Origin of the sequence: Streptomyces sp. NPDC057950 (assembly GCF_042887295.1) — a bacterium.
GTDB lineage: Bacteria > Actinomycetota > Actinomycetes > Streptomycetales > Streptomycetaceae > Streptomyces > Streptomyces kaempferi.
In genome coordinates this window covers 228,060-268,987 of sequence record NZ_JBHVPP010000014.1, presented here as the reverse complement: position 1 = coordinate 268,987, position 40,928 = coordinate 228,060, and the positions used below count along the sequence as shown (strand labels likewise).

At 71.2% G+C, this 40,928-nt stretch carries 28 protein-coding genes, 6 tRNA genes and 1 riboswitch (1 of these 35 only partly in view); of the genes, 16 read left to right on the top strand and 18 right to left on the bottom strand.

Annotated features, from left to right (window positions below; all coding sequences use genetic code 11):
• Positions 1 to 143: 143 nt before the first annotated feature.
• Complete coding sequence (locus ACFVTC_RS24070; RefSeq protein WP_390130158.1) at positions 144 to 2,240, bottom strand: asparagine synthase-related protein; 2,097 nt, start codon at positions 2,238 to 2,240, stop codon at positions 144 to 146.
• A 747-nt stretch (positions 2,241 to 2,987) separates the two neighbouring features.
• Here ACFVTC_RS24070 and ACFVTC_RS24065 point away from each other — a divergent pair.
• The 4 genes from ACFVTC_RS24065 (at position 2,988) to ACFVTC_RS24050 (ending at position 8,463) form a co-directional block, all read left to right on the top strand.
• Positions 2,988 to 4,412: an MFS transporter gene (locus tag ACFVTC_RS24065; RefSeq protein WP_390130157.1), complete on the top strand. Its 1,425-nt coding sequence runs from the start codon at positions 2,988 to 2,990 to the stop codon at positions 4,410 to 4,412.
• A 261-nt stretch (positions 4,413 to 4,673) separates the two neighbouring features.
• Positions 4,674 to 5,909: an L-2-hydroxyglutarate oxidase gene (gene lhgO, locus ACFVTC_RS24060; RefSeq protein ID WP_390130155.1), complete on the top strand. Its 1,236-nt coding sequence runs from the start codon at positions 4,674 to 4,676 to the stop codon at positions 5,907 to 5,909.
• A 249-nt stretch (positions 5,910 to 6,158) separates the two neighbouring features.
• Positions 6,159 to 6,992 carry a tRNA (guanosine(46)-N7)-methyltransferase TrmB gene (gene trmB / locus ACFVTC_RS24055; protein WP_390130152.1) on the top strand — a complete coding sequence of 278 codons (834 nt, stop codon included), beginning with the start codon at positions 6,159 to 6,161 and terminating at the stop codon, positions 6,990 to 6,992.
• A 64-nt stretch (positions 6,993 to 7,056) separates the two neighbouring features.
• Complete coding sequence (locus ACFVTC_RS24050) at positions 7,057 to 8,463, top strand: PrsW family intramembrane metalloprotease (protein ID WP_390130150.1); 1,407 nt, start codon at positions 7,057 to 7,059, stop codon at positions 8,461 to 8,463.
• A 9-nt stretch (positions 8,464 to 8,472) separates the two neighbouring features.
• Here the strand turns inward: ACFVTC_RS24050 and ACFVTC_RS24045 are convergent, their stop codons facing one another.
• The 5 genes from ACFVTC_RS24045 to ACFVTC_RS24025 form a co-directional block, all read right to left on the bottom strand.
• Complete coding sequence (locus ACFVTC_RS24045; protein WP_390130149.1) at positions 8,473 to 9,417, bottom strand: aldo/keto reductase; 945 nt, start codon at positions 9,415 to 9,417, stop codon at positions 8,473 to 8,475.
• A 67-nt stretch (positions 9,418 to 9,484) separates the two neighbouring features.
• Positions 9,485 to 10,522, bottom strand: coding sequence for a M23 family metallopeptidase (locus ACFVTC_RS24040; protein ID WP_390130146.1), 1,038 nt, complete (start codon positions 10,520 to 10,522; stop codon positions 9,485 to 9,487).
• A gap of 11 nt (positions 10,523 to 10,533) precedes the next feature.
• Positions 10,534 to 10,691, bottom strand: a riboswitch (cyclic di-AMP (ydaO/yuaA leader).
• A gap of 233 nt (positions 10,692 to 10,924) precedes the next feature.
• Positions 10,925 to 12,139, bottom strand: coding sequence for a PP2C family protein-serine/threonine phosphatase (locus ACFVTC_RS24035; RefSeq protein WP_390130143.1), 1,215 nt, complete (start codon positions 12,137 to 12,139; stop codon positions 10,925 to 10,927).
• 218 nt (positions 12,140 to 12,357) lie between these two features.
• Positions 12,358 to 12,431 (bottom strand) — tRNA-Met (locus ACFVTC_RS24030).
• A 161-nt stretch (positions 12,432 to 12,592) separates the two neighbouring features.
• Positions 12,593 to 13,735: a dihydrofolate reductase family protein gene (locus ACFVTC_RS24025; RefSeq protein WP_390130141.1), complete on the bottom strand. Its 1,143-nt coding sequence runs from the start codon at positions 13,733 to 13,735 to the stop codon at positions 12,593 to 12,595.
• Positions 13,736 to 13,849: 114 nt separating this feature from the next.
• On the opposite strand from ACFVTC_RS24025, the gene ACFVTC_RS24020 reads away from it, so the two are divergent.
• Positions 13,850 to 14,353: a MarR family winged helix-turn-helix transcriptional regulator gene (locus tag ACFVTC_RS24020; protein WP_390130140.1), complete on the top strand. Its 504-nt coding sequence runs from the start codon at positions 13,850 to 13,852 to the stop codon at positions 14,351 to 14,353.
• Positions 14,354 to 14,573: 220 nt separating this feature from the next.
• Positions 14,574 to 15,200: a GTP cyclohydrolase II gene (ribA, locus tag ACFVTC_RS24015; RefSeq protein ID WP_390130136.1), complete on the top strand. Its 627-nt coding sequence runs from the start codon at positions 14,574 to 14,576 to the stop codon at positions 15,198 to 15,200.
• 64 nt (positions 15,201 to 15,264) lie between these two features.
• Here ribA and ACFVTC_RS24010 read toward each other — a convergent pair.
• From ACFVTC_RS24010 to ACFVTC_RS23990, 5 genes are all read right to left on the bottom strand, one after another.
• A tRNA-Lys gene (locus ACFVTC_RS24010) sits at positions 15,265 to 15,337 on the bottom strand.
• Between the two features lie 132 nt (positions 15,338 to 15,469).
• Entirely contained in the window at positions 15,470 to 17,005 is a 1,536-nt protein-coding gene (locus ACFVTC_RS24005; protein WP_390130134.1) for an amino acid permease, read from the bottom strand.
• 58 nt (positions 17,006 to 17,063) lie between these two features.
• The gene (locus tag ACFVTC_RS24000; protein WP_390130132.1) at positions 17,064 to 20,153 is read right to left on the bottom strand and encodes an FG-GAP-like repeat-containing protein; all 3,090 of its coding nucleotides are present in this window, start codon (positions 20,151 to 20,153) and stop codon (positions 17,064 to 17,066) included.
• Between the two features lie 247 nt (positions 20,154 to 20,400).
• Positions 20,401 to 22,683 (bottom strand): DEAD/DEAH box helicase, encoded by a 2,283-nt coding sequence (locus ACFVTC_RS23995; protein WP_390130130.1) that lies wholly within the window; start codon positions 22,681 to 22,683, stop codon positions 20,401 to 20,403.
• Positions 22,684 to 23,730: 1,047 nt separating this feature from the next.
• Positions 23,731 to 24,081, bottom strand: a complete 351-nt coding sequence (locus ACFVTC_RS23990) for a metallopeptidase family protein (RefSeq protein ID WP_194280875.1) — start codon at positions 24,079 to 24,081, stop codon at positions 23,731 to 23,733.
• Positions 24,082 to 24,251: 170 nt separating this feature from the next.
• On the opposite strand from ACFVTC_RS23990, the gene ACFVTC_RS23985 reads away from it, so the two are divergent.
• From ACFVTC_RS23985 to ACFVTC_RS23950, 8 genes are all read left to right on the top strand, one after another.
• Positions 24,252 to 25,898 carry a metallophosphoesterase gene (locus ACFVTC_RS23985; RefSeq protein WP_390130128.1) on the top strand — a complete coding sequence of 549 codons (1,647 nt, stop codon included), beginning with the start codon at positions 24,252 to 24,254 and terminating at the stop codon, positions 25,896 to 25,898.
• Positions 25,899 to 25,979: 81 nt separating this feature from the next.
• Positions 25,980 to 26,052 (top strand) — tRNA-Glu (locus ACFVTC_RS23980).
• Positions 26,053 to 26,098: 46 nt separating this feature from the next.
• A tRNA-Asp gene (locus ACFVTC_RS23975) sits at positions 26,099 to 26,173 on the top strand.
• A gap of 23 nt (positions 26,174 to 26,196) precedes the next feature.
• Positions 26,197 to 26,273 (top strand) — tRNA-Phe (locus ACFVTC_RS23970).
• Between the two features lie 101 nt (positions 26,274 to 26,374).
• A complete protein-coding gene (locus ACFVTC_RS23965; protein ID WP_390130126.1) occupies positions 26,375 to 26,728 on the top strand; it encodes a hypothetical protein in 354 nt (117 codons plus the stop codon).
• Between the two features lie 261 nt (positions 26,729 to 26,989).
• Entirely contained in the window at positions 26,990 to 30,958 is a 3,969-nt protein-coding gene (gene hrpA / locus ACFVTC_RS23960; RefSeq protein WP_390130125.1) for an ATP-dependent RNA helicase HrpA, read from the top strand.
• 93 nt (positions 30,959 to 31,051) lie between these two features.
• Positions 31,052 to 31,126 (top strand) — tRNA-Asp (locus ACFVTC_RS23955).
• Between the two features lie 302 nt (positions 31,127 to 31,428).
• The gene (locus ACFVTC_RS23950; RefSeq protein WP_390130123.1) at positions 31,429 to 31,629 is read left to right on the top strand and encodes a DUF6274 family protein; all 201 of its coding nucleotides are present in this window, start codon (positions 31,429 to 31,431) and stop codon (positions 31,627 to 31,629) included.
• A 516-nt stretch (positions 31,630 to 32,145) separates the two neighbouring features.
• Here ACFVTC_RS23950 and bldC read toward each other — a convergent pair.
• The gene (gene bldC / locus ACFVTC_RS23945) at positions 32,146 to 32,352 is read right to left on the bottom strand and encodes a developmental transcriptional regulator BldC (RefSeq protein ID WP_003949541.1); all 207 of its coding nucleotides are present in this window, start codon (positions 32,350 to 32,352) and stop codon (positions 32,146 to 32,148) included.
• Positions 32,353 to 32,998: 646 nt separating this feature from the next.
• Positions 32,999 to 33,892, bottom strand: a complete 894-nt coding sequence (locus tag ACFVTC_RS23940) for a hypothetical protein (protein WP_390130121.1) — start codon at positions 33,890 to 33,892, stop codon at positions 32,999 to 33,001.
• 191 nt (positions 33,893 to 34,083) lie between these two features.
• Between ACFVTC_RS23940 and ACFVTC_RS23935 the strand changes: the two genes are divergently transcribed.
• A complete protein-coding gene (locus ACFVTC_RS23935; RefSeq protein ID WP_168528871.1) occupies positions 34,084 to 35,172 on the top strand; it encodes a Glu/Leu/Phe/Val dehydrogenase in 1,089 nt (362 codons plus the stop codon).
• A gap of 332 nt (positions 35,173 to 35,504) precedes the next feature.
• The gene (locus ACFVTC_RS23930) at positions 35,505 to 35,759 is read left to right on the top strand and encodes a DUF3073 domain-containing protein (RefSeq protein ID WP_037615441.1); all 255 of its coding nucleotides are present in this window, start codon (positions 35,505 to 35,507) and stop codon (positions 35,757 to 35,759) included.
• Between the two features lie 203 nt (positions 35,760 to 35,962).
• Here the strand turns inward: ACFVTC_RS23930 and purM are convergent, their stop codons facing one another.
• From purM to purL, 5 genes are all read right to left on the bottom strand, one after another.
• Positions 35,963 to 37,063 (bottom strand): phosphoribosylformylglycinamidine cyclo-ligase, encoded by a 1,101-nt coding sequence (purM, locus tag ACFVTC_RS23925; RefSeq protein WP_390130119.1) that lies wholly within the window; start codon positions 37,061 to 37,063, stop codon positions 35,963 to 35,965.
• A 43-nt stretch (positions 37,064 to 37,106) separates the two neighbouring features.
• Complete coding sequence (gene purF, locus ACFVTC_RS23920; RefSeq protein ID WP_168528873.1) at positions 37,107 to 38,633, bottom strand: amidophosphoribosyltransferase; 1,527 nt, start codon at positions 38,631 to 38,633, stop codon at positions 37,107 to 37,109.
• Between the two features lie 61 nt (positions 38,634 to 38,694).
• Positions 38,695 to 39,510 carry an META domain-containing protein gene (locus tag ACFVTC_RS23915; protein WP_390130117.1) on the bottom strand — a complete coding sequence of 272 codons (816 nt, stop codon included), beginning with the start codon at positions 39,508 to 39,510 and terminating at the stop codon, positions 38,695 to 38,697.
• Positions 39,511 to 39,632: 122 nt separating this feature from the next.
• On the bottom strand, positions 39,633 to 40,466 hold the full coding sequence (locus tag ACFVTC_RS23910) for a sterol carrier family protein (RefSeq protein ID WP_390130115.1): 834 nt from the start codon (positions 40,464 to 40,466) through the stop codon (positions 39,633 to 39,635).
• A gap of 101 nt (positions 40,467 to 40,567) precedes the next feature.
• A protein-coding gene (purL, locus tag ACFVTC_RS23905) for a phosphoribosylformylglycinamidine synthase subunit PurL (protein ID WP_390130114.1) crosses the window boundary here: on the bottom strand, positions 40,568 to 40,928 show its 3' end. 1,916 nt of this gene lie beyond the right edge of the window; the window shows 361 of its 2,277 coding nt (coding positions 1,917-2,277); its start codon lies beyond the right edge, outside the window; its stop codon occupies positions 40,568 to 40,570.

The window sequence follows — 40,928 nt, the reverse complement described above, 5'->3', positions numbered from 1 at the left end:
GCTCCCATACTCGGCCCACGCCTGATCCAGCGGCGACGGCCTCGACACACCGGCACGGCCCCGACCCACCCACCGGCCCCGGCCCCGGCCCAAGCCCAGGCAGCCGACCGTCACCCGCACCCGCACCCGCACCCGCCGACGAGCTACCCCCGCCCCCCGGCCCCCGCCCCCAACGCCCGCCCCTGAGGCACGATCCCCGCGGGCACCGCCCGCTGCCGCGCGGGCGTCCCCGTCCAGCACGTCCCCCGCCGCGCCAGCAACCGCCGCAGCCACAGCTCCAGGGAGACCAGATCCGCGAGCCCGTCCAACGGCAACGGCTCCCCCGCGGCAGCGGCCCGCAGCGCCTTGCGCACGACCCGCGCCTCCACCAGCCCGGCCTGCGCGAGCAACGGCGTGTCGAACAGCGCGATCAGGGAGTCCGCCGCCACCCGCAGCCCCGTCCGCGCGGCCGCCGCCGAGGACGCGTGCGAAGGCGCCCCCCACCCGGGCGGCAGTTCGGCCACCCCGGCCCCCTCCAGCACCGTACGCAGAATCTCCGCCCGCGCCCCGGGCTGGACGCGCAACGCCTCCGGAAGGGCGCGGCAGGCGCGGACGACCTGGTTGTCCAGGAACGGCATGTGCAGCCGCTGGAAGCGGATCTCGGCGGCCTGCTCCAGGACACGGAGATCGGCGGCATGGCGCGCGAGCGCCGCACGGGCTCGGAAGTCACCGGGCCGCTGTCCGGGCCCGACCCCCGGCCGACCTGTGGTTCCCTGCAGGCGAACCGATACTTCAGCCAGCGCCTCACCGGTCAGCCAACGCGCCGCCGGGCCGGGCCTGGCCCAGGTGAGCGCGGCGAGCGACGCCCCCACGGCCCCGCCGGGTTCCTCGAAGCGCCGCTGCATCAGCCGGTCGGCGAGGACGTCGACACCGGTCCGGTACGGCGTGCGGGCCAGTCTGCGGGCCGCGCCGTACACGCGCGCGGGAACCATCACCGACCCGTCGGCCTTCGCCAACGCGGCGACGGGCCGCACCAGATGACGTCTCTTGCGGTCCATCAGCAGATCGGCCAGCCGCGCCGGATGGGCGTCGAGCACCTGCCGGGCCCCGTATCCCGTGAAGTGGTCCGCGCTGCCGGAGGCGAGCCGCGCCCGGTGCCGCGCCGCTGCCACCAGCGACGGTCCGGGTTCGTCGGTCAGCGGGCCGTCCAGGTCGGCGTAAGGGAGGGTCTCCTCGCCCCCGGTGACCACCACGTGGTGCAGCCGGGGATTGGCGGCCAGTGTCCCCGCCCGCTCCAGCTCGGCCTCCCGCCCGCGCACCGCGAGGTCGTTGAACGTGACCGCGAGCAGCCGCTCCCCGGCCCCCGTGCCGTGTCCCAGGACGGTGCCGGGCGCCCCCGGAAGCCCCGCGGCGAGCAGGGCCAGCGTCCCGGAGGCGGGGCCTCCCGAGAGGTCGGCCCCGATCCCGGGCACGGGCATGCCCCGCGCCGCGCGCCGTTCCGCGGGCCCCATCCCGGGCACGGGCCCGGGGTCGATGTCCGTGCCGGGAACGTGCCGGGGCGCGGCGAGCCGCGCGCGCACGGCCTCCACGAGGGCGTCCCGGACGCCGTCCACCGCGCGCTCGGGGTCGGCGGAGGGCGCGGCGACGGCGAGCGAGGCGACGGGTTCGTAGCCGGCGATCTCCCGTGCGCCGGTGCGCAGGATCAGCGCGTGCCCCGGCGGAATGCGCCGCACCCCTTCGTAGGGGGTCGAGTCGTGGATGGCGGCCGGTACGTCGGGGGCGGCGAGCAGGGCCGCCAGATGTCCGAAGTCGAGGTTGGCCTCGATGAGGTCGGCGAGGGGCAGCGCGGCGGTCGCGTACGCGGTGCCGTCGGCCCAGGGGGTGTAGAAGACGGGCCGGATGCCGGCGAGATCACCCGCGACGGTGACGCGGCGGCCGACCTGGACGACGGCGGTGTAACTGCCGGACCACGCGGTGAGATGCCGCAGTGCGCCGCCGCGCGCCGCGAAGAGTCCGACCTTGAGCTCCTCGTCGCTCGCGCCACAGGTGCCGAGGACCGCGATCCGGTTCTGTGCGTCGGCCTTCACGACCCGGACCTCGTCGGGGCGCCAGTCGCCGACCGCCCAGAGCGGATCGGGGTCGCCCCACAGGAGTTGGGAGCCCACCGGGTGCACGGTCTCGCCGTCGCTTCCGGTGGCGCCCGCCGAACCGATCTCGGGCGCCTTGGCGGCGGTACTGCTCCACCCCACCAACCACCGCATCGACGCCTCCACGGACTGTGGACAACCAGTGCACCGTACGAACTCGGCACCATGCTGCCACGAAGAGTGCGCGCGGGAGGGTTCCTGCGACGGCTTGCGCCCCCTGGAATGCGCCCCCGCGAACGCGTGCGCGCCGCTGGGGAGCGACTGCAAAGCCGATCCGAAACAACTGCGAACACCCGTCGGCGGGGCGGCGGTCGGCGGAGACGGACGAACGGGCCGCCGAGGGCGGGGGTGGATCTGCGACGCGAATGCGCCCCCGATACGCTCCCCTCGGACACCCTGCGCGCCCTCAAGTCACGTGGTAGGAGCGGTAATCACCCGCGAGGGGCACCGTCGATTTTCGGCCAAATCGGCCACGGCCGGACAGCCGTGCACACTCTCCGTACAGGCCCTGCGCACCGCTGGACCGACGCACGGTCCGGGAGGCGGAGTTCGCCTCCCGGACCGGTCCGCCGCCCGCGGGGATGGAGGCGGCGGTGTCCCCCAGCCCACTGGATCCAGTACAGCGGGCCGACCCACGCACCATCCATGGAAGCGCTCCCCCGATGGCCGGAGTAGAGCGCACGGGCGGGCGCACAGCCACACGACAGGAGCACGCCGCAACCGTCCGTACTTCCGTACGGACCACAATCCCGCCATTGGGAACAACGCCCCTTAACGCATGGGATGCGGCGAACTACGCTGGGTTTACGAATGCCGCATGGTTATGCCAGCGCGGCAGCCGTCTGTGTCGAGGGGTGGCGCATGTCCAGGGAGCAACGCGGGCCGAACGAAAAACTCGGCGCCGTTCTCGCCCTCGCGGGAATCAGCAACGCAGGACTCGCGCGGCGCGTCAACGATCTTGGCGCTCAACGCGGGTTGACTCTTCGCTACGACAAGACGTCCGTGGCGCGCTGGGTGTCGAAGGGGATGGTGCCGCAAGGGGCTGCTCCGCACCTCATCGCGGCCGCCATCGGACAGAAGCTCGGCCGCCCGGTGCCGCTCCACGAGATAGGCCTGGCGGACGCCGATCCCGCGCCCGAAGTGGGCCTCGCCTTCCCTCGTGACGTCGGGCAGGCGGTGCGGTCGGCCACCGATCTGTACCGTCTCGATCTCGCCGGGCGCCGGGCCGGCGGTGGCGGCATCTGGCAGTCACTGGCCGGTTCCTTCGCGGTGAGCGCCTACGCGACCCCCGCATCACGCTGGCTGATAACCCCGGCCGACAGTTCGGTGGCGCGGGACGCGAACCCCGCCGAGGGCTCCGGAGCGCCACTGAAAGTCGGCCACAGCGACGTGCAGAAGCTCCGCGAGGCAGCCGAGGACGCCAGACGCTGGGACTCCAAGTACGGAGGCGGCGACTGGCGTTCGTCGATGGTGCCGGAGTGCCTGCGCGTCGAGGCGGCTCCGCTGCTGCTCGGCTCGTACTCGGACGAGGTCGGCAGGGCCCTCTTCGGGGCGTCCGCCGAACTCACCCGGCTCGCGGGCTGGATGGCCTTCGACACGGGCCAGCAGGAGGCGGCGCAGCGCTACTACATCCAGGCGCTGCGGCTGGCCAGAGCGGCGGCGGACGTCCCCCTCGGGGGCTATGTGCTCGCGTCCATGTCCCTCCAGGCGACCTACCGCGGCTTCGGCGACGAGGGCGTCGACCTCGCCCAGGCCGCCCTGGAACGCAACCGCGGCCTGGCCACGGCCCGCACGATGAGTTTCTTCCGCCTCGTCGAGGCGCGCGCCCACGCGCGTGCGGGGGACGCCCACGCGGCCGGCGCGGCGCTGCGGGCCGCCGAGGGCTGGCTGGAGCGGGCCCGGGACGGCGACAACGATCCGTCCTGGCTCGGCTTCTACTCGTACGACCGGTTCGCCGCCGACGCGGCGGAGTGCTACCGCGACCTCAAGGCGCCGCGCCAGGTCCGCCGCTTCACCGAGCAGGCGCTGTCGAAGCCGACGGAGGAGTTCGTCCGCTCACACGGCCTGCGCCTGGTGGTGTCGGCCGTCGCCGAGCTCGAGTCGGGCAATCTGGACGCGGCGTGCGAACAGGGCGTACGGGCCGTGGAGGTCGCCGGGCGCATCTCCTCCGCGCGCACGACCGAGTACGTGAAGGACCTGCTCCACCGGCTGGAGCCGTACGGCGACGAACCGCGCGTGGTGGAACTCCGGGAGCGCGCACGACCGCTGCTGATGGCTCCCGCGTAGACCGAGTCCGACGGCCGAGCCCGGTCGCCCGGCCCTTCGCGTCACCCGACGGACAGGACCGGACGACCGGACAGGACCGGGATCGGATCCGCTCCGGTGTACGGGGACGGGACGTGCGGGACGTGCGGGACGGGACGTCCGAGGGCGGGCGAGCCCCCGCGGGACACGGGCTCGTCCCGTCCCCGCACGCGCGAGGTCCGCTCGTTCTTCTGTGCGATCTTCGCGGCGCTTTCCGGGTTTGAGGGCATTGTCAGTGGCGCAGTGCACTATCGAAGCCGGGAGGTGAAGCAGGTGCGGATCGTTTACGACTGCGATGTGCTGGTGATCGGCGGCGGCATCGTCGGCCTGTCGACGGCGTACGCGATCACGCGCGCCGCGCCGGGCACGCGGGTGACGGTGCTGGAGAAGGAACCCGGCGCCGCCCGGCACCAGACGGGACACAACAGCGGGGTGATCCACAGCGGGATCTACTACCGGCCGGGCTCGCTGAAGGCGAGGTACGCGGTGCGCGGCGCCGCCGAGATGGTCAAGTTCTGCGCGGAGTACGGCATCGCGCACGCCGTCACCGGCAAGCTGATCGTCGCCACGGAGAAGGCCGAGCTGCCCCGCCTGCACGCACTCGTACAGCGAGGCCGGGAGAACGGGATCCCGGTGCGCGAGCTGGGCACCGCCCAGCTCGCGGAGTACGAGCCGGAGGTGCGCGGGCTCGCCGCGATCCATGTCGGCACGACGGGGACATGCGACTACGTCGCGGTCGCCCGGCAGCTCGCGGAAGCCTCCGGCGCGGAGATCCGGTACGGGGCCGAGGTCGTCCGCATCGACCGGCGGGACGCCCTCGGCGTCGCCGTCCGCACCGGCGACGGCACGATCGTCCGTGCCCGGGTGCTGGTCAACTGCGCGGGGCTCCAGTGCGACGAGGTCGCACGGCTCGCGGGGGACGAACCGGGGATGCGGATCGTGCCGTTCCGCGGTGAGTACTACTCCTTGGCGCGGCCCGAGCTGGTGCGGGGGCTCGTGTATCCCGTGCCCGACCCCGCCTTCCCCTTCCTCGGGGTGCATCTCACCCGGGGGATCGACGGAGACGTCCACATCGGGCCCAACGCGGTGCCCGCGCTCGCTCGGGAGGGGTACGGGTGGGGGGTGATCCGTCCCCGCGAGGTGGGCACGACCCTGGCCTGGCCCGGGTCGTGGCGGATGGCCCGGCGGCACTGGTCGTACGGGGCGGGGGAGCTGCGGCGGTCGGTGTCCCGGAAGGCGTTCACCGGGGCCGTGCAGCGGCTGCTGCCGGCGGTGACCGTGGACGATCTGGTGCCCGCGGCGGCGGGGGTGCGGGCGCAGGCGGTGTTGCGGGACGGGACGCTGGTGGACGACTTCCTGATCGAGGAGGGGGTGCGGACGGTGCATGTGCTGAACGCGCCGTCGCCTGCCGCGACGGCGGCTCTGCCGATCGGGAGAGAGGTCGCGCGTCGGGCGCTGGCTGCGCTGGCGGTGACCTGAGGATTCCCGCCCCCGCCCATCTGCCCGACCCATCCGTTCCCGGGGGCTCCGCCGCCAGACCCCCGCTCCGGCCCGAAGGGCTCGTCCTCAAACGCCGGACCGGCTGAAAATCCGCAGCCCAGGCCCGCACCACCAGCCCGTCCGCCGATCGAGGACAAGGCCCTCAAGGCCGGAGCGGGGGTCTGGGGTCCGCAGCCCCCGTGGGCGGCGGACGGTGCGTGCGGGACCTGGTCGTAAAATCGACGCATTGTGTCTGAGTTCCTGAGCAGCTCCCCCGAACAGCCCCACCCCGCCGGCGACGCCCCGCGGGAGCGCCCCCGTGCCAAGGGAGAGCCCCGGTTCCCCGGCGGGCCGCAGGCCGATCCCGCCGGGTCGCATTTCGAGCGGCGGATCCGGAGTTTCCAGCCGCGCCGCAGCCGGGTGACGGCCGGGCAGGCGGACGCTCTGCAGCGGCTGTGGCCCAAGTGGGGTCTCGACATCGACGGGCAGCGGATCATCGACCTGGCCGAACTGTTCGGCGCCGAGCTTCCCGTCGTCCTCGAGATCGGGTTCGGCATGGGCGAGGCCACGGCGCGGATGGCGGCCGAGGATCCGGCGACGGGGATCCTGGCCGTCGACGTGCACACCCCCGGCCAGGGCAATCTGCTGAACCTCGCGGACCAGAACGGACTGGCCAACATCCGGGTCGGCAACGGCGACGCGATCATCCTGCTCCGCGAGATGCTCCCGCCGGACTCGCTGAGCGGCCTGCGCGTGTACTTCCCCGACCCGTGGCCCAAGAAGCGCCACCACAAGCGCCGGCTGATCCAGCCGGAGTTCCTGGACCTCGCCGCGACCCGCCTCGCGCCGGGCGCCCTGGTGCACTGCGCGACGGACTGGGAGCCTTACGCCGAGCAGATGCTGGAGGTGCTGACCGCGCATCCGGAGTTCGAGAACACCGCGCCGGACGGCGGTTTCGCGCCTCGTCCGGGCTTCCGGCCGCTGACCCGTTTCGAGGGCCAGGGGCTGGAGAAGGGTCATGTGGTGAACGACCTGCTCTTCCGGCGCGTACACCACCGCGAGCAGCACACGCCGGGCGACTGACACCCCTGCGGACCGCGTCCGGCACCCTCGCGGACACCGCCCCCGCCTCGTTAGGGTCAATGCCGTGGCCACCTTTCCCGCGTACCCCACGCACCCCGGCGCTCCTGGCGGCGCGCCGCCCGCCGGTGGGCCGCGGCACCGGCACTGGTGGCGGCGATGGGGGTGCCTCCCTGCTCGGGGGAGGGTGCGCTACGGCGCGCTGACCATCCTGCTCGCGCTCTCCGGTCTCGTCATCCTGGCCCTGGTGCGCCAGCAGACCGGTACCGAGGGCTTCCTGGTGGGCCTCGGCCTCGCCGTGCTGCCCGTCCCGCTCCTTCTCGCCGCGTTCCGCTGGCTGGACCGGGTCGAGCCGGGCCCCTGGCGGAACCTGCTCTTCGCCTTCGCCTGGGGCGCGTGCGCGGCGGCGCTGATAGCGATCGTCGCCAACAGCTTCGCGACCCGGTGGATAGCGACCGCCACCGCCGACCCGTCGAGCGCCGACACACTCGGCGCGACGGTGATAGCCCCGATCGTCGAGGAGTCCGCGAAGGCCACCGCCGTGCTGCTGGTCTTCCTCTTCCGCAGACGGGACTTCACTGGGATCGTCGACGGCGTGGTCGTCGCCGGGGTCACCGCGACCGGCTTCGCCTTCACGGAGAACATCCTCTACCTCGGCACCGCCTTCGGCACCGACCAGCTCAGCGGCGAGCGCGGACTGGCCTCCGTCACCGCAGCGACCTTCTTCGTCCGGGTCGTGATGGCACCCTTCGCGCACCCGCTTTTCACCGTGTTCACCGGCATCGGCTTCGGGATCGCGGCGCTGTCCGCCGAGCGCCGACGCCTGCGCCGCGTCCTGCTGCCGTCGGCCGGGCTGCTGCTCGCGATGGGCATGCACGCGATGTGGAACGGCTCGTCGAGCTTCGGGGAGTACGGGTTCTTCGCGGTGTACGGCGCGTTCATGGTGCCGGCGTTCGGACTGCTCACCTTCCTCGTCATCTGGACGCGGCAGCGCGAGCTGAGGACCGTCCGCGCCGAACTCCCGGCGTACGCCGTCGCCGGGTGGCTGACCCCGCCCGAGCCGTACGTACTCGGTTCGATGCGGGCACGCCGGCTGGCACGTCAGTACGCGGCCCATCACTTCGGCAGGGCGGCGGCACGGTCGGTCGCGCGGTACGAGGCCTGCGCGACCTCGCTCGCGTTCCTGCGGCACCGGGGGCGCGGCGGCCGCGCGGGCGCCGATTTCGTCGTACGGGAGCGGGAGCTGCTCCACGAGCTGTGGCGCCGCAGGGAGGTCGCCCGCCCCTCCCTCGCCCACGCGGCACGGGTGACCGCCCCCGCCGTCCCGGTGCCGCCGCCATGGCCCGCGTACGGCCCCGACGGGAGCTACGGCTACGGCTACGGCTACGTGCCGGCGCAGCCGTCGCCCCGGGACGGACGGCCGTACCCGGACCCGACGGTGCCCCGCCCGGCGTACGACCCCTACCGGCCTTGAGGGGAGCGCTCAGGCCGACGCCTCCGTCAGCCGTGCCAGTTCGTCGTCCTTCAGCGTGAGGTCCGCGACCGCGAGCAGCTCCGGAAGCTGTTCGACGGTTCGTGCGGAGGCGATCGGGGCCGCGACCGTGGGCCGGGCGGCGAGCCAGGCGAGGGCGACGGTGGCGACCGAAACGTCATGGGCGTGCGCGACCTCGTCGAGGGCGTCGAGGACACGCGGGCCGCGCTCCGTCTCGAGGTGCTTGGCCGCGCCCTCGGCCCGCGCCGAGTCGACGGTCGTGCCCGGACGGTACTTGCCGGTGAGGAAGCCGGCGGCGAGGGCGAAGTACGGGACGGCGGCCAGTCCGGTCCGGGAGGCGACCTCCTGGAGCGGGCCCTCGTAGGTGTCGCGCGAGACGAGGTTGTAGTGGGGCTGGAGGACGGTGTAGCGCGCGAGGCCCTCGCGGTCGGAGAACTCCAGGGACTCCGCGAGCCGTTCGGCGGACAGGTTGGAGGCACCGATCGCCCGGACCTTGCCGGCCCGTACCAGCTCGTCGAGCGTGCCGATGATCTCCTCGACCGGTACCGAGGTGTCGTCGAAGTGGGTGTAGTAGAGGTCGATGTAGTCCGTGCCGAGCCGGCGCAGTGACGCGTCGGCCGCCGCCCTGAGGGTGTCCGGGGCGAGCCCCTTGTACTGGGGATGGGCGCCGGCCTTCGTGGCGAGGACGACATCGGAGCGGTTGCCGCGCGCGGCGAACCACTTGCCGATGATCGTCTCGGACTCGCCGCCCTTGTTGCCGGGGATCCACGCCGAGTAGCTGTCGGCGGTGTCGACGAAGTTGCCGCCCGCGGCCGCGTACGCGTCGAGCACGGCGAAGGACTGCGTCTCGTCGGCGGTCCAGCCGAAGACGTTGCCGCCGAGGGCGAGCGGGAAGACCTCGATGTCGGAGGAACCGAGCGTGCGGAGAGGAGTCATACCCCATTTCAACAGCCGTACCGGACGACCGCATTCCGCACCCGCCGTGCTCGTGGCGGGCGCTGGATCAGGGGTTGATGCCCTTGCTCTGCAGCCAGGCCATCGGGTCGATCGCGTCGCCGCCGCCCGGGTGGACCTCCAGGTGGAGGTGCGGCCCGGTCACGTTGCCGGTCGCGCCCACCCGTCCGATGACGTCACCCGTGCCCACCTTCTGCCCCACGCTGACGCTGATGGACGACTGGTGGCAGAACCACAGCTCCGTGCCGTCGTCGAGGGTGAGGATCGTGCGGTAGCCGTACGATCCGGCCCAGCCCGCCTCCGTGATGGTGCCGCTGTGGACCGCCTTGATCAGCGTGCCCGTGGGGGCGGCGAAGTCGAGGCCCGTGTGGTACCCGGAGGACCACATGGAGCCGGCGTCACCGAAGCGCGAGGTCAGGGTGTACGAGGAGGTCGGCAGCGAGTAGCTCTTGGCGAGCTTCGCGAGGCGCGCGGCCTCGGCCTTCTGCTTGGCCTCCTCGTCCGCCTTCTTCTTCGCGGCGGCTTCCTTGGCCTTGGCCTGGTCCTGCTGCTCGGCGGCCAGCGCGACCGCCTTCTTCGCGGCGGCGCTCTCGGCGGCGTCCTGGGCCGCGCTGTCGACCTGGTCCTGCTGGGACTCGGCCTGCTCCATGATGCGGGCCCGCAGCGCCTCGCCGGCGTCGGCGTTGCCCTGCGCGGCGTCGGCGCTGGTGAGACCGGCGCCGGTGAGCGGGGTCGAGGAACCCTTCGGCGTGCTGGAACCGCCGTCGGATATCAGGGCCTTGGCCGACTGGGTGACCGAGGAGAGGTCGGGCAGCGAGATCGACACGGGCGGCTTGCCGGGCGCGGCGGTGGCGATGCCACCCGCGCCCACGGCGGCCAGGACACCGACGCCGAGGACGGTGGAGCTGCGGGCGAGCCCGCCGCCGCGCTGCTTGGAGACGCGGTGCCGGCCGCGGACGGGAGCGACGGAATCCGCGGTGGGGTTCCACTCCTCCCAGGGGCCCTCGTCGTCGCCGCGGGAGTAACCGAAAGTCTGGGTGTCGTTCGGCGCGAACGAAGTGGGCTGGGCAGGCCGGTTGGACGCCACGTGGGCGCGCTCCTTTCCTTCCTTATCGCCTACCGGGTTAGCTGACGGGTTCGGAGCAGGAAGGTCTCCTACGCGCGTCAAGCCACGGTGTCTCCACCGTGAAAGACGCTCGATTCACCCCAAGTTGGTGGTTCCCCGGTTCCCTCGCGGGATTCGGCGCGTGCGCACGGAGCCGTCTCTTGTGACGGCTGGGACGACCGCGCTGCGTTATCGAACGTTAATAGACTCGGGTACCGGATTCCAAGCCGTTCGTACGGATCATTAACCACTCTTGGCCAGGACTTACGGGGCATGAGCGTGGGAAAACGGGCGAGTTGACCCGCCCTCCCTCACGCGCTTGTTTTTGACCGTGTGTCAGTTGTTACGCGGAGGAGTACCCTCCACTACCCCTCGTGACAACGATCAAGGAACTCCGTCGCCCGCGGGGGGACGCCGCACGGCGAGCAGCGCCATGTCGTCCGCGAGCGCGCCGCCGGTGTGCCGGCCGACCCCCGCCGCGAGCTCGGCCAGCAGGGTGTCCGGGTCGCTGAAGGTCCGTCCCGCGAGCCGCTCGGCCGGATCGTAGAAGTTCCCGCGGCCGTCACGCGCCTCGGACAGCCCGTCCGTGTGGAACAGGAGCGTGGAGCCGAGCGGGAAGTCCGCCGTGTCCGCGCGGTCGGGCCAGGAGCCCAGCTCGCCCATGCCGAGCGGCAGCGCGGGGTTCGCGGCGGCGAGCGTGAACAGCGTGCCGTCCCCGTGCAGGAGCAGCGGTGACGGATGGCCGCGGTTGACGATGCGGACCACGTCGCCCCCGTGCGGGATCTCCGCGAGGACGGCCGTGGTGAAACCCTCGAAGGCGTCCAGGCCCTCGCGCCGGGTGCCCTCGCGGGCCAGCGCACGTTCCAGCCGCTGCGCGACCGCCTCCAGCGCCGTCTCCTGTTCGGCCGCCTCCCGGAACGCCCCGATGACCACCGCGACGGCGGCCACCGCGCCCATGCCCTTCCCGCGGACGTCGCCCACCACCAGCCGTACGCCGTGCGGGGTGTCCTGCACGGCGTACAGGTCGCCGCCGATGAACGCGCCCTCCTGCGCGGCCTCGTAGCGTGCCGCGACCGCCAGGCCGCCGATCCGCCCCTCGGGTTCCGGCAGCACGGCGCGCTGAGCCGCCTCGGCGATCTGCCGGGCCGAGGCGAGCCGTTCGTCCGAGCGGCGGACGAGGATGTTGATGAGGACGGCGAGGACGACGACGGTCGCCACCGTGGCGACCTCGGTGATCGAGCCGATCCCCATGTGGAGGCCGAACCTGAGGCGGCACGCGAGCAGCGCGGCCAGCGTCATGACCCCCGTGAGGAGGGTGCCGCGCAGCGAGAAGATCGGCGCGGCGACGAGCGGGGCTGCGGTGAAGAGCGGAGCCGCGGTGAATTGGGGCGGGGTCAGACAGTCGTAGACCACCGCGACGACGACGAGCAGGACGGGCAGCGCCCGCACGAGGGTCCAGGCGTGCGAGATCCGGCGGGTGTCCGGGTCCGGCGGCGGTTCGTCCCCCGGCCGAGGATCGGGCACGGGGCCGCCGGGCCGCCGTCCGCCCGACCGGCCGTAGGGCCGTTCGGCCCGCCGCGCACCTCCTCGCTGCCCCACCCGTCCAGGTTTCCCGCACCGGGGGAAGGGGGCCAGCGGTGTGGACCGACCGGGGGACGGCCCTCGCTGCCGTACGGGCGTGTCGGAGAGACCCGGGACCGGAAACACCCTGCGCCGAAAACACCCGGGCCCGCGAACAACAAGACTGGGGAACACCAGGGCCCGGGAAACGCCGAAGGCCGGAACTCGTGAATCCGAGTTCCGGCCTTGGCCTTGAGTAGCGGGGACAGGATTTGAACCTGCGACCTCTGGGTTATGAGCCCAGCGAGCTACCGAGCTGCTCCACCCCGCGTCGTTGAAACCAGTGTACGCCATGTTCGACCCCCCGAGCACACCCGTTCACGCAGGCCCCACGACCAGGCCCCTTCTCCTCCGGATCCCCTGCGATTCCGCACCGCTCACGACCGTCCACGGCCGTCCACGGCCGGGCACCGGCCGCCGCAGGCCCCTCCGCTAGGCGGCGCCGAGAAGATGCCCGTTGGGCGCTGTGGCCCGCTCCTCGAACTCCGGGAGCACCACGACGTCCGCCCCCGCGGCCGCCAGCAACCCGTTGCCGTCCGCGCCCGCCACGAAGGTGTCCGGCTCCCGCCAGGCGGTCACCACCCTGCGCACCCCCGCGTCGAGGATCAGCCGGGCGCAGGGTGCGGGCCGCGAGGCCCGCCGGGCGCACGGCTCCAGACTGCTGTAGACGGTGGCGGACGCCAGCCGCGGATCCCCGGCAGCGATCTTGGCGAGTGCCGCCTCCTCGGCGTGCGCGACGGGGTCGCCCCCCTCCCGCGAGTGCCCGCGGGCCAGCTCGGTGCCGTCCGCGGCCACTACCACCGCGCCCACGCTGAACGCGGTCCTCGACGGCGGGCACAGCGCGGCCAGCTCGCACGCCAGCCCCAGCCAGTGCCGGTCCGCCGCGGAGGCGAGCGCACCGGTGCCGGGGGCCGTGGGGACGTAGCGGATGAGGACGACGTCGCCCACCGCCCGTGTCTCCACCAGCCGCATCCGTCCGGGCGGGTATCCCCCGGGCCCGAACAGCCGTGGCGCGTCTGCCTGTCCCACGAAGAGCGGCGCGACGGCGAGCTGGAGTTCGTCCGCCAGGCCCTGCCCCATCAGCTGGGTGTGTACCCGCCCGCCGCCCTCGACCATGAGACGCCGCACCCCGCGTACGTCATGGAGGTGTTCGAGCACGGCGCGCCAGTCCAGCTCGGCCCCCGTCGCCACCACGTCGACGGCCTGACCGCGCAGGGCGTCGGCGGCCCGTACGGCCCCCTCGTCCGTGGTGTAGACGATCTTCTCGCCGCCCGTGTGCCAGAACTGCGCGTCCGGGTCGAGGTCGCCGGACCCGCTGACGGTGACCTTGAGGGGGTAGGCGGGGCGGCCCTCGGCGACCCGGGCGGCGCGCCGCTCGGCGGAGTTGACCAGGAGGCGGGGATTGTCCGAGCGGATCGTGCCCGCGCCGACCAGGATCGCGTCGCTGGACGCCCGCACCTCGTCGACCCGGTCGAAGTCGGCCGGACCCGAGAGCAGCAGCCGTTCGGGGCCGGTGTCGTCCAGGAAGCCGTCGAGGGAGACGGCGGCGGACAACAGGACGTGGGGATGGGGCATGGGACGCTGCCTCCGGCTCCGAGCTCTGCGCTCTGGGCTGCTAGTGACTCAAGTAGGGGTTCGAGTGGCGGTTCAGCAGTGGTTCAATTTTTAAACAATACCTAGACTGGCGACATGACGACCCGCTGGCTCACCCCCGCCGAGCAACGCGCCTGGCGCTCGTACATCGCCGCCGTCTCGCTCCTGGAGGACACGATCGACCGGCAGCTCCAGGCGGAGGCCGGCATGCCCCACCTTTACTACTCCATCCTCGCGATGCTGTCCGAGGCCCCGGAGCGGCGGCTGCGGATGACCGACCTCGCCGAGGTCCTGAAGATCACCCGCAGCCGGCTGACGTACGGCGTGACCCGGCTGGCGAACGACGGCCTGGTACGCCGGGAGGGCTGCCCCACGGACCGGCGCGGTCAGGTCGCGGTCCTCACGGACGAGGGTATGACCGTCCTGGAGCGGGCGGCGCCCGGACACGTGGCGCAGGTGCGCGCGGCGCTCTTCGACCGCCTGACGCCGGAGCAGGTGGGGCAGCTGGAGGAGATCTGCGCGAGCGTCACCCGTGGCATCCAGGGGGAAGGTCCCGCGGCTCAAGGGGAAGATCTGCCATGGCGGCGGCGTTCCTCCTGAGGACGCCGGACGAACGGGACCGGACGGCCGACGCGGACGGGGCGGACACGCCGGCCGGGCGAGTCGGGTGAGCCGGGTGAGCCGCAGTCAGCTCGTCTCCTCGAAAGTGTTGCTTGAACTTTAAAGCATACTGTACGGTCAGTTCCCGAGGCTGTGCTTCAAATATGAAACACGCCGCCGGGACACCACTGCCACCGACCCGCTGGACCGGAGAGACAACATGCGCGACTTCCCGACCGCCACGGTGCGCACCCGCGTCGCCGTGCCCCTGCGCTTCGGCGACGGCTACTCGGTCGACGCGGAGCTGGTCACCTTCCACGGCCTGGCCGACGGCCGGGAACACCTCGCCGTCGTGCTCGGCGAGGTGGGCGCGAACCCGCTGGTGCGCCTGCACTCCGAATGCCTGACCGGCGACGTCTTCGGCTCGGCCCGCTGCGACTGCGGCCCCCAGCTGCGCGAGGCGGTGGAGCGGATCGCGGAACGGGGCGGCGTGCTCCTGTACCTGCGCCAGGAGGGCCGCGGCATCGGCCTCTACAACAAGCTCGACGCGTACGCCCTCCAGGACCAGGGCCTCGACACCTACGCCGCCAACGCCGCCCTCGGCCTCCCCGAGGACGACCGCGACTACACGGCGGCCGCCCAGATGCTCCGGGCCCTCGGCGTCGGCTCCCTCGACCTGCTCTCCAACAACCCCGACAAGGCGGAGCAGCTCCGCGACCTCGGCATCGAGGTCTCCCACCGGGTCCCGACGGGCGTCTTCACCACGGCCCACAACGTGCGCTACCTCCGCGCCAAGGTCCTCCAGACCCAGCACACGCTCCCGCTGCCGGAGCTCACGGCGGGCTGAGCCCCGCTGCCCCCCAACACACAGAAGCCCCAGGCCGGATGCACTCCGGCCTGGGGCTTGTCGGTAGACCCTGTGGGACTCGAACCCACAACCAATGGATTAAAAGTCCACTGCTCTGCCAATTGAGCTAAGGGTCCACGCACCGGCCCGCACACATCCCGCGCCGACGCATCCCCGAGCATAGCCCGACGCGGCCGGGACTCCGATCGGGTATCGGTCTCCCGGCCGCGCCGGAACTGCGCGCGGCCGGGGACCAACCGCGCACAACGCTACGGATCGACCGGTTCGGGCGCACCCTTGCGCGCCGCCTCACGCGCCCGGTTGCGGACGTGGTCGGGGTTGAGGAACCAGTGCCGGGCCGAGGCCGTCCACCAGGCCGCGGCGAAGCCTAGGACGACGAGCACGGCGACCGGCGCGTAGTTGAAGGTCTCCCAGGTCACCGGGGAGACCTGGGGCAGCATGAACAGGACCGTGATGACGACGACCCAGCCGACCGCGATCACCCCGATGAGCCGGGACCAGCGGCCCAGGTGCCACGGCCCGCGCTGGAAGGCATCTCCCTTGCGCACCCGCAGGAACGTCGGGATGACGTACGCGACGTAGAGGCCGATGACCGCGATCGACGTCACGGCCGCGTAGGCCGCGTAGTTGATCAGATAGGGCAGGCCGAGCACGAGGGCCCCCAGCGCGGCCAGCCAGACCGCCGCCACGGGGGTGCGCGTGCGCGGGTTCACCGTGTGCCAGACGCGCGAGAAGGGCAGCGCGCCGTCCCGCGAAAAGGCGTAGATCATACGGCTGTTGGCCGTCACCGACGCCATGCCGCAGAAGAGCTGCGCGCCGATCACGACCAGCAGCAGGAGCTTCCCGGACGTGGCGCCGAGCGCGTCCAGCAGGATCTGCGCCGGCGGCGCGCCCGTCGCCGAGCCCAGCTCCTTGTCGTACGACTGGATGGCGAAGGTGAAGCCGAGGAGCAGGACGAAGCCCGCGATCCACGAGGTCCAGATGGACCGCACGATGCCCTTCGGGCCGGCCGTCGACGCGTCGTGGGTCTCCTCCGTCATGTGGGCGGAGGCGTCGTACCCGGTGAACGTGTACTGGGCCATCAGGAGTCCGACGAGGACGACGTAGACCCCGCTGCCCCAGCCCGTGTTGTTCACGAACTTCGTGAACACGAAACCGGCCGTCTGGTGGTGGTCCGGCACGAAGGTCAGCGCGCCGACGATGACGGCGACCCCGACGACGTGCCACCACACGCTGATGCTGTTGAGGAGGGCGACGATCCCCACGCCGAACGTGTTGAGCAGCCCGTGCAGGACCAGGATCCCGGCGAACAGCAGGACCGTGCGGCCCGGCGTCACCTCGAAGTCGAACTGGAGGTTCAGGTACGCCCCGAGGAACGACGCCGCGCCGAAGTCGATGCCCGCGGTCACCGCGACCTGCCCGAGGACGTTGAACCACCCCGTGAACCACGCCCAGGCCGCGGCGGAACGCTCGGGGGCGAGCCGGTGCGCCCAGAAGTACAGCCCGGCGGACGTCGGATAGGCCGAACAGATCTCGGCCATCGACAGTCCGACGAACAGCGTCATCAGTCCGACCGCGACCCATCCCCAGGTGATCACGGCGGGACCGCCGGTGTTCATGCCGAACAGATACAGCGTCAGACAGCCCGAGAGCACCGAGATGATCGTGAACGAGACCGCGTAGTTGGAGAACGCCGACATGCGGCGGGCCAGAACCTGCGTATAGCCGAGCTGGGCAAGCCGTTCTTCGTCCGAGAGCCCACTCGCCTTGGCGTCATCTGTCATGCCCCCAGCGATTCCCTCACTGGGGGATCGACATGCACCGATCAAGACGTCAGGTTGGCTAGAAAAGGCCCTTGTAGCCCTGCCAGCCGCTCCCGATCTTCACCCGCGCCGCGAACGACCCCTTGCCGGTGCCGTTCTGACGGTACAGATTGCCCGCGGTGTCCCGCGCGACCAGATCCGCCTTGCCGTCGCCCGTGATGTCCCCGGCGCCGACGACGACGACGTACGAACCGCCCCAGCCCGCGAACACCTTCGTCCGCGCGCCGAACGACCCCTTGCCGGTGCCGTAGTAGCGGTACAGGGTGTTGGCCTTGTCCTGGGCGAGCAGGTCACCGATGCCGTCGCCGTTCAGGTCACCGACGCCCACGACCTTCTTGTACGTCTTCCAGTCGGCGTACAGCTTCACGCGCGCGGACAGCTTGCCCGTGCTCGTGCCCTTGTAGAGGTACACCGTGCCGGTCGCCGTGTCGCGCGCGATCAGATCCGGGCGGCCGTCGCCGCTGACGTCGCCGGGCGAGGTCAGGACGTCGTACTGGTTCCAGCCGCTGGTGCCGAGCGAGGTGTACGCCGTCGACGGCTTCAGCGTGCCGTAGCAGTTCGGCCTGTACGCGCGCAGTGCCCCGCTGGTCAGCCGGACCAGGACGTCGTTGCAGCGGTCACCGCTCAGGTCGCCGAACGGCACCACCTTGTTGGTCGTCGTCCAGCCGCTGCTGGTGCCGAGGGTCACGGAGAAGGTGCCCTTGCCCGAGCCCTGCCGGAAACCCAGCGTGCCCGAGGAGCTGAGGGTGAGCAGGTCGCCGACGGAGTCGCCGCCGCCGACGTAGTCGTGGCGGGCCGGCGCGGCGTCAAACAGGGCGACCGTGCCGCTCGCCGTCACCGGGGCGCCGACGCCGTCGGCCGGTGTGACGGACAGCGTCCAGTCGTACGACCCGTTCGTCAGGAACCCGCCCTTGGCATCCGTCCCGGACCAGCCGACCTTCACCTCGCCGCGTGCCGCACCGCCGTCCCGCGTGTCCACGACCTTGCCGGTGGCACGGCTGCGCACGGTCAGCCGCCAGTCCGCGGTCGGCTTCGACAGCAGCAGGGTGGTCAGCGTGGACGGCGTCGTGCCGATCTTCCGCGCGACGAGGGTGGACGCCGAGCCGACCGGGGCCAGCAGGCGCAGCGGCTGCTGGATCACGCCGGTCGGCACGAGGTGCACGCGCTCCTGGTCGTCGACGTAGGCCACGTTCCCGGTCGACCCGTCGACCGTCCAGCGCACCTCGCGCTGGGAGATTCCGGTGTCGGGCAGTGCGCCGATCACGCGGCTCACCGGTGTGCCGTCCGCGACCGTCGTGAGGACCAGTTGCCCGGCCCGTCTGTCGTGCGTGACGACGAATCCGTCGCCGAGTTCCGCCTCGCCGGCCGGGACGGGCACGGACCTCTTCGCCGTACGGTCGTGGACGCCGGCCGTACCGTCGGGGCAACTCCAGTACAGCCAAAGGCCGTTGGCCCGCAGTTCGGTGGGTGCGCAGCCGGCGCCGACGGTGAGGGTCTCGGTGGTCTTCTTCGTGGTGAGGTTGTACGCCGTGACGGTGCCGGGGGTGGTGCCAGGGGTCCACAGGGTGTCGCCGGAGAGGGCGGCGGCGCCGGGCGTGCGGGTGAGCGCCGGGTTGCCGTCATTGCCGATCTTGTAGACGGTCTGCGCGGTGTCCGTCGTGTGGATCAGGTACTGGCCGGACACGTCGGTGATCCGGCCGCCGGCGGGGACCCCGCGTTCCCAGAAGGAGTACTGGGCCGGCCCGGCGACGCGAATGCGGTCGCTGGTCGTGGTGTCCTTCGTCAGCCAGGCGGCGCGACCGTCGGCCGTGCCGTGGAGCTGGGAGCAGCCGACCTGCGTCACCGGACAGGTGCCGAGGTTCAGCGAGGTGCCGTCCAACGACGAGCGTGCGCCGAACTCGGGGGTGCCGGTCACGGCGACGGTCCGTACGTAGTCGTCGCGGTATCCGCCCGGACCGCTGGTGTCGGCGACGAGCAGCCGCCCCTGTTCCAGGGACAGTCCCTGGATCTTGATCGGCGGCTTGGGCAGCGCCTTGACCTGGGTGACGACCGGACTGCCGTCCGGGCCCGCCTTGATGCGCTGGACGCCCCAGTCGTCGGCGGTGGTGCGGCCGGTCAGGACGGCGGTGCCGTCGGAGACGGCGGAGGAGTAGAGACCCGACGAGGGCATCAGGGTGACCGTGGGACCGCCCGCGATCGGCTCGGCGAGCACCGCCGTACCGCCGCTGGGCCGGTGGACCAGCCAGTCGCCGACCACGGCGAGATCCTGGGCGGGGTTCACGCTGCCGCTGCCCGACAGCGTGACCTCGGCCGGGGCCGCCGACAGGTCGGCGCGGGGCAACACCTGCACGGCGGTCTCGTTGACGTTGAACAGGACCACGTGCTCGGCGGTGACCTTGGCCCTGAGGTAGACCTTGGAGCGCGCCGGGGTCCAGTCCCGCACCTGCCCCGTCCGCCGGTCGACCATGACCGACAGGTACCGCCCGTCCTTCGACCCCTGGAACAGCAGCCCGTCGGCGTCCCCGTCCAGGGGCTGCCCGAGGTTCACTCCCGCGGGCACTCCGCCGACCGGCACGTCACGCGTGCTGCCGTCGGCCTCCGGGAACAGCAGGTGCGTCTCCCGCCAGGCCGTGCCGTTCTCGTCGTGAACGACGCGATAGGCGACCGCGAGGTCGTGGTACGCGGTGAGCAGCGTCAGGTCCGAGGGTGTCCGGAGGGTGCGGGTGGTCCCGTCGACCGCGTTCCACAGGTCGACCCTGCCCTCCGCGTAGCGGTACGCGAGGACGTCGCCACCGGTCCCCCAGGTACCGGTGATCCCCTCCGGCCGGGTCACGGGCACCGACGTCCCGTCCGCGTACCGCGTCCAGACCAGCCCGGACCCCTCCAGCGTGTGGAAGACGCCCTGCTGTCCCGCGCCGTCGTGTCCGCCGGCCGTCGACCCGCTGTAGAGCTCGGCCGAGGTGGGGGTGCCGCGCAGTGTCGCCGGCACCACCGTCTCCCGCGGCGCGTCCGCGACCGCCGTCGCGGACGGGAGCAACGGGCTCAGGCCGGCCGCCAGCACCGCGGAGGCGGCGACGAGACGCAGGCGCACGAAGGCATGACGAGTCAAGAAGACCCTCCCCGAGGAACGAGACCGGACGCGCACCGCTTCTCGATGCCCCCGACCCCCCGGCCGTCGCATCCGTCTCAGAAGTGGGCTGATCGTACAGCGCGTTCAAAGTTTCCGGAAAGTCTTTCAAACAGCGTGGGGGCGCGGCCACGGGCACGGAAAACGCCGTGGCCCCCACCGGATCGGTGGGGGCCACGGCGTTCAGCACTCGCGGACGTCAGTGGACGTCAGCGGATGTCATCGGACGTCAGCCGTTGCGCTTCCAGCGCGGCTTCTCGTCGCGGCGGAAGGAACCGCCGCCGGTGCCGGGGCCGGTGCCGGTGCCGGTGCCGCGGTGGTCGTCGCGACGGCCGTACGGACGGTCGTGGCCGCCGGCGCGGAAGCCGCCGCCCGCGGGGCGGTCGCCCTGACGGTCGCGGTTGAAGGGACGGTCGCTGCCACGGTGGCCGCCACGGTCGTCACGACGCTCGAAGGAACGGCCGGTGGTGCCACGGTCGTTGTCGCGGCGGAAGCCACCACGGTCACCGTCACGACGCTCGGGAGTACGGCCGCCACGGTCGTCGCGGTTGAAGCCGCCACCACGGTTGTCGTCACGACGCTCGGGAGTACGGCCGCCGCGGTCGTCGCGGTTGAAGCCGCCACCACGGTTGTCGTCACGACGGAAGCCGCCGCGGTTGTCGTCACGACGCTCGAAAGAACGGCCGCCGCGGTCGTCGCGGTTGAAGCCGCCACCACGGTTGTCGTCACGACGCTCGAAGGAGCGGCCGCCACGGTCGTCCCGGCGGTCGTTGTCACGGCGGAACCCACCGCGGTCGCCGTCACGGCGGTCGTCACGACGGGGGCCGCGGTCGTCGCGGTTGAAGCCGCCACCACGGTTGTCGTCACGACGGAAGCCACCACGGTCGTTGTCACGACGCTCGTAGTTGCCCCGCTCGTCACGGCGCGGACGCGACTGCTCGTAGGACGGACGCTCCGCGGGCTGCTCGGCCACGGCGGCCGGCACCTCGGCGGGAACCTCGGCCGCGGCCTGCTCGATCACGGCCTCCGCGGCCGCGGCGACCGCGGTCTCCGGGTCCTCGCCCCGCTCACGCGCGGCACGGGCGACCAGACGGTCGGCCTCACCGCGCAGCTCGGCGGCGCGACGCTGCGCGCGCTCCAGCTCCTTGGTGAGCTGCGTGACCTCGCGCTCGGCCTGCTGGGCGGCGTCGCCCGCCGACTGCGCCTGGACCTCGGTCATCGACCGGGCGCCGGTGATCTCGGCGACCTCGGGCTCGAAGGCCGTACCGGAGTTGATGATGTGACGCGCGGCGTCGACGCCCGCGTCCTCCATCAGCCGGAAGATCTGGCGGCGCTGGTGCGGCAGCGACAGCGACACGACGGTGCCGGAGCGGCCGGCGCGGGCCGTACGGCCGGAACGGTGCAGGTAGTCCTTGTGGTCGCCGGCCGGGTCCACGTTCAGGACCAGGTCGATGCCGTCGACGTGGATACCGCGGGCGGCGACGTCGGTCGCGACGAGCGCGTTGACGTAACCGTCCTTGAAGTCGGCCAGCGTCCGGGTGCGGGCGCCCTGCGTCATGCCGCCGTGCAGCGCGTCGGCCTTCACACCGGCGTCGCGCAGCTGCTCGGCGATGCGGTCGGCGCCCAGCTGGGTGCGGACGAAGATGATCGTGCGGCCCTTGCGGGAGGCGATCGCGGCGGTGACCGGCGCCTTGTCCTTGGGCTTCACGATGAGGATGTGGTGCGACATGGTCGTGACGTTGCCCTGGGCGCTGTCGACCTCGTGCGTGACCGGGTTGGTCAGGTAGCGCTTGACCAGCGTGGAGATCTCGTTCTCCATCGTGGCGGAGAACAGCATGCGCTGGCCGCCGGCCGGGATCTGGTCGAGCAGCTCGGTGACCTCGGGCAGGAAGCCCAGGTCCGACATCTGGTCGGCCTCGTCGAGGACGGCGATCTGGGTGTTCTCCAGCGAGCAGGCACCGCGGTTGATGATGTCGCGCAGGCGGCCCGGGGTGGCGACGAGGACGTCGACGCCACGCTCCAGGGCGTAGATCTGGTTGCCCATCGACGTACCGCCGCAGACGACCTTCATCTTCAGGCCGAGGACGTCGCCGTAGGGCTGCAGCGCGTCGGCGACCTGCATGGCCAGCTCACGGGTCGGCGTGAGGATGACGGCGCGCGGCTTCTTCTTCTCGGTGTGGCCGCCGGCGAGCCGCGCCAGGGTCGGCAGACCGAAGGAGAGGGTCTTGCCGGAGCCGGTGCGGCCGCGGCCCAGGATGTCCTTGCCGGCCAGGGCGTCCGGGATGGTCGCGGCCTGGATCGGGAACGGGCTGGTCACACCGTTCTGAGCGAGCTTGCGGACGACGCCCTCGGGAAGACCGAGGGTGGCGAAGGTGATCTCGGGGGTGGCATCGGCGGCCTCGACGGCCTCCGGGGTCTCGACGGAGGCCACGACAGCGGCCTCGACGCCCTCGATGTTGTCGCCCTCGTTGTTCTCGGGCACGACGACGTGATCAGTACTGGAAACAGACATGCGAAATGCGAACCTTCCGGAGTTCTTCGGCACGCGCCCAAACTCCGTGAAGTCGCAATCGACCGCCTCTATGCGGTCCGGCCACGGCAAGGGAGAGTACGCGCCACGCGGCGCTCTCTGCGTTGGCGCCGGGCAAATGGGATCAAACGATCTACTACCATACGCACCCCTCACCCCTGAAGGCAAACTGACCTCAAAAAGCCAGGTCAGGCACGTACGGGAAGAGGAACACCCCCGCCCCCGAACCTATTCCCCGCCCTCTTTCCCTCTCCCACAGAGCACTCCCCGCCGCCCTCCCGAACCTCCCCCTGCTCCCCCTGCCCCCCCTGCCTCCTCATCCCCATCGCCATCGCCATCGCCATCGCCCATCGTCATCGCCACCGGCCATGCCGGAGGACCGGCTCGCCCGCGCGCGGTGCCGGCACCCGGTTCAGCAGCTGGGTGGCCTGCTCGTGGGCCGACGACGACGGCTCCGCCGTACTCGGCTCGGGGGACGGCGACGAGGTCGGCGGGGGAGGTGGCGGAGGCGATGTCGGATCGGACGTCGCACGGGTGGGACTCGGCACACCGCCGGACGGGCCGGGCCGGGCCGGCCGCCCCTTCCCGTCACCGCTGCCGCTCGCCCCGCCGGACGGCTTCGCCGCACCCGACGCCGACGCGGACGCGGACGCCGCACCGGACGGCGACTCACCCGGCCGGCCCGGGGCACCCCCCTTGGGCCCCGCCCCTCCGTGGAACCAGCCGCCGCCCCCGCCTCCCGCGGATCCCCCGCCCGGTGCCCCGCTTCCGCGGTGCCCCGCCGAGTGCGCGGGCTCGGGGCGGCCCGCGTCGTCACCCACGCTCATGCAGCCGGCGGCGGCCGCTACGACGATGACCGTGGCGGCCAGACGGACGGGTACGTACAAGGGGCGCACGGGCAGCCACCTCCGGTTGGGGTCTCCCCCGCTCGATCGCTGCCGAGAGCCCGGGGAAGTTCGGGGAGTCCTCCTGCCCAACACCCGCCGCCCGCAAGAAGACACGCGGCAAGGCGCGCTCCCGCCGGACGACTCACCCGTATCCGAGCGCGTGCAGCCGTTCGTCGTCGATCCCGAAGTGGTGGGCGATCTCGTGCACCACGGTCACCTCGGTCTCCGCGATCACGTCCTCCCGGGTCGCGCACATCCGCAGCGTCGGCCCCCGGTAGATCGTGATCCGGTCCGGCAGCACCCCCGCGTACCACTCGCCGCGATCGGTCAGCGGAGTCCCCTCGTAGAGCCCGAGCAGCCCCGGGTCGGACGGGTCGGGTTCGTCCTCGACGAACACCGCCACGTTGTCCATCAGCCGTGTCAGCTCCGGAGGAATCCGGTCCAGCGACTCGGCGACCAGTTCCTCGAACTCCTCGCGCGTCATCTCCAGCACACCGCCATTGTCCGGCACCGCCGCCCCGTACGAGAGTCGGCGACGGCCCCGCACGCGACACGGAAGTCACCGGGCCCTCCGGGGACGGGAGTCGCCGGCCCCCGGTCGCGGGGGACCTCCCGCCCGCGCCGCACCGCATACCCGCCCGCACCCTTGGGCATACGGGACCAATGGCCCGCGTCCCCGCTGCCGTAACCGTCCCCGCGACCGCCCTGGCCCGCCGCTGCCGCACCCTCGGCGACCGCGTCCGCCGCGTCCGCCGCACCCCTCGCGTCCGTCCCATGGCCCAGGAACTCGTCCAGCAACCGTCCCCGTACACCAGGGCGCTCGGCCTGATGGCCGTCGTCCTGCTCGGCGCCTGGCTGGGCCTGCTCGTCGTGGGCAACGTGCGCGCCCCCGTCGGCCCGATGAACACCACGATGACCCTGCGCCCGTCGGTGACCGGCGGCACGAAGATAAACGTCTCCCCGCTCGGCGCCCTCGTACTCGACAGCCATGTCGCCCCCGTCCGGCTCGACGTCAACGTCGACCAGCTCGACCCGGCCCGCGCACAAGCCCTGGTCGACCACCCGGAACGCCTCTCGGGCCTCCAGGACGAGGTCGCGCACGACGTCGAACACGGCACCCTCGACCTGGCCGTGCGGTCCTGCGTCGCGGTCGTCTCCGGGGCCACGGCACTCGGCCTGGCGGTCTACCGCCGGCCACGCCGCGCCCTGGCCGCGGGCGGTCTGGCCCTCACGCTCCTCGCCGCCTCCGGCGCGACGGCCTTCGCCACCTGGAACCCGGACTCGGTACTGGAACCGAAGTTCTCGGGCCTGCTCTCCTCCGCGCCCTCCCTGGTCGGCAACGCCCGCAGCATCGTCAGCGAATTCGACGTCTACCAGAAGGAACTGGCGCGCCTGGTGACGAACGTGACGAAGCTGTACGACGTCACCTCGACGCTCCCGACCTACGAACCGGACCCCAGCACGATCCGGGTCCTGCACGTCTCCGACATCCACCTCAACCCGGCGAGCTGGAAGATCATCGCGTCGCTGGTGGAGCAGTACGACATCAACGTGATCGTCGACTCCGGCGACACCATGGACCACGGCACCGCGGCCGAGAACGGCTTCCTGGACCCGATCGCGGACCTGGGCGCGCCGTACGTCTGGGTCAGGGGCAACCACGACAGCCATCTCACCCAGCGCTATCTGGAACACATGAAGAACGCGCACGTCCTGGACGACGGCCGCGCGCTCACGGTCGCGGGCCTGCGTTTCGCGGGCATCGGCGACCCGCAGTTCACCCCCGACCGCTCGGTCGCGCCCGGCGGCGGCGCGGCGGAGGAACTGGCCGGCGCCCGCCTCGCCTCCTCCCTGCGCGACCAGCGCGCCGCGGGCACCCCCGTCGACATCGCCATCGCCCACGAACCCTCGGCGGCCCGGCTGACCGACGGCGAGGTGCCCCTGGTCCTGGCCGGCCACCTGCACCACGAACAGACGGAGGTCATGAAGTACGGAACCCGCCTGCGCGTCGAGGGCTCGACGGGCGGCAGCGGTCTGCGCGCGATCGAGGGCACCTACCCGGACCCCATCGAGGCCTCGGTCCTCTACGTCGACCGGGACACCCACCTCCTCCAGGCCTGGGACGAGATCAAACTGGGCGGCCTCGGACTCACCACGGCCGAGGTCAGCCGACACCTCCCGAAGGAGAACCACCCCGGCGCCCCCCAATCCACCCCTCCCGCCTCCCCCACCCCCCACACCCCTCCCACCCCTCCCACCTCCCCCGCCCCTCCCACCCTTTCCTCCAGCCCCTCCGGCGGCACCCCGTAAACCGTTTTGGCGATACCTCCCGCCATCCCATATGCTTCTCACGTCCCCGACGCGCTGAGGAAGCGCCCAGGCGGGCCGATAGCCCTCATCGTCTAGCGGCCTAGGACGCCGCCCTTTCAAGGCGGTAGCACGGGTTCGAATCCCGTTGGGGGCACGCAACACCGTGTGCGACACTGTTCACGCGTCGCACGCAACAGCTTGGTCCTGTGGAGCAGTTTGGAGTGCTCGCCACCCTGTCAAGGTGGAGGCCGCGGGTTCAAATCCCGTCAGGACCGCTGAGGTTTCCTCGAAACCTCGTGGCTGGGTAGCTCAGTTGGTACGAGCGATCGCCTGAAAAGCGATAGGTCGCCGGTTCGACCCCGGCCCCAGCCACCACATGAAGGGCCCCGTCCATCGGACGGGGCCCTTCATCGTATGGTTCACCCCTGAACTTGGCATGCACCGTGCAGACACGGTGTCCTGGGGATAGGGAACCCATGGTGTTACTCAAGGGCGAGCCCAAGCCGCAGACCGCGGCCAAACGGCAGGCGCCGGTGCGCGAACTCGACCTGGAGCGGTATCGCGCCCGCTACGGATTGCAGGCGGTCCTCCTGAGCAATCTGGCGATCGCCGCCGTGGCGATCTTCGGAGTCTGGCGCCTGGACGGCGACAAGTCCGTCATCATCGGCGTCCTCACCGCGGCCTTCACCGCCGTCAGCAGCATGACCACGGCCTACCTGGGCATCAAGGCCGTCTCCAACACCGCCCAGGCGATGGCCCAGTCGGACTCCTCCCGCCGAGACCCGACCCCACCCGCTACACCCCCCGCAACACCCGCCAAGACCCCGTAAGCACCTCGCCCCACACCCGGACGGTCCCCCACCCACCTCCTCCCAGCCTCCACCCACTCCCCCATCCACCCGCGGGGGCCGTGCCACGGAAGGGGCCGTGCCGGTGTGTCGCAGGCCGTCGCTTACGTTCGGATCGAGCAGCAGTTCGCATGCCCGGCCCACGTCTGATCCGGCGGCGACGGCCTCGACACACCGGCACGGCCCCGACCCACCCAAAACCGTTCGCCAGGAATTTCGGCGAGGTGAGATCCTGGACCGCGTATGTCTACGCATCCTGCCCCCGCCCTCGGCGATCTCGCCCCCCGCCTGGCCGAGCTGTCCCTGCGCGACGCGCACCGGCTCGGCCGCAGGCTCGAGGGCGCGCGCCGGATCCGCAAGCCCGAGGCCCGGACCGCCGTGCTCGCCGAGATCGAGGCGGAGGTCACCACGGCCGAGGCCCGCATGGCCGACCGCCGCGCCCGCGTGCCCGCCGTCACCTACCCCGAGCAGCTACCGGTCAGCCAGAAGAAATCGGACATCGCCGACGCCATACGCGACCACCAGGTCGTGATCGTCGCCGGTGAGACCGGCTCCGGCAAGACCACCCAGATCCCCAAGATCTGCCTCGAACTCGGCCGCGGCGTCCGCGGCATGATCGGCCACACCCAGCCCCGCCGCATCGCCGCCCGCACGGTCGCGGAACGCGTCGCCGACGAACTGGACACCCCCCTGGGCGAGGCAGTCGGCTGGAAGGTCCGCTTCACCGACCAGGTCAACCCGGACGGCACCTTCGTCAAGCTCATGACGGACGGCATCCTGCTCGCCGAGATCCAGACCGACCGCGAGCTGCGCGCCTACGACACGATCATCATCGACGAGGCCCACGAGCGGTCCCTCAACATCGACTTCCTGCTGGGCTACCTCGCCCAGCTGCTCCCCAAGCGCCCCGACCTCAAGGTCGTCATCACCTCCGCGACCATCGACCCCGAACGCTTCTCCCGGCACTTCGGCGACGCCCCGATCGTCGAGGTCAGCGGCCGCACCTACCCCGTGGAGGTCCGCTACCGCCCACTCCTGGAGGAGGACGGCGACGACGCGGACCGCGACCAGATCACCGCGATCACCGACGCCGTGGAGGAACTGCAGGCCGAGGGCAAGGGCGACATCCTCGTCTTCCTCTCCGGCGAGCGCGAGATCCGCGACACGGCGGACGCGCTCACGAAGAAGAACTACCGCTTCACCGAGATCCTCCCCCTCTACGCCCGCCTCTCGCACGCCGAGCAGCACCGCGTCTTCCAGCCCCACACCGGCCGCAGGATCGTGCTGGCGACGAACGTCGCGGAGACCTCGCTCACCGTCCCGGGCATCAAGTACGTCATCGACCCGGGCACCGCCCGCATCTCCCGCTACAGCCATCGCACCAAGGTCCAGCGTCTCCCGATCGAACCCGTCTCGCAGGCCAGCGCCAACCAGCGCAAGGGCCGCTGCGGCCGTACGTCCGACGGCATCTGCATCCGTCTGTACTCCGAGGACGACTTCGTCTCCCGCCCAGAGTTCACGGACGCGGAGATCCTCCGTACGAACCTGGCGAGCGTCATCCTCCAGATGACCGCCGCCGGCCTCGGCGACATCGAGAAGTTCCCCTTCATCGACCCGCCGGACCACCGCAACATCCGCGACGGCGTCCAGCTCCTCCAGGAGCTGAACGCGCTGGACCCCACGGAGAAGGACGTCCGCAAGCGGCTCACGGAAACCGGCCGCAAGCTCGCCCAGCTCCCCGTCGACCCCCGGCTGGCCCGGATGGTGCTGGAGGCCGACAAGAACGGCTGTGCGCGCGAGGTGATGGTGATCGCCGCGGCGCTGTCCATCCAGGACCCGCGCGAGCGCCCCTCCGACAAGCAGACGCAGGCCGACCAGCAGCACGCCCGCTTCCGGGACGAGAGCAGCGACTTCCTCGCGTTCCTGAACCTGTGGCGGTACGTCCGCGAACAGCAGAAGGAGCGGGGCTCCTCCGCCTTCCGCCGCATGTGCAAGCAGGAGTTCCTGAACTTCCTGCGCATCCGCGAGTGGCAGGACATCTACACCCAGCTGCGCACGGTGGCGAAGCAGATGGGCATCCACCCGAACGAGGACGACGCGGCCGAGCAGAGCGTCCATGTCTCGCTCCTGGCCGGCCTGCTCTCCCACGTCGGCATGAAGGACGTGAAGGAGACCGGCGGCGAGAGCGGGCGCGGCACCGGCAAGAACGAGTACCTGGGCGCCCGCAGCGCCAAGTTCGCGATCTTCCCCGGTTCGGCGCTCTTCAAGAAGCCCCCGCGCTTCGTGATGTCGGCGGAGCTGGTGGAGACCTCCCGCCTCTGGGCGCGGGTCAACGCGAAGATCGAGCCCGAGTGGGTCGAGCCCCTGGCCGGGCACCTCCTCAAGCGGACGTACAGCGAACCGCACTGGGAGAAGGACCAGGCGGCCGTGATGGCGTACGAGAAGGTCACGCTCTACGGCGTGCCGATCGTCGCCCAGCGGAAGGTCAACTACGGGCGGATCGACCCCGAGACGTCCCGCGAACTCTTCATCCGCAACGCCCTCGTGGAGGGTGACTGGCGCACGCACCACAAGTTCTTCGCCGACAACCGCAGGCTGCTGACCGAGGTGGAGGAGCTGGAGCACCGCGCCCGGCGCCGGGACATCCTGGTCGACGACGAGACGCTCTTCGACTTCTACGACCAGCGGGTGCCGGAGCACGTCGTGTCCGGAGCGCACTTCGACTCCTGGTGGAAGCACAAGCGCCACGACGAGCCCGAACTGCTCGACTTCGAGCGTTCGATGCTCATCAACGAGAAGGCGGGGGCCGTCACCAAGGACGACTACCCCGACTCGTGGCGTCAGGGGCGGCTCAAGTTCCGCGTGACGTACCAGTTCGAGCCGGGCGCGGACGCGGACGGCGTGACGGTCCACATCCCGCTGCAGGTCCTGAACCAGGTGACGGACGAGGGCTTCGACTGGCAGATCCCGGGGCTGCGGGAGGGCGTCGTGACGGAGCTGATCCGCTCCCTCCCCAAGCCGATCCGCCGCAACTACGTGCCGGCCCCTAACGTCGCGCGGGCCTTCCTCGACCGTGCGGTCCCCCTCCAGGAGCCGCTGACGACGACGATGGCGCGCGAGCTGAAGCGCATGGTCGGTGTCACGCTCACCGCCGACGACTTCGACTGGTCCCGGGTCCCCGACCACCTGAAGATCACCTTCCGGATCGTCGACGAGCGGCGCCGCAAGCTCGCCGAGGACAAGGACCTCCAGGCGCTGCAGCTCCAGCTGAAGCCGAAGGCCCGCAAGGCGATCTCGCAGGCCGCGGCGGCGACGGCGGAGCGCGAGGGCGGCGAGTCCCTGGAGCGCACGGGCCTCACGGACTGGACGATCGGCTCGCTGGCGCGCGTCTTCGAGACGCGCCGGGCGGGGCAGCCGGTCAAGGCCTACCCGGCTCTGGTGGACGACGGCGACACGGTCTCCGTACGCCTCTTCGACACCGAGGCCGAACAGGCACGGGCCATGTGGAGGGGCACCCGGCGGCTGATCCTGCGGAACATCCCGGTGAACCCGGGCAAGTTCGCCTCGGACAAGCTGACGAACGCCCAGAAGCTCGCCCTGTCCGCCAATCCGCACGGCACCGTGCAGGCCCTCTTCGACGACTGCGCGACGGCCGCGGCCGACAAGCTGATCGGCGACTTCGGGGGCCCGGCGTGGGACGAGGAGTCGTACCGCAAGCTGTACGACCGGGTACGCGCCGAGATCGTCGACACGACGGTGCGTACGGTCGGGCAGGTGCAGCAGGTGCTGGCCGCCTGGCAGGCCTGTGAGCGCCGCCTGAAGGACGCCAGGAGCCCCGTGCTGCTGGCGAACCTCGCGGACGTACGCAAGCAGTTGGACGCCCTCGTGAAGCCCGGCTTCGTGACGGCGACCGGTCTGCGGCGGTTGGCCGACCTCATGCGCTACCTGGTGGCCGCGGACCGCCGGCTGCAGCAGATGCCGACCAGCGTCCAACGGGACACCACCCGGATGGAGAAGGTCCACGAGATGCAGGACGAGTACGCCTGGCTCCTGGAGCAGATGCCGCAGGGCCGTCCGGTCCCGCAGCAGGTCCTGGACATCCGCTGGATGATCGAGGAGCTCCGGGTCAGCTATTTCGCCCACGCGCTCGGTACGGCGTACCCCGTCTCCGACAAGCGCATCGTGAAGGCGATCGACGCCGTGGCACCGTAACGACGCCCGTACGGTGGGTGAGTTCGACCCCGGGCTCACCCTCCTGTACAGTCTCTTCTCGCAGCACAGCGCACGAAAGTGACTGCGAAACCTGGTCCTGTGGAGCAGTTTGGAGTGCTCGCCACCCTGTCAAGGTGGAGGCCGCGGGTTCAAATCCCGTCAGGACCGCAGTAGATACGAGAGCCCGGGTCTTCGGACCCGGGCTCTCGTGCGTCCGACACCTTCACGCGCCTACGCCTTCACGCGCCTACGCCTTCGCGCGTCCGACACCTTCACGCGCCGGCACCTTCGCGCGTCCGACACCCTCAGGCACCCGGCACCCTCGCACGTCCGGCCCTCCCGCACTCCCGCCCTCCCGCGCGCCCAACCCACCCCGTCCCGGTCCCGCCCCCGGGGCTCCCGCGTCTTGACGGCGCCACATTCCCCGGGTACCCCGGAAACCAGGGCTCTCGACCCCTTGGAGGTGGCCCATGGCGGCATCGGCCCGGCACGAGACGCGTGCCCTGCTCCGCGCCCACTTGGCGGCCGCTTCCGGGTACCGCCATCTGACGCGGCACTGCCCGATCTGCCACCAACTCCTGAGGCTGGCCCTGGAACCCGCTCCGCAGGGCGAGGAGGACGAGACCGCGGCGGAGACGGCGGCCGAGGAGGAGAGCCCTTCCAAGGCGTGAGCGGGTCGCCGGGAATACACCTCGCTCCCAACTCCTTTAGCGCAGGGGAGTCGTGAGCGACAAGGACTCTGGCATGTGACGGGTGTCACCGCATAAGTTTTCAGAACAGCGAAACTTACACCCCACCTACAACTAGTCAATTTAATATGTGCAATTGCACCACCCACCGAGGACTCCCACCGGAGATCCGACAGCCCTCCCCACACTCCTACAAGGCCGCTCACGGACCCTCCGCACCGCCCGCTCCCGCGACCGTCAGGCGCACAAGCGGAGCGTCAAGAGGGCGCGCCCAGGGCACCGGCGGAGCGCGGGCGGCGCCCCGCCAGGAACCGGCGGGGCACAAAAAAATCGCGCTGGACCCGGCGGAGTCCAGCGCGATCGACGACGCACCCTTGTCACAAGTGGAACTGGGTCGGGCGTGAGCCCTGTTGGGGCAGGACCCGCGTCGCTTGAAGCTGTGGTTCGGACGTTCCGGCGGATTGGGGGAGCTGCCGAATTGTCCGTTTATGTAATTGTTCAGGCCTCGCTGCGCTGCTGCGGGATGCCCGCGAGCAGTGCACGGACCTCCGCTTCGCGGTAGCGGCGGTGCCCGCCGAGCGTGCGGATGGACGTGAGCTTGCCGGCCTTCGCCCACCGTGTGACCGTCTTGGGGTCGACGCGGAACATGGTGGCGACCTCAGCCGGGGTCAGCAGCGGCTCGGCATCAGGGGTGCGAGCGGTCATGAGCGGCCTCCTCGGGAGAACCGAACCTTCTCGGTTCTTTCCTCTAAATTCTGCACCTTGACCCGCGTTGCCCGAAATGGCGGACGCGAGTCGAGTCGGTTATAGGACGAACGGCTTGTCCTCGGCACTACAACTACACCATCCGTCCAGCCGCGTCGGCCAAACCGATGGAATTGCCCTCCCAGGTGTTCATCAGCGACGGAAGCCGATGGACCATGCCATAGCGGACAGTCACGACACTGTGACGATCAGTCACAGGACGATCAGGAGTCACCAGACCCCCCATAGCGTGCAATGCGGAGATTCCACCCAAACATGGGTAGAAGGAGCCCTCCCCGGACTCCTTGTCCTATTTTGGCACGGGGAGGGGTAAGCGATGCAAGAGCCAGGTAAGTGCCATCCGTCACGCTTGACGCACCGTTGACGCAAAAGACCGGATCGGGACCTACGTCCCGTAGTCGTGACCTACGTCCCACAGTGGCACCTCTTCGGCGTGCGAGGACCATACGTCAGTTCGGTTGCTGTCGGCTGAGATACGCGTCACATGTCCCGAACAGGACCACGGGACACACGCGCCCCGCCCGTCCCCGCCCACCCCTCACGACACGCCCGTCCCGCACGATCCACCCGTTCCACCCGGCGGACCTCAGTTCGAGGACTGCCGGTCCCTGACCGAGCGCCAGCGCTCCACCAGCCGCCCGTACGCCTCGCCCGCGGCGGGCCCGTCCCCGTCGCGCAGCGCCTCGATGCCCTCGGCCACGTCCGCCGCCGAGTGATCGTCCTCCAGGTGCCCGGCCGGCAGGGCGTGCACCAGCCCGCCGTAGTCCAGCTCGACCAGCGAGCGCGGGTGGAACTCCTCCAGCCAGCGCCCGACGTCCACCAGGCCGTCGATCAGCGGCCCTTCGTCGAGGGTGTCCCGGAGCGTCTTCAGCGCCCGCGCGGTCCGCCGGCGCGCCTGCACCATCGGCGTCCGGTAGCGCAGCACCGGCGCCGCTCCGTCGCCGCCCGCGCCCTTCTCGTACTCCCGCTCCTCGTCGGAGACGAGCACGAACCAGTTCAGCGGCACCTGCCAGGTCGAGCTGCGGATCCACGGGCGGGCGTCGGGGTTGCGGGCCAGCCAGCGCTCGTAGTCCAGGGCGGCCTGGCGGCGGACGAGCGGGGGCAGCACCGCGTCCAGGACCGGTACCGGCAGCTCCTCGCCCAGTTCGCCCAGCGCCTGCCAGCCCCGCAGCCGGGTGCGCCAGGGGCAGACGCAGAGCACCCCGTCGACGTCCAGCACGAACGCGTCGGCGCTCTCGTGCACCGGCACGGGGATCGGCGGCGTCGGAAGCAGATCGGCCAGGGACCGGCGTAGTTCGTCCTGGTACGACGGACGCTCCGCGCGCCGGGCGTAGCGCGCCCAGTGGCCGCGCTCCGGCTCCGCGAAGGCGGCCAGCGGTTCGTAGACGCGCAGATACGACGCGTACGGGACGACCACCGAGGACACCTCTGCTCCCTCCCCATCGGGCCGAACACGAAACCCGCGCGGGAACGTGTTCAACCGGCACACGAGCGACCGGGAAAACACTGCAAATCGTCCCACGGCCGTGCGGAAACGTACTCCGGGAGAAGGTGATCCTGAACACTGCGCGGATGGTGACCGGGCGCAGGCTCTACCCTCGTGCCCACGGGAGCCCGCCATCCGCACGGGCACCGTCGTCAACCGCCGCTACTTACCTGGGAGTCACCACAGTGACCGACGTAACCGACGGCGTCCTGCACACCCTGTTCCACTCGGACCAGGGGGGTCATGAGCAAGTCGTGCTGTGCCAGGACCGGGCCAGCGGCCTCAAGGCCGTCATCGCCATCCACTCCACCGCTCTGGGCCCCGCTCTCGGCGGGACGCGTTTCTACCCGTACGCGAGCGAGGAGGAGGCCGTCGCCGACGCGCTGAACCTCTCGCGCGGGATGTCGTACAAGAACGCCATGGCCGGTCTCGACCACGGTGGCGGCAAGGCCGTCATCATCGGCGACCCCGAGCAGATCAAGAGCGAGGAGCTGCTGCTGGCCTACGGCCGGTTCGTGGCCTCGCTCGGCGGCCGTTACGTCACGGCCTGCGACGTCGGCACCTACGTCGCCGACATGGACGTCGTGGCCCGGGAGTGCCGCTGGACGACCGGCCGTTCGCCGGAGAACGGCGGCGCGGGCGACTCGTCGGTCCTGACCGCCTACGGCGTCTTCCAGGGCATGCGGGCGAGCGCGCAGCACCTGTGGGGCGACCCGACGCTGCGGGGCCGCCGGGTGGGCATCGCGGGCGTCGGCAAGGTGGGCCACCACCTCGTGGACCATCTGCGCCAGGACGGCGCCGAGGTCGTCATCACGGACGTGCGGGCGGACTCCGTGCGGCGGATCCTGGACAAGCACCCGACCGGGGTCACCGCCGTCGCCGACACCGAGGCGCTGATCCGTGTGGAGGGGCTGGACATCTACGCCCCCTGCGCGCTCGGCGGGGCACTGAACGACGCCTCCGTGCCCGTCCTCACGGCGAGGATCGTGTGCGGCGCCGCCAACAACCAGCTCGCGCACCCGGGCGTCGAGAAGGACCTCGCGGACCGCGGGATCCTGTACGCGCCCGACTACGTCGTGAACGCGGGCGGGGTCATCCAGGTCGCCGACGAGCTCCACGGTTTCGACTTCGACCGGTGCAAGGCGAAGGCCGCGAAGATCTTCGACACCACGCTGGCCATATTCGCACGTGCGAAGGAGGACGGGATTCCGCCGGCCGCCGCGGCCGACCGGATCGCCGAGCAGCGGATGGCGGAGGCGCGTCGCCGCGGCTGACGGAACTGACGGAACCAGCCATTCGGAACCCCTCGTTCCGGCTCGTTTCGCGCTTGTCAGGGACCCGCCGAGGGAAGACTTGGAGAGAACTCTCACTCCTGTCGGCGGGTCGGGCGCCAAGAAGAGGTTAAAATCGCGGTTGACCAGCGGGGACAGGGCACCTCGCGGGTTCTGGGCATAGGCGCGTCCTGCGGGCGACGTACCGTATGGGCGCGGGCTCAGGTACCGTGGAAGCCCTACGGACCGGTCTCTCCATGGAGAGTCCGTTCCAGATCATGAACGCGTGTCAAGACTCTGGGGCCACCGAGCCCCGTATCCGAGGGGGTCGAGCCATGGGGCGCGGCCGGGCAAAGGCCAAGCAGACGAAGGTCGCCCGCCAGCTGAAGTACAGCAGCGGCGGGACTGACCTCTCGCGCCTGGCCAATGAGCTGGGCGCTTCGACTTCGAGCCAGCCGCCGAATGGCGAGCCGTTCGAGGACGACGACGAGGAAGACGACCCGTACGCCCAGTACGCGGATCTCTACAACGACGACGATGAGGACGAGGACGACCAGTCCGGTCCCCAGTCCCAACGTCGCGGCGCTTGACGCAACAGCGTCCCTCGCGGTTTCCGCGATTTCTCGTAGCAGATTCCTGTTGGCGGACTTCTGCCGACAGATCTTCGCCGGCGGTTCTCCGTCGGCGGGTTCTGTCGGCAGAATTCTCATGACAAGCAGAATTCGCACAACAACCGCACTTCACCCGGTCCGGGGCGTCAGCGCCGGACCGGGTTCTGTGCTGCCCGAGGGCATCAGTTCGCGTAGTCGCCGATCAGGGCCGCGCCCGTCGGGTGCTCGCCGCGCTCGGTGATCTCACCGGCGATCCAGGCGTCCACGCCGCGGTCCCCGAGGGTGGCGAGCGCCGCGTCCGCCGATTCCTCCGGGACGATCGCGATCATGCCCACGCCCATGTTCAGCGTCTTCTCCAGCTCCAGCCGCTCGACCTCGCCGGTCCGGCCGACCAGGTCGAAGACCGGGGCCGGGGTCCAGGTCTCGCGGTCGACGATCGCGTGCAGGCCGTCCGGGATCACCCGGGCGAGGTTCGCCGCGAGCCCGCCGCCGGTGATGTGACTGAAGGCGTGCACCTCGGTGGTCCGGGTGAGTGCCAGACAGTCCAGCGAGTAGATCTTGGTGGGCTCCAGCAGCTCCTCGCCGAGCGTACGGCCGAACTCCTCGACGTGCTGGTCGAGGCTGAGGTTCGCCCGCTCGAAGAGGACGTGCCGGACGAGGGAGTACCCGTTCGAGTGAAGCCCGGAGGCCGCCATGGCGATCACCGCGTCACCCGTGCGGATACGATCCGCCCCGAGCAGCCGGTCGGCCTCGACCACGCCCGTACCGGCGCCCGCGACGTCGAAGTCGTCAGGACCCAGCAGACCCGGGTGTTCGGCCGTCTCGCCGCCCACCAGGGCGCAGCCCGCGAGGACGCAGCCCTCGGCGATGCCCTTCACGATGGCCGCGACACGCTCGGGGTGGACCTTGCCGACGCAGATGTAGTCGGTCATGAAGAGCGGCTCGGCGCCGCACACCACGATGTCGTCCATGACCATCGCGACCAGGTCGTGGCCGATGGAGTCGTACACGCCGAGCTGCCGGGCCAGGTCGACCTTGGTGCCCACACCGTCCGTGGCGGAGGCGAGCAGCGGACGCTCGTACCGCTTGAGGGCGGAGGCGTCGAAGAGGCCGGCGAAGCCGCCGAGGCCGCCGAGGACCTCGGGGCGCTGCGTCTTCTTCACCCACTCCTTCATCAGCTCCACGGCGCGGTCGCCGGCTTCGATGTCGACGCCGGCCGCCGCGTAGGAAGCACCGGAGGGGCTGCCCGTCGCCGGAGATGACTGATCAGAGACAGAAGACATTGCCTGGGATCTTTCGGTTGGGTGAAACGGGGCTCTGCGGCACTTACGGGCGACGGATGGCGTCAGCCGCGGCCGTGGCTGCGGGACCCGCGGCCAGCTCGGTCTCCAGGAGCTGCTTGCCGAGCAGTTCGGGGTCGGGAAGCTCCATCGGGTACTCACCGTCGAAGCAGGCCCGGCACAGGTTCGGCTTGTCGATGGTGGTGGCCTCGATCATGCCGTCGAGAGAGATGTACGAGAGGGAGTCGGCGCCGAGGGACGTGCCGATCTCCTCGATGGTCATGCCGTTGGCGATCAGCTCGGCGCGGGTCGCGAAGTCGATGCCGAAGAAGCAGGGCCACTTCACGGGCGGGGAGGAGATCCGGATGTGGACCTCGGCCGCGCCGGCCTCGCGGAGCATGCGCACCAGGGCGCGCTGGGTGTTGCCGCGGACGATCGAGTCGTCGACGACGACCAGCCGCTTCCCCTTGATGACTTCCTTCAGGGGGTTCAGTTTCAGGCGGATGCCCAGCTGCCGGATGGTCTGCGAGGGCTGGATGAAGGTCCGGCCGACGTACGCGTTCTTGACCAGACCCGCGCCGAACGGGATTCCGCTGGCCTCCGCGTAACCGATCGCGGCGGGCGTCCCGGACTCCGGAGTCGCTATCACCAGATCAGCCTCCGCGGGGGCTTCCTTGGCGAGCTTGCGGCCCATCTCGACACGGGACAGGTACACGTTCCGGCCGGCGATGTCCGTGTCCGGGCGGGCCAGGTACACGTACTCGAAGACACAGCCCTTGGGCTTCGCTTCCGCGAATCGCGAGGTGCGCAGGCCGTTCTCGTCGATGGCGACGAACTCGCCCGGCTCGATCTCGCGGACGTAGGCGGCACCGCAGATGTCGAGGGCGGCGGACTCGGAGGCCACCACCCAACCGCGCTCCAGCCGGCCGAGGACCAGCGGACGGATGCCCTGCGGGTCACGGGCCGCGTACAGAGTGTGCTCGTTCATGAAGACGAGGCTGAAGGCGCCCTTGACCTGCGGGAGGACCTTCGCGGAGGCCTCTTCCACGGTCAGTGGCTTGCCGTCGTCGTCGACCTGGGCCGCGAGCAGCGCGGTGAGCAGGTCGGTGTCGTTGGTGGCGGCCACCCGGGTGGTGCGGCCGTCCTGCTTGGGAAGGTCGGCGACCATCTCGGCGAGCTGCGCCGTGTTGACCAGGTTGCCGTTGTGGCCGAGCGCGATGGAGCCGTGCGCGGTGGCACGGAACGTCGGCTGGGCGTTCTCCCATACGGAGGCACCGGTGGTCGAGTAGCGGGCGTGACCGACCGCGATATGACCCTGGAGCGAACCGAGCGAGGTCTCGTCGAAGACCTGGGACACAAGGCCCATGTCCTTGAAGACGAGGATCTGAGAGCCGTTGCTGACCGCGATACCCGCGGATTCCTGGCCTCGATGCTGGAGGGCGTAGAGCCCGAAGTAAGTGAGCTTGGCGACCTCTTCACCGGGGGCCCAGACTCCGAAGACGCCGCAAGCGTCCTGGGGGCCTTTCTCGCCGGGGAGCAGATCATGATTGAGTCGACCGTCACCACGTGGCACGGGTCCGAGTGTAGGCGAGATCGACCACTGGTCCGAATTGGGGATACGGGGCCGCCGCGGCTCACTTGTCGGCGGTCGCGGTCACGTGCGTGCCGTTTGTGCTGGTCAGAGCGATACTACGGTGATCCAGCACGTAGTCGACCGTGCCGTCGAAGAGGCCCAGCAGGGCGTGCTCGGTGCTCATGAGTGAGGCGTCGCACACCATCCGGGTGGTCCTGGCTGCGCCGAGGGTGATATGTCCGTCGCGGACGGTGGCTTTCGCGGAGACGGTGTTGCAGCCGAGGCGGCCGGAAAGTGTCCCCCGGCGCCGGTCCAGGACGAAGTACGCCGCGGCTCCCGCGGGCACGGGCCGGGCGACGTCGCCGACGCCGACGGACGTGATGGTCCACTTGGTGCCGTGGAGCGGGACGTCCGCCTCCTCGGTGAGGTCGATCCGGTCGCCGTCGCGGGTGGTGAGGGTGAGTTCGTCGCCCTTGACCGCGGTGGTGAACGTGTCCCGGGCGACGACGCGGGCCAGGCTCCTCTCGAAGGCCATCGGGGTCTTCCCGCAGGCCATCTCCGTCATCCGGACGTCGCCGAAGTCGACGTGGTCGTCCTTGACGGTGGCGGTCGAACCGAATCCGTTGCAGCCGAGGTTGCCGCTGACACGGCCGTCCCGGTCGATCCGCAGGTAGGCGCCGCCGGGCGAGCGGGCGGTCCTCCCGTCGACGGTGAGGCTGTCGACGGTCCAGTGGACGCCGGTGACGCCGGTGGCGTGCGCCGCGGTGACGGACGACGCGCGCGTCCCGGCGGGGTCACCGCCCGGCGTCTCGGTGCCGCAGGCCACGGCGAGCGGAAGCAGGGTCAGGACGCTGAGGGTCAGTCGCTGCTTGTCCATGGCGATGGGACGGGGCGGGTGGGGTGGTCGGTTCCCTCCGGCCGGCCGCGCGGGCCCGTCGGTGTCGCGCCCGGATCGCCTCGCGGCGTACGCGCGGGCCGCTCCGGTGGCGCGGGCGCGGGTCAGCCCATGAGCGGCAGGAGCGAGGCGAGATCCGCCCGCTCCCCGCTCGCGCCGACCTTGGCCTCGTCCAGCGCCGTCCGCCAGTCCACGCGTCCCGTCGCGAGCCGGATCCAGGTCAGCGGGTCCGTCTCGACGACGTTCGGCGGCGTGCCCCGGGTGTGCCGGGGGCCCTCCACGCACTGCACGACGGCGTACGGCGGGATCCGCACCTCCGTCGACGCGCCGGGCGCCTTCACGGCGAGCGCGTCGGCCAGCAGCCGGGTGCAGCCGGCCAGGGCCTGGCGGTCGAAGGGGATGTCCGTCCCGGCGGCGCGGTTCAGGTCGTCGGTGTGCACGACGAGTTCCACCGTGCGGGTGACGAGGTAGTCGGTGAGGGTCATGGCGCCGGTGGGGGCCCCGGCCGCCCGGTCGGAGCCGGGCGTCCGGGGGAGCGTGGCGATCAGCCGGCCGTCGGGCGCGGTGGCCAGTCGCTCGGCGTACCGCTCCCCTGTGCGGGCGTAGAGCGCGTCGAGGTCGGGGTGGTCCGCTGCCAGGCGGCGCGTGCCGTCGGCGATGTCGGCCGCCCGCCCGGCGGTGGCGAACGGCCAGTCGAGCAGGGCGACCTCCCTGACGGCGGGTTCCGGCAGGTCGAGGTTCCGGCTGACGTTCTCCAGGGCCATCGTGATGTGGGCGGCCAGTTCCCGCACACTCCAGTCCCCGAGGCCCGAGGTCCGCGCCAGCCGCTCCTCGTCGAGGTCGCGTACGCCGTCGCGTACGTGCGCGAACTGCGCGAGCACCGCCGCGCGCGTCTTGACGGGGTCGTAGGTGCGGGTGCGTTTCCTGGCCGGAGGCATGATCCCCAGGGTAGGCGGTGGGCGCACGCCGACGCGTGCGAAGGCCCCGCCCGGAATTCCCTTCCCCGGGCGGGGCCTTGACGCACGTACGGCTCGCGGTGCTACGCGAGGAGCGCCGGGATCGTCCCCTCGTGCGCCGTGCGCAGCTCCGTCAGCGGGAGCGCGAACTCGCCCTGCACCTCGACCACCGCGGTCGCGTCGGACTCGGTCCCGTCCACGACACCGATACGGGTGACGGGCAGGCCCCGCGCACCGCACATGTCGTTGAAGCGGAGCTCCTCCGAGCGCGGGACGGCGACGACCGCGCGGCCCGCCGACTCCGAGAAGAGGAAGGTGAAGGCGTCGAGCCCGTCGGGCACGATCAGCCGTGCGCCCTTGCCGCCGAGCAGCGCCGATTCGACCACGGCCTGGATCAGACCGCCGTCGGACAGGTCGTGCGCGGCGTCGATCATGCCGTCGCGG

What these genes read in the sequence shown, in the direction of transcription:
- ACFVTC_RS23985 (WP_390130128.1), top strand. Translation starts at nt 24,252, where the DNA reads ATGGCCCGCGTCCCCGCTGCCGTAACCGTCCCCGCGACCGCCCTGGCC.
- ACFVTC_RS24045 (WP_390130149.1), bottom strand. Translation starts at nt 9,417, where the DNA reads ATGACTCCTCTCCGCACGCTCGGTTCCTCCGACATCGAGGTCTTCCCG.
- ACFVTC_RS23915 (WP_390130117.1), bottom strand. Translation starts at nt 39,510, where the DNA reads ATGGACAAGCAGCGACTGACCCTCAGCGTCCTGACCCTGCTTCCGCTC.
- ACFVTC_RS23965 (WP_390130126.1), top strand. Translation starts at nt 26,375, where the DNA reads ATGGTGTTACTCAAGGGCGAGCCCAAGCCGCAGACCGCGGCCAAACGG.
- ACFVTC_RS23995 (WP_390130130.1), bottom strand. Translation starts at nt 22,683, where the DNA reads ATGTCTGTTTCCAGTACTGATCACGTCGTCGTGCCCGAGAACAACGAG.
- ACFVTC_RS23930 (WP_037615441.1), top strand. Translation starts at nt 35,505, where the DNA reads ATGGGGCGCGGCCGGGCAAAGGCCAAGCAGACGAAGGTCGCCCGCCAG.
- bldC (WP_003949541.1), bottom strand. Translation starts at nt 32,352, where the DNA reads ATGACCGCTCGCACCCCTGATGCCGAGCCGCTGCTGACCCCGGCTGAG.
- ACFVTC_RS24070 (WP_390130158.1), bottom strand. Translation starts at nt 2,240, where the DNA reads ATGCGGTGGTTGGTGGGGTGGAGCAGTACCGCCGCCAAGGCGCCCGAG.
- ACFVTC_RS23950 (WP_390130123.1), top strand. Translation starts at nt 31,429, where the DNA reads ATGGCGGCATCGGCCCGGCACGAGACGCGTGCCCTGCTCCGCGCCCAC.
- ribA (WP_390130136.1), top strand. Translation starts at nt 14,574, where the DNA reads ATGCGCGACTTCCCGACCGCCACGGTGCGCACCCGCGTCGCCGTGCCC.
- ACFVTC_RS23910 (WP_390130115.1), bottom strand. Translation starts at nt 40,466, where the DNA reads ATGCCTCCGGCCAGGAAACGCACCCGCACCTACGACCCCGTCAAGACG.
- purM (WP_390130119.1), bottom strand. Translation starts at nt 37,063, where the DNA reads ATGTCTTCTGTCTCTGATCAGTCATCTCCGGCGACGGGCAGCCCCTCC.
- ACFVTC_RS24065 (WP_390130157.1), top strand. Translation starts at nt 2,988, where the DNA reads ATGTCCAGGGAGCAACGCGGGCCGAACGAAAAACTCGGCGCCGTTCTC.
- hrpA (WP_390130125.1), top strand. Translation starts at nt 26,990, where the DNA reads ATGTCTACGCATCCTGCCCCCGCCCTCGGCGATCTCGCCCCCCGCCTG.
- ACFVTC_RS24025 (WP_390130141.1), bottom strand. Translation starts at nt 13,735, where the DNA reads ATGCCCCATCCCCACGTCCTGTTGTCCGCCGCCGTCTCCCTCGACGGC.
- ACFVTC_RS24005 (WP_390130134.1), bottom strand. Translation starts at nt 17,005, where the DNA reads ATGACAGATGACGCCAAGGCGAGTGGGCTCTCGGACGAAGAACGGCTT.
- ACFVTC_RS24020 (WP_390130140.1), top strand. Translation starts at nt 13,850, where the DNA reads ATGACGACCCGCTGGCTCACCCCCGCCGAGCAACGCGCCTGGCGCTCG.